The following is a 55,436-nucleotide window of genomic DNA, read 5'->3' on the forward strand; positions in this document are numbered from 1 at the left end:
GGATGCCCGCCGCGGGATCAACGCCCTGGCCTTCATCCGGGTGCACGATCTTCCGATGCCCGTGATCGCAGCGCTTGACGGCTACGCGCTCGGGGGCGGGGCCGAACTCGCCTACGCCGCCGACATCCGCATCGGCACCCCTGCTCTGCGCATCGGCAACCCCGAACCCGGACTCGGCATCATCGCGGCGGCCGGGGCGACCTGGCGGCTGCCGGAGATCGTCGGGGACGCCCGTGCGAGCGAACTCCTTCTCACCGGACGCGCGCTCACGGCAGATGAGGCGCTTGCCTGGGGCCTGATCTCGGCGATCCATCCGGCTGACGGCCTGCTCGGTGCCGCGCACGCGATCGCCGATCGGATCGCCGCGAACGACCCGCTCGCGGTGCAGTACACGAAGCGCGCGCTGCACACGCCCCGCGCGCAGCATCCGCAGATCGAATTCGAACTGCAGGCCGAACTTTTCGAGAGCCCCGAGAAGATGCGCCGCATGTCGGAGTTCCTGGAGAGAAAGGCGAAGCGATGACCGCGCCCAGTGTTGTCGGAGTGCTCGGCGGAGGCCGCATGGGCGCCGGGATCGCGCATGCCTTCCTGCTCGCGGGGTCTCGCGTCCGCGTGGTGGAGCGTGACGTGCAGAGCGCGAACGCCGCCGCACAGCGCATCCTGGAGAGCATCCGCCGCTCGGTGGAACGCGACCCCGCACTCGACGAAGCCGACCTTCGTGCGCGCCTCGACACCGGCACCGACATCGGCGCCTTCGCGGACAGCGACCTCGTCGTCGAAGCGGTACCGGAGGACCGCGGGCTGAAGGCCGACGCCCTTGCTCGCGCGGAGGAGGTCATGCATGTGGCATCTGTGCTCGCGAGCAACACCTCGTCGATCTCGATCGACGATCTCGCCGCCGACCGACTGCGTCCTTCCCAGTTCCTCGGACTGCACTTCTTCAATCCGGTGCCGGCCTCTGCGCTCGTCGAGATCGTGCAGGGCGAAGAGACCAACGCCGCCGCCATCGAGAACGCACAGCGCTGGGTCGAGGCCCTCGGCAAGACGCCGATCGTCGTGCGTGACTCCCCCGGCTTCGCCTCGTCGCGTCTCGGCGTGATGCTCGGGCTTGAGGCGATCCGAATGCTCGAAGAGGGCGTCGCCAGCGCGGCGGACATCGATGCGGCGATGACGCTCGGGTACCGGCATCCGATGGGGCCCCTGCGCACGACCGACATCGTCGGCCTCGACGTGCGTCTCGGCATCGCCGAAGAGCTCGCCGCCCAACTGGGCGACCGTTTCACCCCGCCCGCTCTGCTGCGCGAACTCGTCGCAGAGGGGCACCTCGGCCGCAAGAGCGGACGAGGCTTCTACGACTGGACGGCAGAACAATGACGCTCACCGCTCCCCACTCGCTCGACCCGCAAGGAACGCCGATGACCTCCCTCCTGCCCAGTTATGTGTCCGGTTCGTGGTGGACGGCGGATGCCGCGGCGTCCACCTCGGAGGTGCGCGACGCTTCGACCGGTGAGGTCGTCACGCGCGTCAGCACCGAGGGACTCGACCTTGCGGGAGCGCTTGAGTATGCACGCAGCGTCGGGCAGCAGAGCCTCGGCGCGCTCACGTTCCATCAGCGCGCCGTGCTGCTCAAGCAGTTCGCGCTCGCGCTCACCGAACGCAAGGCCGAGCTGTACGAGCTCTCCGCGCGCACCGGAGCCACGAAGACCGACTCCTGGGTCGACATCGACGGTGGCATCGGCGTGCTCTTCTCCTATTCGGGCAAGGGGCGCCGCGAGCTGCCGAACAGCCAGGTGTACGTCGACGGGCCCGTCGAACCCCTGTCGAAGGATGGTTCATTCCTCGGCCGGCATATCTACACGCGCCTGCCCGGTGTGGCGGTGCAGATCAACGCGTTCAACTTCCCGGTGTGGGGATCGCTGGAGAAGTTCGCCCCCGCGTTCCTGGCTGGTATGCCCACGCTCGTGAAGCCGGCAACGCCCACGGGATACCTCGCGGAGGCGTTCGTGCGCATCCTCGTGGAGTCGGGGCTGCTGCCCGAAGGCTCGCTGCAGTTGGTGAGCGGAAGCGTTCCCGACCTGTTCGACAACCTGCAGCTCGGCGACATCGTCGGCTTCACCGGAAGCGCATCGACCGCGACCTCGCTGCGCGCCCACACGGCCGTGCAGACCGGTGGGGTGCGCTTCACTGCCGAGACCGACTCGATCAACGCCTCGGTGCTCGGCACGGACGCCGTGCAGGGGACGCCCGAGTTCGATGCGTATGTGCGCCAGCTCGTGACCGAGATGACGACCAAAGCCGGTCAGAAGTGCACGGCGATTCGTCGGGCGATCGTTCCGGCAACGACGGCGGATGCCGTGATCGAGGCTGTGCGGGCCCGCATCGCCGAGAAGGTCGTGCTGGGCGACCCGCGCGCCGAAGGCACGTCGATGGGACCACTCGCCTCGACGGCGCAACGCGATGAGGTGCTGCGGCAGGTCGGTGCGCTCGTCGCCGCAGGCGGCGAGATCGTCGTGGGGTCGACGGATGCCCCGGAGGTGCTTCTCGCGGATGGTTCGCGCGGCGCCGCGTCCGATGGCGCCTTCGTCTCGCCCGTCCTGCTGCGCTTCGACGACGCATCCGTCGAAGCGGTGCACGAGTTGGAGGCCTTCGGACCGGTGTCGTCGCTGCTCACCTACGCGACCACCGCAGAGGCTGCCGACCTCGTCGCCCGCGGCGGCGGTTCTCTCGTGACGAGCGTCGCGACGCATGACCCCGCGCAGGCGGTGGAACTGGCCGGACGCATCGCCGCGTACAACGGCCGGATGCTGCTGCTCGACCGCGACGACGCGCGCTCGTCGACCGGTCACGGATCGCCGTTGCCGAACCTCGTGCACGGTGGCCCCGGTCGCGCCGGCGGCGGCGAGGAGTTGGGCGGCATCCGCGCCGTGCTGCACCACATGCAGCGCACCGCTGTGCAGGGTTCACCCGAGATGCTGACGGCGCTCACGGGCGTCTGGCACGCGGGGGCTGCGGCGCAGAGCGAGGGACGCCACCCGTTCCGCAAGTCGCTGGCCGAGCTGCGCATCGGCGACCAGATCGCCTCGGCCACGCGCGAGGTGACACTCGACGACATCGAGACCTTCGCGCACTTCACCGGTGACACCTTCTACGCGCACATGGATGAGGATGCTGCGGCGGCGAACCCGTTCTTCCCCGGACGCGTGGCGCACGGCTACCTGCTCGTCTCCTGGGCCGCCGGACTCTTCGTCGATCCCGAGCCGGGCCCGGTGCTCGCCAACTACGGTCTGGAGAACTTGCGCTTCATCACGCCCGTCTCCCCCGGTGACACGATCCGCGTCACCCTCACGGCGAAACAGATCACGCCGCGCGAGACCGACGAGTACGGCGAGGTGCGCTGGGATGCCGTCATCCACAACCAGAACGACGAGATCGTCGCGAACTACGACGTGCTGACGCTGGTTGCGAAGGAGTAACTAGGGTGCCGCGCGGGTGGCGGTGGCAGGTTTCGCGCCCGCCCCGCCACTCGGGCGCATCGCCACGATTTCCGCGTGAACCGCGGCTGCGGCTGCCTTCAGCTCTGCGATCGTCATCCCCGGCACTCTGACGTACTTGAGGACGGATTCCGGGGCGAAGTGATTGAACTCTCCACGCCCGTGGTGCTTCTGCGCCAGAGGTGAAGGAAAAGTAAAGAACTGCGGATGCTGGCGACTGAATTCTTCGCGCTGGTGGCGCGAAGCGTCCGAATCTCCCTTGTAGGGAGCGTCGTAGTAAATCGCGGTGCGGCGGAAGTCATCACCTTGTAGCTGCCATCCGATGTGCAAATCGACGCCGTCGATCCGCACATACTCGAAGGCTTCGACCAGCGGTTTCGCGCGGGTCATGCCGCTACCTGACGGTTGCTCCAGAGTCGGGATTGCGTCATTGATTGCGCGTGCCACGCGTTGCGCACGCGCTTTGTGCAGCGCCGCCCGCATCTGTGAACTACCAATCACCTCGTTGACCGTGCTGTTCTGCCAAACCGTCTCAGAGTCGGAGCGCACATCGACCGTATCGATGAGACGTTGCAGGTCCTCGATGAGATCGGCGTAATGGCGCATCGTCTCGACTTCGTACGTCTGCGTCTCTGTCTCCGGAAGAGCGGCACGGATCCGCGTAGCTAGATCGCCGTAGCGCAGGTGCTGCCAGTTTCCCGCGTCGAAGCCCGGTGCGCTGACGGACAGGAGAACAAGACCCGGCGCATGTGGCCAAGTGCGAGTCGTGGCTTCGTAGGCGTCAAGCTGCTTCTTCCCCGGGAGCGAGAACACCTTGTTCTCGATCACCACGGGGGCGCGATCTGGCCAGTGGAAGACGAGGTCCATGTTCTTCGGTTCGCGTTCTGGAAAGCGCCCGCGATCGACCCCCTCGGGGGCATAACTGCGAAAGACGGCGTCGGCAGCATCCGGAAGAACCTCGAAGAACCAACCGACGAGGTTGGAGTGAAAAAGCTCCCGCTGCCCGTGCATGAGCCGCCCCAGTGGGTTTGTGTTGATTCTCGCGGCGATCTCGCCCAACTCTTCTGTCACCTCTGAACCGTAGCGGGAATGCCGGGGGCTGCGAGGGCAGATGACTGGTGAACTGTACGGGGCTACTCGAGCAGGGGCGTGAGGGCTGGCGCAGCCGCGCGAGCCCTCAACCGCGTAGACACAGCATGGCGCGGCCCTCCTACCCGCGCAGTGCGAGCACGAACGGCAGGACGTCGGATGCTCCGGCCTGGCGTAGCACGCGCGCGGCGGCGGTGAGGGTCCAACGGCTGTCGGCCTGGTCGTCGACGAGCAGCACGGGGCCGGCGGGAATCTCGAGGTGGTCGGCGGAGAACCGATCCCAGACGGATGCCAGACGGAACACACTGTTTCCTCCGGGACCGCCCGCGCTGTGCGGCGCCCGGTCTTCAAGGGCGCCGAGGTATGGGAGTCGACCGATCTCGCTGAGGCCGCGCGCGAGGGAGTCGACGAGAAGCGGGCGCGACTGCGAGGGCATCGCGACAACGGCCACCGGGCGCTCCGCCCATTTCCACTCGGCGAGAACCCGCACGCAGGCGTGGAGCATCTGCGGCGTGATCGGGGCGTCCGCTGCTCCCGCGGCGAACAGGTCGCGCAGGGCCCCTCCCCAGCCGAGGTCGGTGAGGCGCGCGAGCGCCCTGCCCTCGGAGGCCTGCTCTCCCGGAGGAATCCGGCCCTTCAGCGGGACGTCAAGCCGATCCGCACCTGTCGGCCAGGCTTTGCGCGGTTCAATGGGCACTCCGACGCGGTCGAGCGAGGAGCTCGCCGCGGCAGCATCCGACTCACCGATCGAGGCGGGAAACCAGACACCCGCGCAGTTGTCGCACCGACCGCAGGGCGTGGCGGTGTCGTCATCGAGCGTACGCTGCAGGAATTCCATGCGGCAGCCGTCGGTCTGCTCGTACTCGATCATGTGCTGCTGCTCTGCGACGCGCTCGGCCGCGATCCGCTCGTAGCGTTCGGCGTCGTAGACCCAGGACTCACGGGTCGAGACCCATCCCCCCTGCACCCGGCGCACGGCGCCGTCGACATCGAGCACCTTCAGCAGCAGCTCGAGCGGCGTGCGGCGGATGTCGACCATCGCCTCCAGCGCGGGCGTGGAGATCGGCTGGTCGCCGAGCGCGTTCAGCACCCGCTCGGCGCGATCACGATCGGGCATGGATGCCGTGGCGAAGTAGTGCCAGATGTCGCGATCTTCGGTGCCGGGAAGGAGCAGCACGTCGGCACTCTCGCTTGCACGGCCGGCGCGACCGACCTGCTGGTAGTAGGCGACGGGCGAGGATGGCGCACCGAGATGCAGCACGAATCCGAGATCGGGCTTGTCGAATCCCATCCCCAGTGCGCTCGTCGCGATGAGCGCCTTGATCTCGTTGTTCTTCAGCATCCGCTCGGATTCGGCGCGCTCATCGGCGTCGGTCTGCCCCGTGTAGGCGCGCACATTGTGGCCGTGCTCCCGCAGCAACCGTGCAGTGTCGACGGCGGCTGCGACCGTCAGCGTGTAGATGATGCCCGACCCCTGCAGGTCGTTCAGGTGACTGAGCAGCCACGCGAGCCGCTGGGTAGAGTTCGGCAGGCGCAGGACTCCGAGGCGGAGGGATGCTCGCGCGAGCGGTCCGCGAATCGTGAGCACGCCATCGCCGGCATCCGATGCTCCTGCGCCCAACTGTTCGGCGACATCCGCGACCACCCGACTGTTCGCCGTCGCGGTGGTGGCGAGCACCGGCACGGTGGGCGGCATCTGGGTGATGAGGTCGCGCAGGCGCCGGTAGTCGGGTCGGAAGTCGTGACCCCAGTCGCTGATGCAGTGCGCCTCGTCGACGACGAGCAGACCGAGGCGCTGGATGAGCGCGGGCAGCTGCTGCTCGCGGAAGGCCGGGTTGTTCAGACGCTCCGGTGAGACGAGCAGCACGTCGACCTCGTCGCGATCCAGCTGCGCCAGGACATCGCCCCACTCGTGCGCATTGGTCGAGTTGATCGCCACCGCGCGCACTCCGGCGCGCTCCGCAGCGGCGATCTGGTCGCGCATGAGAGCGAGCAGAGGCGAGACAAGCACCGTGGGCCCCGCGCCCTGCCGCCGCAGCAGGAGCGTCGACACGAAGTACACCGCGGACTTGCCCCATCCGGTGCGCTGTACGACGAGCGCGCGCCGCCGACCTTCGACCAGAGCCTCGATCGCCTCGTACTGTCCGTCGTGGAACTCGATGTCGGGGCGGCCGACCAGGTCTCGCAGCGCGGCGAGCGCCGCAGCACGGGTATCGACGGATGCTGCGGAGGAGGTCATGCTTCTACTCTGCCGCAGGGCGCGGACATCGCCGCTCCTCCGGATCGCAAAAGTAGGGCTATCCGGGAAAGGCATGCCTTTGCCATTCTTGACGTGACGGAGGAGGAATCATGTTCGAATCGGACGTACTCGATGTCACCCAACAGGCCTCCACAGGAGACCTGCCCGCGAAGTCGCACGTCGATGACCTCATCGCGGATGCACATGCGCGGTACGCGGGTCTGTCCGATGGAGTGGTCGCCGACTACATCCCGATTCTCGCCGAGGCCGAGCCGAGCTGGTTCGGGCTGACGCTCGTCGGCATCAACGGCAGCACCCACAGCGCGGGCGATGCAGACATCACCTTCTCGATCCAGTCGATCTCGAAAGCGTTCGTGTTCGCACTGGTCTGCGAGGAGGTCGGCCATGCCGCCATCCATGACCGGATCGGCGTGAACAACACCGGGCTGCCCTTCAACTCCGTCATGGCCGTGGAGCTCAACGGCGGCAACCCCATGAACTCGATGGTGAACGCCGGGGCGATCGCGACGACAGCGCTGATGCCGGGGCGGACGATTGCTGCGAAGTGGGAGAACATCCGCAACGGGCTCTCCCGGTTCGCCGGTCGCGCGCTCGAGATGGACGACACCGTCTATGAGTCAGAGATGCTCACCAATCAACGGAACAAGGCGATCGCTCGGCTGCTGCAGAGCTACAAGCGGCTCGACCCCGATCCGCTCGACATCGTCGACATCTACACCCGGCAGTGCGCACTCTCGGTGACCGCCACCGATCTCGCGATCATGGGATCGACTCTGGCCAATGGCGGCGTGAACCCGATCACGGGCGAACAGGTCGTCTCTGCCTGGGCGAGCCGCGACACTCTCGCGCTCTTGGCCTCGTGCGGCCTGTACGAACGCTCCGGCGAGTGGCTGTTCGAGGTCGGGCTTCCCGCGAAGTCCGGCGTCTCGGGCGGCATCGTTGCGGTCGCGCCAGGAAAGGGCGCGCTCGGCGCCTTCTCTCCGCCTCTGGATTCGGCGGGCAACAGCATCCGCGGGCAGCGTGCGTGCGCCTATCTGTCCCGGTCTCTCGGCCTCAATCTCTTCGCCTCCAGCACTCTTGACAGCTTTGCCTCCTAGGAGATCCGACGATGTCTCACACCTCGCTCGCTGACGATGCCACTCAGGAGAAGCGTTCCTGGGGGCCGATGATCGGCCTGTTCCTCGCCCAAGTGCTGATGTCGTTCAACGTCGCGGCGCTCCCGATCTCGCTCGGCGGGATGGTCGAGGACTTCGGCGTCCCGCCCACCGTCGCATCCTCCACCATCGTCGTGTACGGCCTTGCGGTGGCAGCGCTCGTGATGACCGGCGCGAAGCTGGGGCAGCGCGTCGGATGGGTGCTGATCTTCCGCGTCGTGATCGTGGTCTTCGCGGGGTCGTCGGTCATGATGATCGTCTCACCGAACGTCGGCTGGGCGATCGGCGGGCAGGTGCTCGCGGGCGCGGCGGCCGCCATCATCGTGCCTGCTCTCGTGGCTCTCATCGCCGAGAACTATCGAGGCAGCCAGCAGGCGACGGCGGTGGGATCGCTGGGATCGGCCCGCGCGTTCTCGGGCATGAGCGCCTTCCTCATCGGCGGCACGATCGGCACGCTGGTCGGCTGGCGTCCCGTGTTCTTCGTCACGCTCGGACTCGCGGTCGCCGTGTTCCTGCTGAGCTTCAGTCTGCGCAGCGACAAGGGTAACCGTGAGATCAAGATCGACCTCGTCGCATCCGCGCTCATCGGATCGGCGATCGTGCTGCTGACCCTCGGCTTCAACAACCTCAACGGCTGGGGCATCTTCTTCGCCACCGAGACCGCCCCGTTCACGATCGCCGGCTTCTCCCCCGCTCCCGTCTTCGTCATCGTCGGCGTGATCCTCGGGCAGCTGTTCTTCGTCTGGACGAGGCGGCGGATGCGCGACGGAAAGGTGCCGTTGGTCGATCTCAGCGTGCTGCGTCGCCCCAGCGAGCGTGCGGCGATCTATGCGATGTTCGTGATCGTCGCGATGGAGGCGTCCGTGAACTTCACGGTGCCGACCTACATCCAGGTCGTGCAGGGACGCACGCCGTTCGATACGTCACTGGCGATGATGCCGTTCAACCTCACGGTCTTCGTGACGGCCATGCTCGTCATCCGCTTCTACAAGAAGTACTCGCCGCGCAGCATCGCGCTGTTCTCGTTCGTGCTGACGACTGCGGCGCTGCTGTGGCTGGCGTTCGTCGTCAACAACAACTGGGAGACGCTGCCGACGATTCTCGGCCTCATCGTGTTCGGCATCGGCCAGGGCGCGCTGGTCACGCTCGTCTTCAACGTGCTCGTGACCGCGGCTCCGAAGGAGCTGGCGGGCGATGTCGGATCCCTGCGCGGCACGACACAGAACCTGGCCTCTGCCGTCGGCACGGCCGTCATGGGCGCCGTGCTCGTGACGACGCTGAGCTTCGGTGTCACACAGGCCGTGGAGGAGCACCCCGAGCTGCCCGCCGAGCTCGTCGCGCAGGTCGACCTTGACCAGGTCAACTTCGTCAGCAACGACAATCTGCGGAGCGTCCTGGAGGGAACGACGGCGACGGACGAGCAGATCGAGGCGGCGATCACCCTCAACGAGGAGCAGCGCCTGCGCACGCTCAAGCTCGGCTTCCTGATTCTTGCGGGCGTCAGCGCTGCCGCGGCGCTTCCGGCATCGCGTCTGCCGAAGTACCGGCCTGACGAGATTCCTGCCTAGCGGGCGGCGTGACCGCACTGCGCCGCCGTTGGGATGCGGCGGATATCGATGACATCCGTGCCCAGCTGGTCACGCAGCAGCGGATCTCAAGGCCGCCGCACACGCTCACCTCGCGGTGGCCGCGGACGGATGACGGGCTCGTCGATCTGCGCGGCATCGATGCCGGATCCATGGGCCTCGACATCCGCTACGTCACCCTGCAGGGACTGGATCTGAGCCACGCACGGGGTGCGCTGCGCACGTTCGAGGCCGAGCTCACCGACTGCCACCTCGACGGGGTGACGTTGACCGGTCAGCCACATCTCGGTCGTCTTTTCGAGCGCTGCAGTTTTCGGAACGCGAAGCTCTCGCGAGCGTCGATCGGCCCGAAGGTCATCGACGTGGACTTCACAGGAGCGAAGGCCACGCGCGTGCGCTCGGTTCCGAACTCGGTCTTCGAGCGCTGCGCCTTCGACGGCGCTGACCTCTCAGGAGCCCAGTTCGACGGTGCGAAGTTCATCGACTGCACGTTCGAGGGTGCCGTGTTCTCGGCGTCGACGACGTTCACGCGGTGTGAGTTCGTGCGCACGTCCGTGATGCTCTCGCCTGCGCAGGTGAGGCGCTGCACGGTCGATGGTGTGATGGTGGCCGATCAGTGGGACGGCGAAGCCGAAGCGGATGCTGCGCTGGAACGGTACGCGAAGAAGTACGCGCGCGCGGTGAAGAGTGGGGACGCGGCGGAGATGGCGCTGCATGATGAGAGCTGAGGGCGACTGCTTCGAGAAGCGCCCTCACCGCCCCGTGACGAAAGCCCTCCCGCGCACCTCCGCGACAACATCCCCCACCTGATCCGTCACGGTGATGTCGTAGACCCCGTTCCGCCCCCGCAAGACTCTCCGCTGCGCGGTCGCCGTCAGCACGTCTCCCACCCCGGTCGACTTCAGAAACGACACATCCGCACCCTGCGCCACCGTCACGCGGTCATCTTCGTTGCACGCCACGGCGAATGCCGTATCAGCAAGCGTGAAGACCAGTCCCCCGTGCGTGATCGCGAAGCCGTTCGTCATGTCTTCGCGCACGGTCATCGACACCACGGCGAGCCCCGGCTCATCACGCTCGAGCACCATCCCGAGCGCTGCTGAGGCCTGATCCGCCTGCAGCATCGCGCGCAGCTCCGTAGCATCCGGACCGATCTTCACTCCACCCATGTCATCCCCCTTCGACGAACCGGCTATGGGCCGTATTGCACCACGGCCCCACCCGTGCAAGAATAACCTAACGATCGGTCAGTAAAGAAGCCCCGACATGAGGAGTCACCGATGACCTCCCCCGCAGACCTCACGCTCGTCAGCAACGACGAGCTCAGCGACGAAGAGCGCATCTTCAACGAGCTCATCGCGAATGAACAGCGCATCGAGCCCCGCGACTGGATGCCGGATGCCTACCGCAAGACGCTCATCCGGCAGATCTCGCAGCACGCGCACTCCGAGATCATCGGCATGCAGCCCGAGGGCAACTGGATCACCCGCGCACCCAGCCTCAAGCGCAAGGCGATCCTCATGGCGAAGGTGCAGGACGAAGCCGGTCACGGCCTCTACCTCTACTCGGCGGCACAGACGCTCGGCATCACCCGCGACGAGATGATGGACCAGCTCATCAGCGGCAAAGCCAAGTACTCGTCGATCTTCAACTACCCCACGCCCACCTGGGCAGACATGGGTGCGATCGGGTGGCTCGTCGACGGCGCCGCCATCGCCAACCAGGTGCCACTCTGCCGCGCCTCCTACGGCCCCTACGGCCGCGCCATGGTGCGCGTCTGCAAGGAGGAGTCCTTCCACCAGCGCCAGGGTTTCGAGATTCTGCTCACCCTCATGCAGGGTTCGGAAGAGCAGAAGCGGATGGCGCAGGACGCCGTCAATCGTTGGTACTGGCCGTCGCTCGCCATGTTCGGCCCGCCGGACGACCAGTCGCCCAACTCGGCGCAGTCCATGGCCTGGAAGATCAAGCGCTTCACGAACGACGAACTGCGCCAGCGCTTCGTCGGGATGCTCGTGCCGCAGGCCGAGATCCTGGGCGTGACGCTCCCCGATCCCGACCTCAAATGGAACGACGAGACCGGCGAGTACGACATGGGCGAGATCGACTGGGACGAGTTCTTCCAGGTGCTGCGTGGCAATGGACCCTGCAACGCCGAGCGCCTCGAACGCCGCCGCACCGCACACGAAGAGGGCGCGTGGGTGCGCGAAGCCGCAGCCGAATACGCCCGCAAGCAGGCACTCAAGACGAAGGCGGTCGCCTGATGACCACTCCCGGCGCATCCCCCACCGAGCCCTGGCCCCTCTGGGAGGTCTTCGTGCGCGCGAATCGCGGCCTCAGCCACGTGCACGTCGGCTCGCTGCACGCCCCCGACTCGGACATGGCCGTGCGCAACGCGCGCGATCTCTACACCCGCCGCAACGAGGGCGTCTCGATCTGGGTCGTCCCCGCAGATGCCGTGACCACGAGCGACGCCGACGCCAAGGGTGCGTTCTTCGAGAGCCCGGCCGGCAAGAACTACCGTCACGCGGTGTACTACACCGCCTCCGAAGGGGTGCCGCACCTGTGAGCGCGCACGACATCGATGTGCACGGGGACGTCCACGGCGACGTCACCGTCGAAGCCCTGCGTCTCAGCGATGAGCTCGCGGGCGGCACCGCGAAAGCGCCGAGCGCCGACATCGCCGAGTACGCGCTGTGGCTCGGCGACGACGCTCTGATCCTGGCGCAGCAGCTCGGTGCTTGGATCTCCCGCGCCCCCGAACTCGAAGAAGACGTCGCCCTCGGCAACATCGGCCTCGACCTGCTCGGCCACGCCCGCTCGCTGCTCCGTTACGCGGGTTCGTGGGACGGCCGCTCCGAAGACGACCTCGCCTACTTCCGCGATGAGCCCGAGTTCCGCAGTGCCTGGCTCTTCGAGCAGCCCAACGGCGACTTCGCACAGACGATCGCACGCCAGTTCGTGGCATCCGCCTACCTCTTCGAACTGTACTCGGCCCTCCGCCACAGCACCGATCCGACGCTCGCCGCGATCGCCGAGAAGTCACTCAAAGAGGTCGACTACCACCGCGATCACTCCGTGCAGTGGCTGCTGCGCCTCGCCGGCGGCACAGAGGAATCCCGCACCCGCATCATCCGCGCCGTAGGAGACGTCTGGCCCTTCGTCGACGAGCTGTTCCGCGATGAGGAGCTGATCGACCGCCTCGGCACCGCCGCCGTGCGCCCCTCGACACTGCGCGCAGGCTTCGACGCCGTCGTCGACACCGTCTTCGCTGAGGCCGAACTGACTGTGCCCGCGGGGTTCTCCTCCTCGGCCGGCGGCCGGCACGGCTCGCACTTCACCGAGCTCGGACACCTGCTCGCCGAGATGCAGGTGCTCGCCCGCCGCCACCCCGGAGCGACCTGGTGAGCACCATGACCGCACAGACACCCTCCGCCCAGCGCACCCGAGACGACGCCTGGCGCATCGCCGCGGCCGTCCCCGACCCAGAGGTTCCGGTTCTCACGATCGAAGACCTCGGTGTGCTGCGTGCCGTCACCCTCGACGGCGACCGCGTGCAGGTCGACATCACGCCGACGTACAGCGGATGCCCCGCGATGGACACGATCCGCGACGACGTCGTGCTCGCGCTCACCGCGGCCGGCTTCGATGACGTGGAGGTACGTCTCGTGCTCTCCCCCGCCTGGACGACCGACTGGATGAGCGACGCCGGCAAGCAGAAGCTCACGTCCTACGGCATCGCCCCACCGACCGGTCGCGCCGCCGTGGCATCCGGACCCATCCGCCTCGCGCTGAGCGTTCGGTGCCCGCAATGCGGCTCGCTCGACACCCGGGAGGTCTCGCGTTTCGGCTCGACCTCCTGCAAGGCGCTCTACGAGTGCCGCGCCTGCCTCGAACCCTTCGACCACTTCAAGGTCCACTGATGGAGCCACGTCCACTGGCAGAAAGGGTGCGCTGATGCCCCTGTTCGCGATGCCCACCGCTCCCCCGGCTCAGAAGCAGACGGCGGATGCTCCGGCGCGACGCCGCGCCCGATTTCATACGCTTGAGGTGCAGGACGTCCGCCCGCTCACGGACGACGCCGTCGAGGTCACGTTCGCCGTGCCGGCCGACCTCGTTGACGAGTACGACTACACGTCAGGGCAGTACGTCGCCCTGCGCACGCATCTCGACGGTGCAGAGATCCGCCGTTCCTACTCGCTCTGTCGCGCACCGCAGCGCCCCGCTGACGGCGGTGACACGACTCTCAGCGTCGGCATCAAGCGCGACGAGGGCGGCGCCTTCTCGACCTGGGCACAGACCGAGTTGAAGCCCGGCTTCTCGATCGATGTCATGAGCCCGCAGGGCACCTTCACCTCCGCGCTTCCCGCGTTCGACGACAAGCACGTCGTGGGCATCGCCGCAGGGTCCGGAATCACTCCGCTCATGGCGCTCGCGCACACCGTGCTCGCCGAGTCGCCGACGGCTCGCTTCACGCTGCTCTACACGAACCGCGCGACGAGTGACGTGATGTTCCTGGAGGACCTCGCCGAACTCAAGGACCGCTATCCCACGCGCCTCGCCCTTCACCATGTGCTCTCGCGCGAGCAGCGCACGGCGCCGGTGCTCTCGGGCCGACTCGACGAGGAGAAGCTGCGCCTCATCTTCGACAAGCTCGTGCCCGTGGCATCCGTCGACGAGTGGTTCCTCTGCGGACCCTTCGCCCTCGTCGACCTCGCGCGGGAGATCCTCGGCGACCTCGGTGTGCCGCGGGAGCACATCCGCTTCGAGCTGTTCACGACAGGAGACGCACCGGCTGAGGCCCGCGCGGCGCGCCCCGTAGTCGTCGCGAAGGATGCCCCCTCGTATCGCATCGAGGTCACCCTCGACGGGGTCTCCTCCACGGTCGAGAGCCCGATCGACGCGCACGAGTCGGTGCTGAATGCGGCGCTGCGCATCCGCCCCGATGCCCCCTTCGCCTGCGCGGGTGGCGTCTGCGGCACCTGCCGCGCGCGCGTGCTCGTCGGCAGCGTCACGATGACCGAGAACTACGCGCTCGAACCCGACGAACTCGAACGCGGCTACGTGCTCACCTGCCAGTCCCACCCCACAAGCGACCGCCTCGTCGTCGACTACGACGTCTAGCCGCCCCGATAGGAGCAGCCATGATCGACCTCACCATCGCCGACGACGTCGCCCACGTCACCCTCAACGCGCCCTCCAAGCTGAATTCCCTGGATGCTGCGGCACTCGCCGAGCTCGGCACTGCCTACGACGCCGCAGAGAACGCGGGCGTGCGGGCTCTCGTGCTGCGCGGCGAAGGGCGCGCCTTCTGCGCAGGGCGCGACATCTCCGCCGTCGATCCGCGCGATGACGACGTGATGGGGTACCTCGACGGACTCGTCACCCCGCTGCTGCAGCGCATGGCGGCATTCCCCGCGCCCACGTTCGCCGCCGCGCAGGGCGCCTGCCTCGGCGTCGGACTCGGACTGCTCATCGCGACCGACGTCGTCTATGTGGCAGAGAAGGCGAAGATCGGATCGCCCTTCGCAGCCCTCGGCGCGACGCTCGACTCGGGCGGGCACGCGCTCTTCTACGAGCGACTCGGCGCCCACAAGACACTCGACCTGATCTACTCGGGTCGCCTCATGAGCGGCGACGAGGCCGTGGCATCCGGGTTGTTCTCCCGTGTCTTCCCCGACGACGATGTGCAGCAGGCTACGCAGGATGCCGCGGCGAAGGCCGCCCGCGGCGCCACGGCGGCGTTCTTGGCGAGCAAGCAGCTGATCGCCCGCATCCGTGACGAGCGTCTCGCCCTGTGGGATTCGGTCGCGATCGAGAACGCCGCGCAAGCCGCGCTCTGCGACACCGACGACTACCGCGAGGGCTTCGCCGCGTTCCAGCAGAAGCGGACGCCGGAGTTCACCGGGCGCTGAGCGCCACGAACGTTCAGGGGCCCGTCATCGGCGACACCGTCATGTCGACGGCCCCGAACGGGAAGGGGTAGAACAGCGTTCGGGTCTCTGCCCAGGTCTCCAGCGGCAGAAGCCGGAACCACACGTGCGCGATCAGACCGGCGACGAGCGCCAGAACCACGATGATGACCATCGCGCGGTTCAGGTAGCGGAGCGCGCTGGCCGTGTCGACCGCACGGCGCTGCACGGCCGACAGCGTCCCGAACACGAGCCCGATGAGAGCGACGAGCACCAGGGGGCTGGGCTTCAGGCTCAGCGTGATGCAGTCGGGGGCGACATCGGTGATCTGGCCGAAGGCATCGAGAAACCGACCGTCGCCGGTGATTCCGCCAGGGCAGAACCCGCGGCTCGCTCCCGTCAGCATCATGTACGCCGCCGTCGCCAGCAACGTCACGATGATCAGTCTCCGGATCCGCCCGATGATCTCCGCACCCGGCAGCTTTCCCGCTGCGGGCGCTGCGCTCGGCGCCGCCTCCGCTGTCGACATGTGTCCCCCTCGACCTCGTTCTGGGGCCGAGCCTATCGGGGTCTAGGCGCTGCCGACCAGGCCCGCGTCTTCTTCACGCACCGTGCCCTTGGCCGACCACGGGAAGTCGATCCACAGGTCGGTGTCTTTCCAGGCGTAGTCGGGCTGGATGATCGTCGAGGGTTTCGTGTAGATCGTGACCGAGCGCACGTCGGCACCCTTGTCCTTAAGCAGCTGGACAGCGAGCGCGAGGGTGCGACCGGAGTCCGCGACGTCGTCGACGAGCAGCACCCGGCGCCCGTCGAGGTAGGCCATGTCGAGCTCGGGCGGCAGCACCTCAGGAGCATCCAGCACCGTGCCGATGCCGGTGTAGAACTCGACATTGATCGCGCCGCAGTTCTTCGCACCGAGCCCGTAAGCGATCGCGCCGGCCGGCAGCAGCCCGCCGCGTGCGATCGCGACGACGACCTCGGTCTCGAAGCCATCATCGAGGATGCGGCGGGCAAGGTCGCGCGTCGCCTCTCCGAATCCATCCCACGTGAGCGTCTCGCGCTCAGCCGGTGCTGCTGCCATGTCATCCGCCTGTTCTGTCGAAGTCAGACATCTACTCTGACACGAGCTCGGTGGGAAGAACCCTGATCAGCCCCGCGGATCCAACGGCACCTGAGAGCGCCACGACATCGCCCTCTCGGCACGTCGCCCGAGGGCCAGCAGCTCCGCATCGGCGAAGGCCGCCCCGAGCAGATGCAGCCCGACAGGCAGGCCGTCGATCTCGGTGCACGGCACGCTCAGCGCAGGCAGCCCTGTGAGGTTGGCGGCGCTGAGCATCCGCAGCGCGCTGCCGAGCGAGTCCTCATCGTGCGCGTCGGTCAGCTCCATCGCCATTGTCGCCAGCAGCGGTGCGGCCGCGGGAAGGGTCGGCGACGCCAACGCCGTGAGGCCGTGTGTCTGCAGCGTGCGCTCGATCTCGTGCCGCAAGGCTGCGCGAACCCGGTGCGCAAGGGCTATGTCGTCAGCGTCGATCAGCGCACCCGTGGCGACCATCGTGCGCGTGCCGGGGAGGTAGTCCGCCGCGGCTCGCTGCAGTCGTGAGCGATGCTGCTCGACGGATTCGGACAGCGAGATGAGAAGTCCTGCAACCAGGGCGAGGTCGAGCGAAGGGAGATCGATCTCGACGATCTCGACGTCGTCCAGCAGCGCGAGTCCCGCGAGGGTCGACCCCTGCAGCGCCTCACTCACGCCCCATCGCCGCCAGATCCCGCGATCGACTCCGACGCGGCGCGCTCCCTGGGCTAGCTCCACCGCCGCAGTGATCGGCCCGTCGAACGCCTGCGCTCGCACCTCCGGTTCGCAGATCGCATCGAGGATGAACGCGCAGCCGTCGACGGATGCCGTGAGCGGACCGATCGCATCCATGGTCGTGCTGATCGCGATCGTGCCCTGCGTGGAGACGAGACCTGTTGTCGGCTTGAGTCCGACGAGACCGTTGATGGACGCGGGATTGCGGATCGAGCCGCCCGTGTCTGTACCGAGCGTCGCCGGCGCGGATCCGACCGCGACCGCCACTCCCGAGCCGATGCTCGATCCGCCGGGATAGCGCAGCGGATCGCGCGGATTGCGGGTCGGCGGCTCCCCCTGCCCGAAGGCGAACTCATAGGTGTGGGTCTTGCCGAGCAGCACGCCACCGTGCGCGCGATACTGCGCGACAGACGCCGCGTCGCTCGCGGCGGGTGGTGCCAGTCGCAGCGAATCCGAGCCGGCCACGGTGGGCATCCCGGCAACGTCGATGACGTCTTTGACCCCCAGCGGCACACCGTCGACAGGACTGAGCGGCGCCCCCTCGCTGCGGCGGCGATCGCTCGCTCGCGCCTGGGCGAGAGCGGGCTCGCGGTCGAGATAGGCCCAGGCGTGCGCGACGTGCTCGGTCTCGTCCGCGCGGTCGAGCGCCGCCTGCACGAGAGCAACGCTCGTGACCTCGCCGGTGCGAAGCGCCTCGGCGGCATCCTCCACGCCGAGTCGCCAGAGTTCAGTCATCGCTCGAGCCCCCGACGTCGGCGCCCACACGCTCCAGAAGGACCATCGCTTCCACACGGAAGAGCTCCGTGTCGGCGCGCAGCCCACCCACGGCGGCGGCGATCGCCTCCCCGTCAACGGCGGCCAGATCCGCACCGAGCAGATCAGCGACGACGGCGCGCTCCAGCGGCGTGAGGGTCATGCGGAGCCAGCCAGTGCACCCGCGCCGTCTCTGACGACGGTCTCTCCTCCGACGATGACGCGCTGCACCTGGCGCAGGTCGTCCCGGCGGGTGAGCAGCAGGTCCGCGGGCGCACCGGCCCGCAGCATCGCACCACCCCGCACGAGCCCCGGAATGAGCGCCGCGGGCGCGGACGTCACCATCTCGACGGCCTCCGCGAGTGTGCGGTGCCCCGCGTCGACCAGGTCGCGCACAGCCGCGATGAGGGAGTCGTGGCGGCCGTCGTGCCCGTAGTCGGTCGCGATCACGTCGACGAGACCGGGCCTCGCCATCAGCGCGTCCCAGTGCTCGCGGGTCTGCACGGTCTCACGCCCTTCGAGCAGGTCAAAGACGCTCGCCTCCGCATGCCAGCCGGACTCGCGTCCCAGCTCTGCCAGGGCGACGGCCTCCTCCACGGTGTGCGAGGTGTGGTTGACGTGACCTGCGATGATCGTCGCCGGTCGCGGATCGCGCTGCATCTGCAGCGAACGGATGAGGTCGGCCGACGCCGAGGCACTGTGCACGAGGGCAGGGACACCCAGGATGCGTGCCGCCTCGATCCCCTCTCGGATGCCATCGCGGGCGTGACCGACGGACGGCATGACCGTCGCGACGATGAGCTCTCGCAGCTCCTCTGTCGTGATGCCCGTGATAGCCGCCTCCTCCGCGGCTGCGGCGAGCACCTCAGGCCGATAGCGGCGCTCGCTCATGAACCGGCCGAGCACGGCTTCCTTCAACGCGCGGGCCTGAGCCTGGGTGACGACGCCTCCGGTGCGCTCGCGAATCGCAGCCGGCAGATACACGAGGTCCTGGCCTCCGCCGCCGAGCGTCTGCCCTCCGCCGAGTTCACCGATCGCGACGGCGCCCGCATCGAGCATCGCCTCGATTGTGAGGACGCGATGGCGGGCGGTGAGACCGGCGCCGTCGGCGGCGCGGGCGGCGTCGATCGCGCCCGGGGTGTGGGCTGTGGCCGCTCGGACGTGCACGGCGTGGTTCGCATCGGCGTAGCGGATCTCCTCCATGCTGCCGAGGCCGCACGTACTGAGAACCGTCGTCGTGCCTGCGTGAAGATGACGGTCGAGGTTCGCCCTCCACCGCTCGTCGGCAAGTGCTGCGGACCCGCTGGGGAACAGCGGCGAAGGGCTGACGCCGTGCGTGTGGATGTTCACGAGTCCCGGCATGAGCACGCTCTGCGGCTCGTCGATGGCCTCCCCGGCGAAGGCGGTGACAGCAGCCTCGGCAGCGCGTGCATCGAGCACCTCGGTGATGCGACCGTGCTCGACGACGACGGCACCGTTCTCGACGACGGTGCCCCCGATGGCAGGAACAACGACTCCCGCGCGAATCAACATTGACATCGCACTTCCTCTCGACGACCGCCCTCTCAGACGGTAGATTCATTCTATCGAAGATGCTTCACTATAGCCATATGGCACCGACGCCCTGACCCTGCGGAGCACCCCATGACGGCACATCCCCTTCCCCGCGACATGCACGGCTACGGCGAGCACCCGCCGGTCTTCACCTGGCCCGGCGGCAGCAGAGTCGCCGTGTCTCTCGTCATCAACGTCGAAGAGGGCGCAGAGCGCAGCATCGCCCGGGGGGACAGCGCCGATGACCTCGGCGGGCACTGGCTACGGCACGCATCGCATCCGATCCAGCGCAACCTGGACCTCGAATCCGCTTTCGAGTACGGCGCCAGAGCGGGCATCTGGCGCGTTCTGCGCACGCTACGCCGCCACGGGGCGACGGCGACCGCGTTCTGCTGCGTCGCCGCGCTCGAAGCCAACCCACAGATCGCCCGCGCGCTCGTGCGCGACGGGCACGAGATCGCCGATCACGGCAGGCAGTGGGACGTGCACACGCACCTCTCCCCTGTCGAAGAGCGCGAGCGCATCCTGTCATCCGCCGACGCGATCACCGCGCTCACCGGCGAGCGCGCGACCACCTGGTACTCCCGCGACGGCCTCACCCTGCAGAGCCGGGCGATCATGCTCGACGCCGACATGCTGTACGACTCCAACAGCTTCAACGACGACCTGCCCCACGCGGCGACGGACGGCCTCTCCCTTCCCGTGCTGCCGTACGCGGGCGACACCAACGACTCCGCGCTGCTGTCGCAGTACCCCACCGCGCAGGCGTTCCGCTCCTACCTCAGCGGCGCGCTCGCCGAACTCCAGGAAGACGACCGTGCCGGAGCATCCGTGCTCAGCGTCGGCCTGCACCCGCGCATCATCGGCCGCCCCGCCTACATCCGGGCTCTCGACGACTTCCTCACGGAAGCCGGAGCGATAGCGTGGATCGCGCCCCGCGCACAGATCGTGGACGCATGGCAGGCGGCCGTCGCCGCCTGACAGCGCAGCAAGCCGCGGATGCTGCGCCTGCCACCAGTGCGCGCGCGTGACCGCGCTCGACCTCAGCGCGCTTCTGCGAGCAGGCGTCCCCAGCCGGGGATCGCCGCGCCCGCACCGCTCAACGCGAGCATCTCCCAGAGGGTCGCCGTCGCGCTGTCGATCACGGGGATCCCGAACTCCGCCTCGAACCCCGTGGCGCGGTAGGCCGATCGCAGGTTGGTGCCGATGCAGACGACGCCGTCGAGGGCGTCGGCGTCGAACGCCGGGCGGATCAGAGCATCGATCCAAGACTCGTCGACCCGGGCAATCTCAGGGTTGCTGAGCGAGACACCCGGCGCGGACAGCGTCACGAAGTCCACACCCACCGTGCGGTACTGCGCCATGATCTGCTCTGCGATCTCACGCGGCCCCGGAAACACCAGCCCGACCCGCTGCAGTCCGAGCGACTGCAGCGCGGAGAGCACCGCGAGCGTCGCGGTCGTCGCGGGTGCTCCCGTGATCTCGGCGAGCTGGTCACACAGACCCCGGTCACCGTCGAACCCGGTCCACGACCCCGACGTGCCGTGAAAGGCCACCGCATCGGGTTCGACATCTGCGATGAGCGCGGGCGCATCGCCGAGCACACCGGCATCGATGCGATCGTCCAGCGACGCCGGCAGGCGGAAGCGCGTGACGTGCGCGGCCACATCGTCGCGACCTGCGAGCATCCGCTGGATCGACGACTCGGCGTTCGAGTTCGACGACGGAACGAGCACACCGAGGCGCGTCGTCGCGCCAGGAGCAGACATCAAGAAACCTAGTGCGCGCGGCCGAGCGACGGCGGGGTCGAGATCGCCAGCATCACGGCTGCCGAGTCTGTGCGGTTGCTCCACCAGTGCGGAAGCGAGGCGTCGTAGGTGAGGCTGTCTCCGGCTTCGAGCTCGAAGTCGCGCCCGCTGACGGTGGCGACAAGGCGCCCAGAACTCACCAGCACGCACTCTTCTCCCTCATGCGAGTGCGGCACGAGAGCGCCGTCGAAGTGCGCCGGGATCGTCATGTTGACGACGCCGAGCTTGCGCTCGGAGTCGGGAACGATGAGCTCCATGATGATGCCCTGCGACGGGATCTCGATGCGACGCCGGTCGGCGCGACGCACGACCATGTGGTCGTTGTCGGGCTCGGGATTGGCGAACATGCTCGCCAACGGCAGGTCGAGCGAGTTCGCCAGGCGCAGCAGCGTCGCGAACGAGGGATTGCCGATGCCGCGCTCGATCTGACTGATCAGACCGGCGCTGACCCCTGCGCGCTCTGCGAGCTCTTCCACCGTGAAGCGGCCCGTACGCTGCTCACGGAGCTGCGCTCCCAGGTGCGTGATCCAGAAATCCCGATCAGGCCCCTCCTCGCCGACGATCTTCGACGCTGCAGTGGTGTCCACGGTCAACCCTTCACTTCACTGACGGTTCGTCATTATAGCTGGGCGCTTCCTTGCGCCTCAGTGCCCCGCGCGGCGACGAGCGCACGCAGCGTGGCGGTGACTTCGCGCTCCCAATATATGGCGCTTCTGCTCGCGCCGCGCGCATGCACCTCGCCAGCGCGTGCCGCGCTGGGAGCCGGGAGTCCGATCGGATGCCCCGCACCGGCCACCACGTCGATGACATCCTGCACACGTGCATCCAGTTCACCCGCCCGATCATGCCGACCCAGGTCATCGACGAGGTCGGTCGGGCCGATCCATCCGCCTGCGAAAAGCTCATGAGCTGCGAACTCCCGGACGGCATCGACGGCCTCGACGGTCTCGAACAGCACCGAGAGAACCGGCACGTGCGTGTACTCGGTGCCGTAACGCGAGGCCCGAGACACCTGGCGGGGCCTCTCGCCGAGCGGTGGGAACCGGGTCGCACGGTACGCGGCCTCCAGTTCGGAGACGGAGCGCACCCGCGGCAGCACGAGTTCATCAGCTCCGGTATTCGCGAAGGTGAGCAGGCAGTCGTCACGCAGCTCCGGAACACGCACACCCACCCGCACGCCGGATCCCGCCAGCCGCTGCACAGCATCCGTGCACTGTGCGGCGGTGATGCCGGTCTGCTCGGCGTCGATCACGATCGAGTCCACGCCGAGCACATCGAGCAGCCCGAGCAGCGTCGGCGTGGGGTCGGCGGTGATGAGGCCCACTTCGGGACGCGGGGTGTTCATGGCGCTCATTCGTCCGACACGAACTCCCAGTCTGCGGGCTTGCTCATGCCCACGACCAACTCGACGACCACATCCGTGTCGTTCGTGATGCCGTGGCTCGTGCCGCGCGGGATGTAGATGCCGTCCCCCGGGCGCGCACGATGCTCGACGCCGTTCAGGTGCACGATCGGCGTCCCTGCGATCACGACGTAGAACTCCGAGGCATCCGGGTGGTGGTGGCAGAGGTGATGCTGCCCCGGCAGAATGCGCCCGAGGCTCACGTTGAGGTCGTCCGAGCCGCTGAGGTCGCGCGAGATGAGTGTGCAGACCTGTCCCTCATCCTTCTGGCCGCGCAGCCCGACCTTCGACAGATCAGAGAACCCGATGTCCTCGGCGTTGTGCACGAGCTTCGTGAGGTCGACGGTCATCGCGATGCCCCCTCGACCGCCAGCGGTGACGTGGCGGGTGCCTGCTCCAGCCACCAGCGCGCGATCTCCTCACGGGTCGCGAACAGCACGCCCTCCTGGGACTGCGCGTACGCGAGGAAGCGGCGCACCGCCATCGCCACACTGGGGCGGCCGCCGATGCGGAGATGGATGCCCACGGACATCATCCGCGGCACCTCCTCGGCCTCAGCGAGCAGGCAGTCCAGCGAGTCCTTGAGCACCGAGAAGAAGTCATCCGGGCTGCCGAGGCTCCCGGTGCCCCAGAAGCGGGCATCGTTCGTGTCACCCGAGTACGGCACCACGAGGTGCGGGCCGTGTGCGGTCTCGACGTAGTAGGGCAGGTCATCGGAGTACGAGTTCGAGTCGTAGAGGAAGCCCTCCTCGACGAGGATGTCGCGGGTCTCCTCCGTGATCCCCTCGCGCACGTACCAGCCCTGCGGGCGCACGCCGGCGACGCGTTCGATGGCGTCGACCGCCGTGCGGATCTCTGTGCGCTGCTCGTCAGGCGTCATCCCGACCAGACCGCGCCACTTGTAGCCGTGGCCGCAGATCTCATGCCCGTCGCGCACGATCGCCCGCGCTGCCTCGGGGTTCCGCTCCAGCGCGGCACCACAGGCCATGACAGTCGAACGCACCCCGAAGGAGCGGAACATGCCGAGGTAGCGCCAGATGCCCACCCGACTGCCGTACTCGAAGAAGGACTCCTTCATCAGGCTGCGCTTCGTGGGGTCGGCCGACCAGCCACCGAAGATCGAGATGTCCTCGTCGCGCGCATCACCATCGGCGATCGCGCTCTCCGCCCCCTCCTCGTAGTTCAGCACCAGCGAGACGGCGACCTTCGCGCCACCCGGCCAGCCCACCACAGGGGGGTTCTCCCCGTATCCGATGAGATCACGCATCGTTTCTTCTTTCGCCTCTGGAAGCCCGCAGTTCGTTCTGCGGCTTCGCTGGAATCTGCATGTCTTGTCTGCTCTGCGTCACTGGCCGAGTCCTCGCCCCACGTACACGGCGCGGTGCGCTGCGAGTGAGGTCCGCAGCATCCCGGCAACGTCGTCGATGACGTTGCCGTGTGCGGGGCCGATGAAGAATGTCGGATGCTCGTCGAGCACCTTCTCGATCGCGGCGAAGGCGTCGCTCACGTCGACGAACTTCGTCCAGTACAGCGCGCGCCCCGTACCGTACGCCGCCTGCGCAACCGTCGGAGGTTCCGGCATCTCGCCCGAGTAGAGGCGGCACTGGCCGGGCAGGTGCACGGGCTCGTCGTCCTCGTCGTCGGGGCCGGGCACATCGTGGATGTACGAGAAGCCGTCGGAGACGAAGAGCACGCCGGCACCGGAGTCCCAGGCCCACGTCGTGTTCTCCAGGTCGCGGATGTAGGCCGGCAGCAGCAGCAGCTCCCGGCCGCCGAGATCGATCCTCTCCCGCGCTGCCACGGGCCACAGCCGGTCGGCGTACTCGGGAAAGTGCAGGTGGTAGTCGCGGGTCTCCCCCGCGATCTGCGCGTCGGGGTAGCGCTCCAGCAGTGCTGGCAGGTTGCCCGCGTGCGGGATCTCCGGATGCGTCGGAACGATGTAGTCGAGCGTGCGATCGCCGAGCGCCTGCGCGAGCTGCGCCATGACGATCTCCCGGTGCGCCGGATCGCCCGTGTCGATCAGTGCCGAGCGCTCGGCGCCTATGACGAGGTAGGCCGACACGTGATAGTGCACTTCTTCGCCGTGCCCGAAGGCCGACAGGCACCCGCCCAGCCAGTACACGCCGTCGGCGATCCGCCGCGGCGCTGCATCCTGCTGTGTCATCTCACACCGACCTTCTCGATCGCGGCCGCCAACATGAGCGCCTGCGCGGTGACGGTGTTCGCGCCCTCGAACGGCGACCCGTAGCCGGGGCCGATCAGGGCGACCGGGCGCTCTTCGACGACCTGCCGCACGTGCGCGGCGATCGCCGTCGTCTCGGCCCTGGTGAACCAGGCGAACTTCTGCAGTCCCGACTCGACGGGGCGCCCATCGACGCCGCCATGGGTGAACGCGTCGGAGGTCAGCAGCGATGCCGTCTCGGGCTCGTACATCCAGAGCGTCGGCAGCAGCCGCATCATCGGCGAGATCAGCTCCAGCCGCAGTCCCGGATACGGCTCCACCCATTGGGACGTGCCGGGCTCCACACTCACCCGACGCACCTCTGCATGGCTGCGTGGAACGGTGATGCCGCCCGTGTACCAGACGGCGTCGAGGCCGAAGGCGGCCTCGATCGCCGGCAGATTGAGGCAGCACTCCATCTCGGTGCGTGTCAGCAGCACGGAGAGCGGCTGACCCGGATCGAGCAGTTCGGCGAGCTGCGCGAGCACGGCGTCCTCGTGCAGGCGCAGCCCGGTGTCGACGAGGACCGCGCCGGAGGCGCCGCGCACCAGGTACGCGCTCACCTCCTGCGAACCGGATGCGCCCGGAGGCGCCCAGCTCACGGTGTGATCCAGTGCGATCTCACCGCCGATGCGGTGCACACTCGTCGTTGTCACGGTCTTCTCCGCCTTCCTGACGTCGCTCAGCGAGCGGCGTTCTCCCACACGGCGACGGCCTCGTCGAGCGAGCAGTAGTCGTGGCGGGCGCGCATGACGGTGAGCGCGGCATCGTGCACGACGGTGTCGTACGCGCCGACCGCGTCGTCGATGAGGATGGCGTAGAAGTCGTTGGCCACGGCGTCGCGCAGGGTCGATTCGACGCATCCGCCGGTCGAGACGCCGACGAGAGCCACGGATTCGATGCCCTGTGCGCGCAGCAGCAGTGCCAGCTCGGTGCTCGTGAAGGCGCTCGGGCGGCGCTTCGTGATGACGACCTCGTCACCCTCCGGCTGGCACTGCTCTGCGAACTCGGTCGCCGGGTCGCCCTTGAGGCTGAGGCGACCGAGGTCGATCGGGCGGCCGTTCGCCGTCTTGTAGAGCGTGCGCAGCCACGCTGCCGGCGAGCTCTTGGCGTCGGGAAGGTTCTCGACGCGGATGTGGAAGATCTCCACGCCCGCGGCACGCGCGGCACGGATCGCCCGACCGCACTGATCGGCGATGCCCGCCATCATGCTGAGGTCGTGTCCGGAGTCGCCGATCGCACCTCCGGGCGACACGGCACCCTTCTGCATGTCGATCACGACGAGGCCGGTGGTCTTCGGGTCCAGCAGTTCTTCAAGGGTGTCGCGCACCTGCTTGCCGCAGATCTCGATCATGGGGTCCTGCTCCTTTCGAGCCCGGTGCCGGCCGGGAAAGTCACCGACCGGCACCGGAGGTGGGAAAACGTGGTGCTACTTGCTCAGCTCGTTGAAGTAGATCTGCCCGTTCGTGAACGGAACAGCTCCGGTGAGGCCCTGCGCGCGGGCGAGCATGTTCTTCGTCTCGACGAGCGAGATGATGGGTGCACCCTCGTCGAGGTAGCCCGCCATCTGCTCCAGCAGCTTCTGCCGAGCGTCCGCCTCATCGTGCGGTGTTGCGGCGAGCTCCAGCCGAGCCTCGTCGAAGCGCGGATCCGACCAGCCGGTGCTGTTGCTCGGGGCACCCGTGCCATAGAACGCGTAGCTGTAGAACGCCGGGTCGGCGATCACGATCGGCTCGGAGTACAGGGCCGCCTGATAGCGGCCGTCGATCAGAGCGGTCGAGAAGTCGGTCGAGCTGGCGATGTTCTGCAGCTCCACCTTCACGCCGACCTCGCCGAGCATCGACTGGATCAGCACAGCGGAGCGCGCGGCCACGGGACCGGGACGGGTGACGCTGTAGCTGAGCACCATGTCGAATCCGTCGGGGAATCCGGCGTCGGCGATCATCTTCTTGGCGGCCTTCGGGTCGAAGGCGTAGGCCTCCGAGCCATCCACCATCGGGAAGATCGACTCCGCAGGCGTGCCGTAGCCGGCGTACGCGCCCTTGACGAGTGCCTCACGGTCGATCGCCATCGAGATCGCACGGCGCACCTCGGGTTCGGCGAGCGGGCCAGCCGTGGTGTTCATCATCATCGTGTCGCGGGTCTGGCTCGCGCAGTCGAGAACCTCGACACCGGGCGCCTTCGCGAGCGCCGTGTACTGGTCGTACTCGAAGGAACCGGCGACCTGCGCCTCCCCCGCCTCGATCAGCTGACTGCGCGTCGCGGTGTTCGGCGCCGCCTTGACGACGAGGCGCTTGACGGCACCGCGCTCGCCTTCCCAGTCAGGGTCGGCCGTCAGCGTGAGCGACGTTCCCGGCGTGAACTCCTCGAGCTCCCAGCCCGAGTAGTCGGCCAGGTTCTTCGACAGCCACTCGTTCGCCGACGGGTCGGCGTCGGTGGCGTGCTTCTTCGCCTCGGTGCTGTCGTGGATGAAGAAGAGATTGTTCTGCAGCGACTGGAGCGTGAAGGACGTGGCCGCCGTGGTGTTCAGCTGGATCGTGCTCTCGTCGATGATCGTGGTGAGGTTGTCGACGTCGAAGCCGCTGCTCTTGAGCGTGCCCTTCATGACAGGCTGGCGGATCATGCCGATCGCGAGGCTCCACGCCACGTCCTCGGACGAGAGGGTGTTGCCCCACTGGCTCGTGAGCTTCTTCAGCTTCACGATGACGCCGGTGCCGTCCTCGTTGATCTCGGCGCTCTCCGCGAGGCGACCCGTGACCTCCGTCGACGGGTCGGCGCAGATCTCCTCATCGGTGCCGCTGCGGTCGTAGGAGAGCAGCTGCGAGCCGAGCCCGGTGAGCACAACGTGCGAGGCACTGCCGCCCCATGGCGAAGGAGTGAGGCTGTCGGGAAGCGCACCCACGGCCACGACAACATTGTCGAAGGTCTTCGCGGGGGCACTGCTGTCGGGTGTCGCTGCGCCGCCGCCGGCGCAGCCGGCGAGGGTGACGGCCGCGACGGTGAGGACACCAAGGCCCCACAGGCGTGATCGGTTCATTTCGGGTTCCGTTCTGGTACTCAGGATGGGTGACTACAGGGGAACAGCGATGGTGAGCGGTGCCCGCCGCTAGTAGCGGTAGGCCTGCTTGTGGCCCGCTCGGATGATCGGCTCGACCTCACGCACATTCGTGATGACGTTGCCGTGGGTGGGTGCGACGAATCGCACGTCCAGTTCGTCGACGAGTCCGAGCACGCGGTCGTAGACCCGGTCGGCGTCGTTGTTGAAGCGCGCCCAGTACAGGGCGCTCCCCGTGAAGAACGCGGCGTTCTCCACGGCGATCGGCTCACGCAGCTCGTCGGTGGTGAGCGCGCATTCGCCAGGCAGGTGCAGAGGGTCCTCGTCATCGAGCTCGGGACGGTGCATGTAGCAGAATCCGTCTGCGGTGAAGAGCACCTTGCCGTCGGTGGCGAAGGCCCACTGCGTGTTCGGCAGGTCGCGGATCATCGCCTCGACGATGAGCAGCTCCTGCCCTCCGCCGAGATCGATCCGGTCGCCCGGCAGACGCGGGTTCAGGTTGTCGACGATCTGCGGGTAGAAGAGGTGGTAGTCGTGCATGTCGCCGACGACCTTGACGTTCGGGTACTTCTCGACGAGCCGCGGGAGGTTGCCGGTGTGGGGCAGCTCGGGGTGCGTCGGGAAGACGTAGGTCAGCGGCTCATCACCGAGGATGTCGTCGAGCTTGGCGGAGATGGTGGGCCAGCTCGACGGGTTGCCGGTGTCGATGATCACGGATGCCTCGGTGCCGCGCACCACGTAGGCCGAGTTGTGACCGTGGATCACCCGGTCGGAGAGGTGGAAGGGCAGGCAGGCGCCCATCCAGAACACGCCCGGTGAGATCTCACGAGGAAACTCATCGGCCATCGTCTCGACAATGTTGGACATGGATGCTCCTATGCGGCGTCGTCGGCCAGTGCGGCCAACATGAGGTCGAGGTGGCGGCGGACAGCGTCGCGCCCGCGGATGACGGATCCACGAGAGGGCGCGATGGCCTCGGGCTCGTAGCCCTCGAAGGTGCTGGCCAGCCAGTCCCGCAGCGGGTACTTCGTCGCCCGCGGCAGCCACTCGTACTTGGCGAAGAGGTGCGCGGCGACCTGCTCGACGGTCGTGTCGTCTTCGACGGTGTCGTCGATGAAGCGGTAGCTCTCGGGGGTCGCCAGCACGCCGTGCGTGAAGGTGTCCGAGGTGAACAGGGTGCCCGTACGGGCATCCCATCCCCAGAACGTGGGCAGCAGTCGCAGCAGCGGCGACTGCACGTCGAGGATGCGGCCCGGCGCGACCTCGATGCTCATCGCACGCTCCAGTGCGTCGCCTTCGACCGTGCGAGTGCCGTCGATCTGCTGCCGGCGCCCGCGAAGGGCGATCCGGCTGACGTCGTCGAAGGCGTCGAACGGGTTGATGACGCCGCCGGTGAACAGGCGCAGGATGTCGAAGCGACGTGCGATGGGCTCGAGGTTACACGCAGTCCATCTCGGGACGGGTGAAGAACATCGAGACGCCACCACCCTCGCCGATGAGGGTGGCCAGGTCGTCGAGGACGGTCGTGCCGTGCACAGCCATGCCGGAGTCGATCAGGAGGTGCGCGTCGCCCTCGCTGAGGAGGTAGCAGTTGGACGCCTGGTATCCGGTCGATCCGCGCGGCACCCAGCTCACATTGTCGCTGAGCTCGTAGGCCCCGCCGAGGACGGTCAGGCCACCGTCATGAACTTTATTGAACATGTCTTCAATCTATTGAAGGGACAGGAATCTGTCAATGATGAATATGGGTCAGGAGGCCACGGCCACCACGGGCGCGGGCGCTGCCTCACGCATCCGCCGCGACGGGGCCGCAATCGCCCGCGTGCGCGGGTCGAGCAGAGTGATGAGTGCGTCGAGGATCACATATCCGAGCAGACTGGTCGCGCCCATCACGAGCACGAAGCCCTGGATGACCGGGACATCCCCCTTGAGCACGCCGTCGAGCGACCATCCGCCGACCCCGGGCCACGAGAACACGCTCTCGACGATCGCCGCGCCACTGAGCGCTGCCGCGAACAGGAGCACCATGTACGTCATCAACGCGCCGCGCACATCCGTGAGCGCGTACCGGAACACCTGCGAGGGACGCAGGCCGCACGCCTTCGCGAACTCGATCTGCGGCGAGTTGAGGATCTGCAGGAGGCCCGTGCGCACCGTCTTGCCGAAGGGCGCGGCGAAGAACAGACCGAGCGTCAGGATCAGGAGGCCGGCGCGGTTGAAGATCGAGCCGAGGGTGCCCCACTGTCCCGCGAGGACCGCATCGACAGGCAGCCACCCGGTCACCTTCGGTGGGGTGATGTCCGTCGCGGAGAGCATTCCCAGCGGAGCCGGAGCGATCTGCAGCTGCTGATAGAAGATGAACAGCAGCAGCAGCGCGAGCACGAACTCGGGCATCGCCATCAGGATCGAGACGACGACCGTGAACGAGCGGTCAGCGAAGCGTCCTGCGCGGTAAGCAGCCATGGCACCCAGGCCCAGACCGATCACGAGCGCGAGCAGGAGCCCGGGAACCAGGTAGACGAGCGTGTTGGGCAGTCGGGTCCACAGCTCCTCGCTCACCGAGCTGCCGGTGAAGAACGAGGTGCCGAGGTCGCCGCGCAGTGTGCGGAAGAGGTAGTCGAAGTAGCGCTCGACGAAGGGCTTGTCGAGTCCGAGCTCCGCATTGATGCGAGCCACATCGGCGGGGGTCGCGTACTCGCCGAGCAGTGCGACCGCGGGATCACCGGGCAGCAGCGACACGAGCGCGAAGCTCAGCGTCACCAGCCCCCACAGCAGCAGGACGGCGATCAGGAGGCGGGACAGGATGTAGCGGATCATGATGCTCCTGAGACGGAGTCGAGCGCGTCCGGGTCGGCCGCGCGGCCCTGATACGGAATGGGCGGCATCGCCGCGCCCATGAGATTGCGGGTGTACTCCTCGCGCGGCGCGTCGAGCACCTCGAGCGCGGGACCGCCTTCGACGAAGCGTCCCTGGTGCATGACGACGACGTCGGAGCAGAAGTGACGCACTGTCTCGATGTCGTGCGAGATGAACACGTAGGTCAGACCGCGCGCTTCGCGCAGACGGTTGAGCACCCGCAGGACGGAGGCGCGAATCGTCAGATCGAGCGACGCCGTCGGCTCGTCGAGCACGATGATCGACGGATCCGTCACCAGCGCGCGTGCGATGCCGACGCGCTGCTGCTGCCCACCGCTGAGGTTGGCCGGACGGCGGTCGAGGAACTCCGGAGGCAGTCCGACCTCGGCGAGCGTCGCGATCACGCGCTCCCGGCGCGCGGCGCGATTGCCGTAGTCGCCGGCCACGATGAGCGGCTCCTCGACGATCTGGCCGATCGTGAGACGCGGGTTCAGCGAGGCGAACGGCTCCTGGAACACGATCTGCCAGTGACGACGGTGACGGCGCATCTCTCTCTTGCTGAGGCGGCTGATGTCCTGACCATCGAGCACAACCGATCCGCTGTCGACGTCATAGAGGCGCAGCAGCAGACGTCCGAGGGTCGACTTGCCCGATCCTGATTCCCCGATCACGCCGAGGCAGTCACCGCGTTCGACCGAGAGCGAGACGCCGTCGACCGCAATCTTCGTGGTCCCGTGCGGACCGGGGAACGTCTTGACGACGTCCGTGAGTTCGATGAGCGCCATCTCAGCTCCTCCTGCCGGCGAAGGCGCCGAGCGCGCCCACGGTCGTGATGGTCGAGGTCCCGCCCGGCGGCGCCTCCTCGGGGCGGACCACCGAATCCAGCAGTGATGCCGTGTACTCGTGCTCGGGTGTCACGAAGACCCGTGACACCGGCCCCTGCTCGACCAGACGCCCCTGATACATCACGAGCACGCGATCGCAGTACTTGGCGACGACGCCGAGGTCGTGCGTGACGATGAGCATCGACCGCCCGCTGCCGACCGTGAGACGCGTCAGCGTGTCGAGCACCTGCCGCTGCACCGTGAGGTCGAGGGCGGTCGTGGGCTCGTCCGCGATCACGAGGCGAGGGTTGAGGAAGAGCGCCATCGCGATCACGACGCGCTGCGCCATGCCTCCGCTGAGTTCGTGAGCGTAGCCGTCAAGCACGCGCTCGGCGTCCTTCACGCCGGTGGCCTCGAGCAGGTCGAGCGCCTGGCGACGCAGCTCGCTGCGCGGGAAGTCGTGCGCCTTGGCGATGTTCTCGAACTGCTTCTCGATGCGCAGCACCGGGTTCAGCGCGCTGAACGGGTTCTGCGCGACGAAGCCGATGTCCTTGCCGCGGATCTTGCGCAGTTCGCGCTCGCGCAGGTCGAGAAGCGGCTGTCCGTAGAAGTCGACCCGCCCTTCTGTCACGCGTCCCGGTGCCATCAGGAGCTTGATGATGGATCGGACCACGGTCGACTTTCCGGATCCGGATTCGCCGACGATGCCGACGACCTCGCTCTCACCCACTTCGAAGGACACCCCATGGAGCGCCCGGATCGACTGGTGCCGGCTGACGAAGTCGGTGACGAGTCCCGTCACCTCGAGCCCAGCGGTCATCGCGCCGTCTCCACTCTCTCGATGCGGTTCTCGATCGCTCCCGCGATCACGTTGAAGGAGGCGATCACGAGCAACATCGCGATGGTCGGGAAGGCTGCGGCCCACCACTCCCCGCGAATGAGCATGCTCGCGCCATCGCTGATCATCGCGCCCCAGGTGGGCGTGGGCGGGCTGACGCCGACGCCCAGGAAGTTCAGCGCGGCGATCGTGCCGAGCGCATTGGCCGCCGTCAGTGTGGCCTGCACCAGCACGACGCCGTAGGCGTTGCGGAAGATGTGATTGAACGCGACCCGGACCGGCGAGCATCCGATCGCCACAGCGGCCTCGACGTAGCGCGAGGAGCGCAGCGCGAGGGCTGACGCCCGGGTGAGACGCACGAAGCGCGGAGCCCCGACGATCGCAATGGCGAGGATCACATTCCACGCGCCGCCGCCCATGAGCTGGATGGCGACGATCGCGATCACGATGATCGGCAGGGCGGCGAAGGCGTCGACGACGCGCATGACCGCGTCGCCGACCTTACCGGCTGTGGCGAACAGCCCGATCGGAACACCGACGACGAGCGCGAGAAGTGTCGCTGCCACCGAGATCGGCACGTCGAGCTTGGCGGCTTCGATCGTGCGGGAGAAGACGTCCATGCCGTTGCCGTCCGTGCCGAACCAGTGCGTGGGGCTGGGTGGCAGGCTGATCGCGTTCGGGTCCGGACGAAGGGGGTCCACCGGATAGGGGCCGATCATCGCGAGCAGCGGAAGTCCGACGACGACCGCAACGGCGATCGTGACGGCCACGATGTTCCAGTTGCCGCGCAGGCGCAGTCGTCCGCGACGGCTCCAGCGCACCGCCCGCATGCTGGGAGAGGTGTGTGGGATACCCTGGACACTCATCTGATACCGCCGAGAGTTCGGGGGCTCAGAGCGAGCACGACGGACAGCGACTGTTCTGACATGAATGCTCCTGGTTGACTTCGTCGTCATGGCGACCCCGTGAAGGATCATCACTTTATTGAAGGCTCTCTTCATCGAGTAGTCAAGAGTGATTTCATATCATGCGCGGAATTTCAGCAATCTGTCGCAAACTCTCCCACATCCGAGTCTTCACTTCTTCACTGAAGATTGACTTTGCGCCGCCTCATCTTCATTATGGTGATGTCAACCTTGCTTCAATGAAGACAGACTGGATGGTGCACAACGATGTCTACCGCTTCTTCCCCGGTTCGCTACCTGCTGCATGATGGCGAGCTCATCGACTACGCGGACGCGCGACTGCACGTGCTGAGCACGAGCATGAAGTACGGCGTCGGCGTCTTCGAGGGCTTCCGCGCCTACTGGAGCGAAGAAGAGGGCGAGCTGTACGCCTTCCGCGTGCAGGACCACATGCGCCGTCTGCTCGACTCCATGAGAGTCGTCGAGATCGAAGGCCCGACCGACATCGACGAGCTCACCGAGCAGCTGCTCGGACTCGTCCGTGCGAACGACCTGCGCTCGAACCTCCACATGCGCGCCCAGGTGTTCGTCGATTCCGCCGACGGCAAGCCCGACGACACGGGCCCCTCGACCGTCTACATGGCCGCCATCCCCATGGGCAACTACTTCGGCGCCACGGGACTCGACGTGCAGATCAGCAGCTGGGCCCGCCTCTCCGACCGCGCCATGCCCCCGCGCGTGAAGTCGATCGCCAACTACCAGAACGGCCGCCTCGCTCTGCTCGAAGCACGCCGCAATGGCTACGGTGCAGCGCTCCTGCTCACCGAGAACGGGCACGTCGCCGAAGGCGCCGGCTACAACGTCTTCATGGTGCGCCAGGGCCGACTCTGCACGCCACCGTCGACTGAGAGCATCCTCGAAGGCATCACCCGCGACAGCGTCATCCAGCTCGCGCAGAAGGAGCTCGGGCTCGAGATCGACATCCGCCCCATCGACCGCACGGAGCTGTACTCGGCCGACGAGATCTTCGTCTGCGGCAGCGCCGCCGAGGTCAACCATGTGAAGTCGGTCGACCGCACGCCCATCGGCGACGGCTCGCAGCCCGGTGAGATCACCGCGCAGCTGCAGGGTCTCTACCAGCAGGCGGTGCGCGGTCAGCTCGATTCCTTCCGCGACTGGGTCATCCCGGTCTACGGCACCGCTCGCTGATGAGCGCGTCCACGCACGCGCACGCGGGTTACCTGCACGCGCGCGCGGAGTTCGACCCTACGGCCGAGCCCGTGCTGCGTGTCGCGCCGGGTGAGCGCTTCCGCGTCGAGGCGCGCAGTCTGCTCACCGACGGGCTCTTCGAGCAGACCGACGACTACACGACTCTGGGCATCCCGGTCACGGGTCCGATCGAGATCGACGGCGTTCAGCCCGGGGACCTCGTGCGCATCGACGTGCACGAGATCCACCTGGCCGACCGCGGCGCCATGGTCACGATGCCGGGCCGCGGCGGATTCGGAGAGCCCCTCCGGATGGATGGGCACATCGTGCCGATCCGCGACGGCTTCGCCGAGTTCGAGGAGGGCGTGCGCATCCCGATCCGCCCCATGATCGGCAAGCTCGGCTTCGCTCCGCACGATCACAGCCCCAGCTCGTCGACCGTCGGACGCTACGGCGGCAACATGGACTGCCGCGACATCATCGCAGGTTCCTCCGTCTTCCTCACCGCTCAGCTCTCCGGTGGCCGGCTCTACGCCGGCGACCTGCACGCGGTGCAGGGCGACGGCGAGTGCTCGCTGACGGGCGTCGAGATGGAAGGCGCTATCGAGCTGTCCTGCCAGATCGTGCGGCCGGCACCGGTACGCGGCCCCGTGGTCTTCGCAGAGGACCGCATGATCGTGCTCGGCGACGGCGAAGACCTCGATGAGGCCGCCACCGTGGCCCTCGACGAGACCATGACCATCATCCAGGCAGACCGCGGATGGACCCGCGAGCGCACGGCGATGTTCCTCTCGGCCGCGGCGGATGTCGCGGTCTCGCAGCTCGTCAACGCCCGCAAGAGCGTCAAGGTCTCGCTCCCCGCGCATTACCTGCGCACCTCCCCCTTCGAACGAAAAGAGGACTGACATGTTCGATCTGCTGCTCACTGGCGGACTCGTCGTCACGCCCGCCGGCGCCGAACGCCTCGACCTCGCCATCAAGGACGGCAAGATCGCAGCGCTCGCCCTCGCCGGCACCACTCCACTCGACTCCGCCGCCCGCGTCATCGACGTCACAGGCAAGCTCGTCGTCCCGGGCGGGGTCGACCCTCATGTGCACACCAACTCGGTGCTGCCCACCGCCGCCGAGAGCGGCATCAAGTGCTTCGGCGCCGACCGGGTCAGCGAAGGAGCGATCTACGGTGGCACCACCACACTCGTCGACTTCGCCCACTGGCAGCCGGGCGACGATCTGGAGGATTCCTTCCAGCGCAAGGCCGCGGAGTGGAACGGCCAGACCTACACCGACTTCGCGCTGCACGGCACATTCAAAGAGCCCGAGGTGCCCTTCGAGGTGCTCGAGCAGATTCCGGATGCGGTCGCGAACGGCCACGGCAGCTACAAGGTGTGGATGACCAACACGACTCCCACGCGTCCGCACCAGAAGACCGACCTCGGCACCATGTGGGGAATCATGGAGCAGACCGCCGCGGCCGGCGCCATGCTCGCCGTGCACGCCGAAGACGATGACATCGTCATGTACTCCTACAAGCGGCTGAAGCGTGCGGGCACGATCGGCATCGATCACATGCACCACGCGCACAACGTGCTCTCCGAACGACTCTCGTTCCAGCGTGCGATCACGCTGGCCCGGCACGTCGGAGCGGCCATCTATCTCATGCACGTCAGCGCCAACGACGGCATCCGCGCGATCCGCGACGCCCGCGGCGAGGGCGCGCCGATCTACGGCGAGATCCTTCCGCACTACGCCTACTTCTCCGCCGAGAACTACCGCGAGCCGCACGGCGCGATCTACCACACCTACCCGTCTCTGAAGGATGCCGACGACCGCGACGACATGTGGCCCGCGCTCATCGACGGCACGCTCAGCACGTTGGCAACCGACGGAGTGTGCACCGACTTCGACGTGAAGACCCGCGGCAACACGATCTACGACGCCACCGGCGGCCACGCCGGCGTCGAGATGCGCATGGCGGTCGCGTACACCGAGGGTGTCGCCGACCGCGGCTTGGAGCTCACGCGCTTCGTCGACCTGACCTCGGCGAACGCGGCCAAGATCCTCGGCCTGTACCCGCGCAAGGGGGCCATCGCCGTCGGCAGCGACGCCGATCTCGCCGTGCTCGACACCAACGTCGACCGTCGTGTCACGGCCGCCGACTTGCACGAGGCGGACTACTCGCCCTGGGAGGGGTACCGCGCCCGGGCGTGGAACACGCTGACGATCCTGCGCGGTGAGGTCATGGTCGAGGACGGCACCCTGCTGCTCGGACCGCGCGGAGAACTGCAGAAGCAGCGCGTCTCCTCCGACGTGCTGAACCGCCCGGCCTGCTGATCGGTGCAGCCATGAGCGCACCCGCAGCACCGCGCTCGGTGCGCATGCTCGTCGTGTGCCTCATGGCCTCGATGTTGGTGGTCTCGTTCAACCAGACGGTGCTCAACACCGCGCTGCCCACGATCGTGGCGGAGCTCGGCGGTCTTGATCGCATCGGCTGGATCTCGGCAGCGTTCGTATTGACCACGGCGCTGACGATGCCCCTGGCCGGAGCCCTCGCTGACGTCGTCGATCGGCGGGGGCTCCTTCTGGGCGCGAGCGCGATCTTCGCCGCCGGCACGCTGCTCGGCGGCCTCGCCTGGAATCTCGATGCGCTCATCATCGCCCGACTCATCCAGGGCGCGGGCGGCGGGGCGGTCATGGTGCTGACGCAGACGATCATGGCGGCCTCCGTACCCGCTCGCGAGCGTGCCAAGTACGCGGGCGCCTTCGGGTCGGTCTGGGCGATCGCGACGACGAGCGGTGTGCTCATCGGTGGATGGCTCACCGACGGTCCCGGCTGGCGCTGGCTGTTCTGGGGCACTCTTCCGCTCGTCGTCGTCGCGATGCTGCTCAGCCTCCGCTTCATCCCCCGCGATGCGCCCTCCACGCAGCGGCTCGCACCCGACCTCGCCGGCATGATGCTCCTGTGCATCGCGACGACGGCACTCGTGACCGCGACGTCAGGCTCGCTCTCGCCCGAGTGGTCCTGGATGACCGCGGCGATCGGCATCGGCGCGATCCTCGCCCTGGTCTTCGCCGAACGCCGCGCGGAGCAGCCGGTTCTTCCCGGGGTGCTCTTCCGCAGCCGGACGTTCGTGCTCGCCACGGTTGCCGGCATGCTGTGCAGCGGCGTCTCCTCCTTCGTGGTCCTGGCGTATCTGCCCACGTTCGCGCAGATGGTTCTCGGGCTCTCCGCCTTCCAGGCCGGAACACTCCTGCTGCCGATGATCGTCGCGACCGTCGCGGCATCCACTCTCACCGGCTTCGCCGTGACCCGCACCGGCCGCTACATCCTCATCCCCGCCGTCGGCGCAGGTGTCGTCGGTGTCGGCCTGATCCTCCTCGGCACGCTCACCGCCGACTCCACTCCCCTGCAGCTCGCGCTCTCTGCGGCTCTGCTCGGCGCGGGCATCGGCACGAACGTGCTGCTGCTCACCCTGCTCGCGCAGAACGCGATCCCCGCGCGCAACATCGGCGTCGCGACCGCCGCCAACAACTTCGTCCGCCAGGCGGGCGCGACCATGGGCATCTCGCTCATCGGTGTGGCGATCGCTGCACGGCTCAGCACTGCGATGACCGACGCACTGCAGGCGCGGGCGCTGAGCGCCCCCGACGGCCTGTCGTTCGCCGCGATCGCTCCGGAAGACCTGGCGGCACTCTCCGCCCCGTATCGAGACGCCATCGCCGAGGCGTATGCGGTGGCGATCCCTCCCCTGTTCCTGTTCCTCGCCCCGCTGGCATTCCTGGCGATGATCATGATCATCGCGTTGGAGCGGCGCCCGCTCGCCGACGGCCATGACTGAGACTCGCAGCCAGCCGCCGTGCGGCGCGCCACTCGCTATGCTGGATGTGTCCGGCTGCCACGGCACCGGTGCCCGAAAAAGGGGCACGAAGCCCTCCGCGCAGAGAAGCGCGAGGCGAGACACATACGGAATCCCGCTGTTCTCCGTTCTGTCTTGAAAGGCTTCGCCATGCCCTCCGTGTCCGCACACGTCGCTCTCACCCTCGCCCGTCACATCGATGCCGTCTTCGGCGTCATGGGCAACGGAAACGCCTACTTCCTCGATGCGATCGAGAAGCAGACGGATGCCACGTTCACGGCCGTCCGCCATGAGCAGGGTGCCGTCGTCGCCGCGGATGCACACTTCCGTGCCTCGGGGCGCATCGCTGCCGCGACCTCCACCTACGGCGCAGGCTTCACCAACACGCTCACCGCTCTGGCAGAGGCTGTGCAGGCGCACGTTCCCCTGGTGCTCGTCGTCGGCGACGAGCCGACCTCGGGCCCGCGTCCGTGGGACGTCGATCAGATCGCGATCGCCTCTGCCGTCGGCGCGCGCACCTATACGGCCGGGCGGACGGATGCTGCCGCAACGACGATCATCGCGATCGAGCACGCCCTCACGTATCGCGTGCCCGTCGTACTCGCGATCCCCTATGACGTCGCCTCTCTCGATGCGGGTCCTGTCCCGGAGGCTCCGGCTCCCCGTGTTCCCGCCCCGCTCGCGCCGAAGGGTGAGTACGCCGAAGGCATGATCGACGTGATCGCCGAGGCGCTGCGCGGGGCGAAGCGCCCCTTCCTGCTGGCCGGGCGAGGAGCCTGGCTCGCGGGAGCCGGCGCAGCGCTCGGTGACCTGGCCGCCGCGACAGGGGCGCTGACCGCCTCGACGGCGCTCGGCCGAGGAATCTTCCCCGAGACCGGCTTCGATCTGGGAGTCACCGGTGGCTTCGGCGCCGAGGGCGCGATGGAGCTCGTCCGTGAGGCCGACGTCGCCGTCGTGTTCGGTGCAAGCCTCAACCAGTTCACGATGCGCTTCGGCGCACTGTTCGCGCCGGGCACCCGGGTGTTCCAGATCGACACGGCACCCGCAGCCACGCACGCGCACGTGGGCGGATTCGTGCGGGGCGACGCCCGCCTCGTGGCCGAGGCCCTCGTCGCGCGGCTCGGCTCCGCCGGCGGCTCCGGATGGCGCGAGAGCGTCGACATCGACGCCGCCCGCAGCTACGAGACCGGCAACGACCTCGCTCCCGACGGTCGCCTCGACCCGCGTTCGGCCGCCCGCCGGATCGCCGAGCTGCTGCCGGAGGATCGCGTCGTCGTCTCGGACGGCGGCCACTTCATCGGCTGGGCGAACATGTACTGGCCGGTCGCCTCGCCGGACCGGATGATGATGGTCGGCACGGCCTTCCAGTCGATCGGGCAGGGGTGGCCGAGCATCGTGGGCGCAGCCCTTGCCCGCCGCGAGTCGACGGTCGTGCTCACGAGCGGCGACGGCGGCGGACTCATGGCCATCGCCGACCTCGAATCCGCCGTGCGCGCTGCCGCCGGTCGCGGCATCGCCGTCGTCTGGAACGACGCCGCCTACGGCGCGGAGATCAACCTGTACGGGCTGAAGGGTCTCGCCGAGGGACCGATGCGCATTCCGGAGGTGGACTTCGCTGCATTCGGTGCGGCTGTCGGCGCCGAGGGCGTCGTCGTGCGCACGCTCGCCGACCTCGACCGTCTCGCCGCCTGGACGCGGGAAGATCCCGCGACTCGCCGCTTCCTCGTGCTCGACCTCCGCATCTCCGGAGACGTCATCGCTCCGTACCAGGAGGAGATCATCCGCATCAACAGCTGATGTGGGACGGACGGCGGGACGATCGCCCCGATGGACGCGGTGTCAACGTTCACACCGCCTCCGTGCGGGCGATCTCCCGCCATCCGTGCCTGGTCCTGATGCCCGAAGTCGGCGCGCCGCATCCGTTAGGCTCCTCGCCATGGTGGATGCTCCCGAGATCCTGCGCTACAGCGCGTTCGCTGCGACGCCCGAGGGCGGCAACCCGGCGGGTGTCGTGCTCGATGCGCGCGGGCTCAGCGAGCAGGACATGCTCCGGATCGCCGCAGAGGTCGGCTACTCGGAGACGGCGTTCGTGATGGGCCAGGCGGCGGATGCGGCGGTGCCGCGGTATCGCGTGCGGTACTGGTCTCCCGCGGCGGAGGTGCCGTTCTGCGGTCACGCGACGGTCGCGACCGCCGTGGCGCTGGCCGAGCGCGTGGGCGCAGGACCGCTGATCTTCGACACGAACGCCGGGCCCGTCGCGCTCGACACCGCAGAGCAGGATGGGTCCGTCGAGGTGTCGTTCACGAGCGTCGAGCCCGAGGTCCGCGAGATCGACGGCGTCGTGCTCGATCAGCTGCTGCAGACACTCTCGCTCACGCGGAGTGACCTGGACCCGCGGTTTCCGCCGCGCGAGGCCTTCGCGGGCAACTGGCATCCTGTTCTCGTCCTCGCCGATCGCGAGCTGTTCCACCAGTTCCGGTTCCCGCCGGCGGAGGTGGCGGCCCTCATGCGCGCGCAGGGCTGGCTCGGCACCGTGACCGTGCTGCACGCCACCGGGGCCGCGGAGTTCATGGCCCGCAACCTCTTCCCGGTCGGGCGCATCACGGAAGACCCGGCGACGGGCTCCGCCGCCGCCTCCGTCGGCGCATACCTGCGGGAGCTCGCCTATCCGGAGCAGTCGGTGCGGATCCATCAGGGCGCGCACGTCGGACGGCCCAGCCTGCTGGCCGTGGAGATTCCCGCCACGGGCGGGATCACCGTGTCCGGCGGCGCGACCCGCCTCTGACGTCTGCCCCCGGGTTCAGCTCATCGCCGAGTAGTCGGGCAGCTCCTGGAGCGTCCAGGTGTTGCCATCCGGGTCGTCGAAGGTGACGAATCGTCCCCAGGCCTGATCGTCGACGCCCTCTGCCTCCACGCCGAGCCCCCGCAGGTGCGCAAGCGCCTCATCGGCGTCCGGCACCACGACCTGGATCGTGTTCTGCGATCCCGGCTCCATGTCGAGGCCGAGCCCCGTGCCGAAGGCGATCGAGCACGCCGAGCCGGGCGGCGTCATCTGCACGAAGCGCAGCCCGTCCATCGGGGTCTGATCATGGTCGGCGTTGAAGCCGATCTTGACGTAGAAGTCCTTCGCTCGGTCGACATCTGTGACCGGCACGAAGATGAGTTCGATCTTCCAGTCCATCGCGCACCCTTTCGGTTGGGGAACCCCCACGAGGCAAAAGAGTACGTCGCGACCTGACTCAGATCCACCCCTTGTCCTGCGCGATGCGGACGGCCTGCGCACGGTTCGCCGCGCCGGTCTTGCCGATCGCTGCGGAGAGGAGATTGCGCACCGTGCCCGCCGAGAGGAACACCTCCGCGGCGACAGCACTGGCCGCGCGCCCATCGGCGGCCAATCGGAGCACCTGTCGTTCACGATCGCTGAGCGGATTCATCCCCTCGAAGAGACTCTCCTCCGCCAGCGCCGGGTCGACGACCCGCAGTCCGGCATGCACGCGCCGCACCGCCTCCGCGAGCTGCTCCGCAGGGGTGTCCTTCACGACGAAGCCGCTGGCTCCGGCGTCCAGCGCCGCCCGCAGATACCCCGGTCGCGCAAACGTCGTGACGATGAGCACGCGGGTTGAGGGATGCGCCGCACGCACGCGCCTGGTCGCGTCGATGCCGTCCATGTCGGGCATCTGGATGTCCATGAGGCACACGTCCGGCTGCAGCGCCGCCACCATCTCGACCGCCTGAACACCGTCGGCCGCGACACCTGCGACCTCGAGGTCATCCTCCAGCGCGAGCAGCGCCGCCAGCGCGCCGCGCACCAACGCCTGATCGTCGGCGATCACGAGGCGGATCGGGGCGGGCGTCGCCTCCGGCATCCGGCTCACCATGTCAGCTCCACCCGGGTGCCCGCGTCACGGCCCGGGGTGATCACAAAGCCCGCACCGGCCGCCGCTGCACGCTCCCGCATTCCGGCGACGCCGCTGCCGCGCCCCGTGTATCCATCCATCCCCCGCCCATCTGCTCCGCGCCCGTCGTCTTCGATCACCAGCATCCCCGGCTCGATCGTGATCGTCGCTGCCGTCGCCTTCGCATGTCGCAGCACGTTGGTCACCGCCTCGCGCAGGATCCAGCTCGCCGTGAGCGCCTGCGCCGGCGACAGTGCGCTCGTCTCCCCCACGACGCGCAGGGTGACCCCCGCCGCGCGCAGCGCATCGTGCGCCGCGGCGACCTGCTCGACCAGGGTTGTCGCCCGCACTCCCGAGACGGTGGCGCGCACGCCCGCGATCGCCTCCGCCGTGAGCGCTTCGATGTCGGCGAGCTCGGCCTTCGCCCGCTCCGGGTCTGCGTCGATCAGCCGTCGCGCGAGCTGTGCCTTGAGCTGCACCACGGTCAGGGAGTGCCCGATCAGGTCGTGCACGTCCCGCGCCACCGCCTCGCGCCCTTCGCTGGTCGCCAGCTCCAGCCCGAGTGCCTCAGCCTCCGCCGAGCGGATGATCAGCCAGGTCGACACGGTGTTCACGACGCCCAGCAGAACCACGATCGCGAGCACGCCCGAGTACGCGAATCCGCCGGGGATCAGCAGCACGCACACCGCCGCAACCGCAACCGCCGTGATGGTCGTGATCCAGTGCGCGAGGCGCGTCAGCCCGTACGAGGCAAACGACATGATGAACGGCAGAAAGCTCAGGCTGCTCGCCCCTGCGGCCGGCGCGCAGGCGATCGCGCAGAAGATCAGTACGGCGAAGATCACCCACTGCCCGCGCGCGGGTGTGGCACCGATCCCCCCACCCGCACGCAGGCCGCGAATGAAGCCGACGACGTAGAGCACCGCGAAGGCGACGAGCGCGACCCACCCGACGACGATCCATCCGAGCGCCGCTTCCGAGCGCACGAGAGCGATCAGCGGGTAAATCAGGAACACCATCCATACGACGGCCATGAGCCATCCGTAGCGCTCCCAGACGTTCTTCGCTTCGGCGGGCGGGGTCATACGTCCAACCTACTTACTGGCGTCGCCGCGAGCGCTTCACGCCGGCGAACACGAGCAGGGCGAAGAGCACCACCCACACCACGACGCTCAGCAGCACTGCCCACAGCGGGTCAGTCTGGCCTGTCGTCAGGACGCCATCCGTGAGGGGCCACCGACTCAGCGCAACGAACCCGTAGAGCGGGCTGAACCGGGCGATGTCGAGCATGATCCCGTCGAGCGGCATGAACACGTTGCCGAAGAACGCGAAGAAGGTCATCGAGATCGAGGCGAGCGCGGCGGCGGAATCGGCGTTGAAGAAGAGTCCGACGCCGAGCCCGAACAGGCCGTACATCAGCCCGAGCCCGAGAATGATGCCCGCGGATGCCGCCCACCGCCAGAGGTCGTCTGCCTGGGCTCCGGTGAGTGCGCCGGTGACGAAGACGGCCACCAGCGCGAGTGCCGCGAAGGACACCGCCGTGATGAGCTTCGTCGCGGCGTACCCCGCGGTGCTCAGCGGGGTCATCGCGAGCTGACGGCCCCAGCCCTGTTTGGATTCCGCGGCAGCCAGCGACGTCAGCGAGCTCATCGCGACCGCCGTGCCGTAGGCCGCCATCGAGACCATGACGTAGAAGGAGACGTTGCCGTGACCGGCGGATTGGCTGCCGTACGCGGCACTCGCCCCGAAGAGCACGTACATGACCACCGGCATCGCCAGCGTGAAGGCGAGTGTGTAGGGGTTGCGCAGCTGGCGGACGCCCTCGATGCGCAGCATCGTCGCAGAGATCGACATGATTCAGTCCTCCGTCAGCGCCGTGAAGGCGGTCTCGAGTGTGGGTGCGGCGATCTCCAGATCGCGGGCTCCGGATGCCAGCAGCAGGGCCGCGATCGCATCCGAGTCCGTGGTGCGCAGGGTGAGCCGGTCCGCATCCACCCGCATGTCGGCGATGTCCTCGCGCCCGCGCAGCGTTGCGACAAGGTCGTCGGATGTCGCGCTCGGCAGCGTCGCCCCGACGGTTCGCGCGCCCAAGCCGGCGCGCAGCTCCGCGGTCGGCGCGTCCGCGACGACCTGTCCTCGGTGCATCACGACGGTGCGTCGGGCGAACTGCTCGGCTTCTTCCAGGTAGTGCGTCGCGAAGATGATGGTGCGGCCCGCATCCGCATCCGCGCGCATGACGTCCCAGAAGCGGCGCCGCGCCGTCACATCCATGCCCGCGGTCGGCTCGTCGAGGATGAGGATGTCGGGGTCCGCGGCGAGAGCCAGTGCGAACTTCACACGCTGCTGCTCCCCGCCGGAGCACTTCGCGACGCGACGACGAGCAAGGTGCGTGAGGTCGGCGCGGGCCATGACATCGGGTACACGCGCCAGGGCGTCACGTCCGTAGAGCGAGGCGATCAGTTCGACCGTCTCGCGCACGGTGAGGTCGGACAGCAGTCCTCCGGTCTGCAGCACGGCCGCGATCGAACCGGCCTTCGCCGCACGCTGCGGTGTTCCGCCGAGCACCTGGACGATGCCGTCGCTGGGGTCCGTGAGCCCGAGCAGCATGTCGAGCGTCGTCGTCTTTCCTGCGCCGTTCGGGCCGAGCAACGCGACGATCTCACCCTGGTGGATCGTGAGGTCGACCTTGTCGACGGCCTGCACCCGATGGGATCCGGTGCCGTAGTGGCGACGCACGCCGCGCAGTTCCACGACCGCCGGGGCGCTCGTGGTCCGCGTCGGCTGCGGCCGGAGAGGGGATGTTGTGGTCATGCTTCCAGCGTGGCCACAAGCGCGGGCGGATGCTGTGGGCCGGTGTCACGCGTTCGACATGACACGTGTCATCTCAGGCGGGAAGCAGCGCTCCCGCGAAGAAGGCGGCGAGTCCCTCGGGGTCCGTCAGCGGCAGAACCGCGGCGACGTACTGGTCCGGACGCACGACGACGACGACGCCGTCGCGCGAGAGCTCGCGCTCGGCGAAGATGTCCGAGGCCACCCATGCCGACGGTGCGGCCGCGTAGACCTTCTCCCAGTCGGTGAGCTCCAACGGCCCGGTCTTCGGCAGGAAGAGCTCCGGCACCGCGGTGATCTCGAACTCGTCATAGCGCTGCTGGTAGATCGCCTTCACGTCGAAGATCGCGTCGATGTCAGCATCCGCGGGAGTGAAGCGCCCGACCGTCTCGGTGAATGCCTTCGCCCAGGATGCCAGCGCCTCCCCGCTCCTGTCTGCGAAGGCGTAGACGCGCCAGCGTCCGTCCGCACGGGCGTGGTGTCCGAGGTGCACGGCGTTGCCGTCGCAGACCCGGGTGACCTCGACCGACTTGAAGCGCTTGCCGAGCGGGAAGCCCGCTGCGAGCTGCTGCGCCGAGTCGGCCGCCACGATCATCGAGTCGCCGTACTGCGTCATGAAGCCGGAGGGGAATTCGGCGGTGCCGAGGTAGAAGGTCGCGAGCTCGGTCGGGTCGGAGATCTCCTCCGGCTTGCGCGCCATGAGCGTGGACCACTCGCGGTCGAAGTCGATGAGCTGCTGCGCGACCGGGTGGCGCTCTTCGGAGTACGTCGACAGCAGCGTCTCGGGGCTGCGGCCCGTGAGGACGTAGCCGAGCTTCCATCCGAGATTGAAACCGTCCTGCATCGAGACATTCATGCCCTGTCCGGCCTTCGCGCTGTGCGTGTGGCAGGCGTCGCCCGTGAGGAAGACGCGAGGCGCGCGGTCATCGCCCGGCTCCGAGTCGTCGAAGCCATCGGTCACGCGGTGCCCGACCTCGTAGACGCTGTGCCAGGCGACTTCCTTCACGTCGAGCGTGTAGGGATGCAGGATGTCGTTCGCCTTCTGGATGACCGCCTCGAGCGGGGTGTGTCGCACCGTGCGGTTGTCGTCCTCCGGCACCTCGCCGAGATCGACATACACGCGGCTGAGGTAGCCGCCCTCACGCGGAATGTGCAGGATGTTGCCCGCCTCGGCGTTGATCGCGCACTTCGTGCGCCAGTCGGGGAAGTCGGTGTTGACGAGCACATCCATGACGCCCCAGGCGTGAGCGGCCATGGCGCCCACGTGCGTGCGGCCGATGGACCTGCGCACGCCGCTGCGCGCGCCGTCGCAGCCGACGACGTACTTGGCGCGGACGGTGCGCTCTTCGCCGGCACGGTCACCCGCCACGTAGCGCACCTGCACCTCGACGGGGTACTCGCCATCGTCGTGCACCGTCAGGTCGACGAACTCGATGCCGTAGTCGGGTGCGATGCGGCCCGGTCCGTGCACGGCTGCCTCGGCGAAGTAGTCGAGGACGCGGGCCTGGTTCACGATCAGGTGCGGGAACTCGCTGATCTTGAGGCCGTAGTCCTCCGTGCGCGCTGTGCGGATGATCTCGGCCGGCTTCTCGGGGTTCGGACCCCAGAAGTTCATCCAGCCGATGTTGTACGCCTCGGCGACGATGCGCTCGGCGAATCCGAAAGCCTGGAAGGTCTCGACACTGCGCGGCTGGATCCCGTCGGCCTGTCCAAGCACGAGGCGTCCTTCGCGACGCTCGATGATGCGGGTGCTGACGTGCGGGAACTGCGACATCTGTGCGGCGAGCAGCATGCCGGCAGGGCCGGATCCGACGATCAGCACGTCCATCTCATCGGGAAGCTCCGGCGAACGTTCGATGCCGAGGCCGGCCGCGTCCTGCACGCGGGGGTCTGCGGATACGTAGCCGTGGTGGTGGAACTGCATCGTCGCTTCCTTCCTCAGACCTCTCCGTCTGAGTCGTCGTGTCACGGGTGTTGCGTGAAGACCTTGCGTGTTCTATATTCGAACACGCAGTTCTACTATTGAACGATAGTACCGGATGGCGGGACGACGCGGCAAGATCGCCCTGCGCATCCGCGTCGCCGAAGGAGCACCGTGGCCACGCCAGCCCCCGCATCACAGACCCTCAGCCGCGGGATCCGCATCCTCGAGATCCTCGCCGAAGCGCATGCCGCACTCACGATCGATGAGATCGCGGTACGACTCGACGTGCACCGCTCGGTCGCCTACCGCCTTCTGCGCACCCTTGAGGACCACCGCCTGGTCGCCCGTGACGCCGCCGGACTGGTCTCGCTCGGGCCACGCATGGCAGCGCTTGCCGCCGGCGTCGCTCACGATCTCCAGTCCGAAGCCCTCCCCGAGCTGACCGCCGTGGCGAACGAGCTCGGCATGACCTGCTTCCTCGCCGTTCTCGACGGCGACGAGTGCATCACGCTCGCCAGCGTCGAGCCCCGTCACGCCGTCGCGAGTGTCGCACAGCGCCCCGGAGCGCGGCACTCGGTGACCGTCGGAGCACCGGGCAAGGCGATCCTCGCCCAGCTCCCCTCGCCGCAGTGGCCCGCCGAGACCGCGCCGCGCACGATCGACGACGTGGCACAGGTGCGCACACAGGGCTTCGCCACGAGCCACGACGAGGTGATTCCCACCGTGCGCTCGGTCGCGGTCCCGCTTGCTCTGCGCGGACAGCGCCCCGCCGCGATCGCCGTGGTGCATGTGGCATCCGCACACGACGATCGCGAGATCGCCGAGCGTCTTCGACGGTCAGCCCAGGCGATCGCCGCCTCCCTCGGCAGCTGATACCGGTCCGATAACAAGCCCTCATCGCGTCCGCTCTCCGCGCTAACGTGGACTGATTGCAAGATTGCACTCCGTCCATAGTTAGGTTGCGCATGACCTCGTCCACTCCCCGCCGCCGCGTCACGATCGCTGCGGCCGCCGTCGCCGCGGTTCTCACGACGCTGTCCCTCGCGGGGTGCACGTTCGGACCCAATGAGCAGCCCGAGGCCGCCCAGCAGAGGATCGACTTCCCGAACGTGTATGCGCAGGAGATCGCCTGGGGCGAGTGCGATGAGAGCTTCGGGATGCCCGAGCCGTTCGCCCAGATGCTCGCTGACCGGGGCGCCCCGGTCGAGAGCTTCCAGTGCGCCATGATCGACGTGCCGCTCGACTGGAACGACCCGAGCCGCGACGAGACGGTGAAGCTCGCGATCTCCCACCTGCCCTCCCCCTCCGGCGACGCGAAGGAGGCGCTGTTCAGCAACCCCGGCGGCCCCGGCCAGAGCGGACTGAGCCACGCGTTCACCCTGACCGCCTCCGAGGGTTTCACCGACGTCTACGCCGCCTATGACCTCATCGGAATCGACCCGCGCGGCGTCGGATTGAGCACGCCGGTGGCGTGCGAGTCCGTCAGCAGCATCCGGAGCGTCAATCTCGCCACCTGCGCCGACGCCAACCCCATCGCGCACTCGATGGGCACCTCTCAGGCCGCCCGCGACATGGAGCTCGTGCGCGCGCTGATCGATGCGGAGCGCTTCAACTATCTGGGCTACTCCTACGGCACCGTCCTGGGCGCGACCTACTCGACGCTCTTCCCCGAGCAGGTCGGACGGATGCTTCTCGACGGCGCCATCGACAGCGGGTGGAGCTCCCTCACGGGCAACTTCGACCAGGCCATGGCGATCGTGGGGGCCCTGTCTCAGCTCCTCAGCGACTGCGGAACACTCTACGAGCAGACGTCGTGCCCGATCGCCGATCCTGACGCGCTGAACACCGTCAAGAATCAGCTCGATGACGCACCGCTGGTGGCCTCCGACGGCACGCCCGTACCGGGAGAGATGTTCCTGCACTACCTGATCTCCGGGCTCTACCAGGCGGATGGCGGGCGAGAGATCGTCCTTGATGTCAGCAGCCGGGCACTCGCCGGCGAGCAGATGGCGATCGACTTCCTCGCCGAGCAGATGGCGGGCGGCGGCGCGAAGGTCAACCTGTCCGGAACTTTCGTCAAGTGCCACTCCTTCCCCGCTGACCCCGACATCCCCGGTTTCCTCGCGCACATCGAGGACGCAGAGATCCCGGCACTGCTCAACGGCCCGGGTGTCAACGACGCGGTGCTGCGCGAGCACGTCGACCTCTCCTGCTTCGCTCTCGCGGAGAGCGGCGATGACATCACCGACAGCTTCACCGGACCAGCCGGCGACCCCGTCCTGGTCATCGGCATCACCGGCGACCACGCGACCCCGTATGCCCGCAGCGAGAGCCTGGTGCGACAGCTCGGAAACGCCCATCTGCTGACGCTGCAGGGCAATGGGCACGGCGCCTCCTTCCAGGGACGCTCGACGTGCGCCGACGACGCCGCGACGGCCTATCTGCTCACCGGCGCATTGCCTCCCGACGACCTCATCTGCACCGACGACTGAGGTCCCCGCACTCCGGATGAGTTCCGACATGCCTCGTCCGAAATCCGCCAGTCTCGCGTCCACCAGGGCGCGAGACTGAGTGCGGAGCATACGTGGCGCTCCACATGTGGAAGGAGCCCCGGTGACCCGTTCGGACACTGCACAGCCCCCGCGCAGGCGCATCCTCGTGCAGTTCGTGCTGCTGGCTCTCACGTGGGGCTCGAGCTTCCTGTTCATCGCGATCGCCCTGACGGCGCTCTCACCGGCCCAGGTCGTCCTGGGAAGACTCATGATCGGGGCGGTCACTCTGGGACTGATCTGCCTGGTCACCCGACGACGACTGCCCGCGTTCGGAGTCGTATGGGCCCACTTCTTCGTCGTCAGCCTGCTGCTCTGCGTGATCCCGTTCCTTCTGTTCGCCAGCGCGCAACAGGAGATCTCATCCGGGCTCGCCAGCATCTACAACGCGACCACCCCGCTGATGACCGTGTTGATCGCCTGGGTCGCGCTCCGCTCCGAGCGGCTCACCAGGACCACACTGATCGGCGTCGCGCTCGGCTTCCTGGGCGTGCTCGTCGTACTGGGCCCGTGGAACGGACTCGGCACAGGGACGCTGCTGGCGCAGGTCTCCTGTCTCGGCGCCACAGCCAGCTACGGCGCCGCCTTCGTGTACCTGCGCAGATTCATCTCCCCCCGCGGCATCGACCCGATCGCGGCAGCCACGATGCAGGTGGGCCTCGGCGCGGTCGTCATGGTGGCACTGGCACCGTTCATCGCCCTGTCCCCGGTGTCGCTCACAGTTCCGGCCGTCGCCGCGCTCATCGCACTGGGTGCGCTCGGAACAGGTGTCGCCTACGCGTGGAACACCAGCATCGTCGACGCGTGGGGTGCGACGAACGCATCCACCGTCACCTACCTCGCCCCCGTCGTCGGCGTGACCCTGGGCGTCCTCATCCTCGCCGAGCACGTGGAGTGGCACCAGCCGCTCGGTGCGCTGATCGTCATCGCTGGCATTGCGATCTCCCACGGACGGCTCCGTCTGCCGACACGACGAGGCGCCACCCCCGATCGAATTCGCATGGGCGAATGATGACCGGGAATGGCGCCTCGATACGACGGGCTCAGGCCTTGGCGAGCCCGTAGATCGGGCTGACCGACTGCTCGGCCTCATGGTCGGGACCGAGCGGGATGCCCGAGCGGTCGCGCAGCAGCAGCGTCGCAATCAGGCCGAGCACGGTCATGCCCGCCAGATACCAGGTGACCGCCTCGGTCGAGCCGGTGGCCTGCACGATGGCCGTGGCGATCGTCGGAGCGAACGCACCGCCCGCGATGGCGCCGATCGCATACGAGATCGAGACGCCGGAGAAGCGGATGCTGGCCGGGAAGAGCTCGGTGTACAGCGCCGCCTGCGGGCCGTATGTGAATCCGAGACCGATCGTGAGGATCGCGAGGCCCGCGAACAGCAGCCCGACATCGCCCGTGTTGACCAGCGGGAAGAGCGTGAACACACCGACCAGCTGCATGATCCACCCCGCGATGTAGGTGTTGCGTCGCCCGATGCGGTCGCAGACCCAGCCCGCGACGAGTGTCGAGATCAGCCAGGTGACCGCCGATCCGGTCACTGCCCAGAGCACCGGGCCGCGCTCCATCGCCAGCGCCCCTTCGGGGTTCGTGGCGTAGCCCTGGATATAGCCGCCCGTGGTCATGTAGCCGACCGCGTTGTTTCCGGCGAAGACGAAGGCCGCGATGATGACGAGCAGCAGGTGCTTCTTGAAGAGCTGCACGATCGGCATCTTGGCCTCTTCCTTGCGCTCTGCGAGCTCAGCGAAGACGGGGCTCTCCTCGACCTTGCGGCGCACGTAGTAGCCGACGAGGATCAGCACGACACTCAGCAGGAACGGCACACGCCAGCCCCAGATGAGGAACTGGTCGCCCGGAGCGATCGCGGTCATGATCGCCATGACGCCCGAGGCGAGGAGCAGACCCAGCGGAACGCCGATCTGCGGCGAGGCGCCGAAGATGCCGCGCTTCTTCTTGGGGGCGTGTTCAACGGCCATGAGCACAGCGCCGCCCCACTCACCGCCGGCCGAGATGCCCTGCAGGATGCGCAGCAGCACGAGCAGGATCGGGGCCGTGATGCCGATGGCCTCGTAGGTGGGCAGCACGCCGATGAGGGCGGTGGCCGCACCCATCAGGATGAGCGTCCACATGAGCACGACCTTGCGGCCGAGCTTGTCGCCGAAGTGCCCGGCGAGGAAGGCGCCGAGCGGGCGGAACAGGAAGCTCACACCCACCGTCGCGAAGGCGATCAGTGCACTGTTCGCGCCGAGCGGTGCGAAGAAGAGCTGACCGAAGACCAGGCCGACGGCCGTGGCATAGATGAAGAAGTCGTACCACTCGACAGTGGTTCCGACAACAGTGGCAAAGACGACGCGGCGGCGATCTTTCGTCGCTGCGATGGTGCCTGTGGGCGTGAACCCGGGATCTGACTGCCCGCTCATGGGGTGTCTCCTTACGTGTGACTTCGTCGTCGTCACGGCGTGCTGTTTGCTTGCCGAGGGGTGACACGATGATATATGATTTCGAATACGACGCACAACAGGCGTCTGCACGGCAGAAATCTGCACTCAGCGCGAGGAGGCGCCCCGTGACGGAATCGACCAGTCGACCCGGCAAGATCATCGCGATCCATCTGAACTACCCATCGCGCGCCGATCAGCGCGGCCGCCGCCCCGCAGCCCCCTCCTACTTCTTCAAGCCGTCCAGCTCTCTCGCCCCCTCGGGGGGCACGGTCGAGCGCCCCGCTGGCACCGAGCTCCTCGCTTTCGAGGGCGAGGTCGCCCTGATCATCGGCACGAGGGCTCGCTGGGTCAGCGTCGACGACGCCTGGAGCCACGTGGCATCCGTCACGGCGTCCAACGACCTCGGCCTCTACGACCTGCGCGCCAACGACAAGGGATCCAACGTGCGCAACAAGGGCGGCGACGGCTACACCCCGCTCGGCCCCGAGCTCATCGACGCACGCACGGTCGATCCGACGGGTCTCCGCGTGCGCGCCTGGGTCAACGGCGAACTGCGACAGGACGACACCACGGCTGACCTGCTCTTCCCGTTCCCGCAGCTCATCGCCGACCTCTCGCAGCACCTCACCCTGGAGCCCGGCGACATCATCCTCACCGGCACGCCCGCCGGGTCGTCGGTCATCGTCCCGGGCGATGTGGTCGAGATCGAGGTGGATGCTCCGGATGCACCGGGTGCCCCGTCCTCCGGGCGTCTGCTCACGACCGTGACGCAGGGCGAGCGCGCCTTCGACCCCGCCGTCGGATCGATGCCCTCGGTCGACGATCTGCAGCGCGAAGAGGCCTGGGGCTCCCGGGAAGAAGCCGGTCTGCCGCCCGCGCCCGCGAAGTGGACCCTCTCCCCCGAGATCCGGGCTCAGCTCATGGAGGCTCCGACCGCAGGCCTGTCGGCCCAGCTGCGCAAGCGCGGGCACCACTCCTGCTTCATCGACGGTGTCTCGGCGAACATCGCCGGGACCAAGATCGTCGGCACCGCGAAGACGCTGCGCTTCGTGCCCTTCCGCGAAGATCTCTTCAAGAGCCACGGCGGCGGGTACAACGCGCAGAAGCGGGCGTTCGACGCCGTGGAAGAAGGCGAGATCATCGTGATCGAGGCCCGAGGGGATGCGAGCACCGGCACGCTCGGCGACATCCTCGCCCTGCGCGCCAAGGCGCGTGGCGCGGCAGGCGTCGTGAGTGACGGCGGCGTGCGCGACTTCGCGGCCGTCGCCGAGATCGGCCTTCCTGTCTTCTCTCAGGGGGCGCATCCCTCCGTTCTGGGACGCAAGCACGTGCCGTGGGACGTCGACGTCACGATCGCCTGCGGCGGCGCTGCCGTGCAGCCCGGTGACGTCATCGTCGGCGACAGCGACGGAGTCGTCGTGATCCCCCCGCACCTCGTCGAAGAGGTCGTCGCCGAGACGCTCGCCCAGGAGGAGGAAGACGCCTGGATCGCCCTGCAGGTCGAGGCGGGCAACCCCGTCGACGGACTGTTCCCGATGAACGCCGAGTGGCGCGCGAAGTACGACGCCCGCGACCAGGAGGCGTGACGCGCATGACGGGAAGCAAGTCCGAACAGGCGTACGTCTGGCTGCGCGCGCGCATCAGCGCTCGTGAATTCGGCCCCGGCTATCGCCTCGTCCTCGGCGCCATCGCCGACGAACTCGGCATGAGCGTCGTGCCCGTGCGCGAGGCCATCCGACGGCTGGAGGCAGAGGGACTCGTCACCTTCGAGCGCAATGTCGGAGCACGCGTCACCCTCGTCGACCAGAGCGAGTACGCGCACACGATGCAGACGCTCGGCATCGTCGAAGGCGCGGCGACGTCGCTGTCGGCACCCCTTCTCGACGAGGACACCCTCGCGCGGGCCGAGGCGATCAACGAGCGCATGAAGGCGCTGCTCGACCACTTCGACGCGCACATCTTCACCGACCTCAACCGCGAGTTCCACTCCGTGCTCTACGAGCCGTGCCCGAACCCGCACATCCTCGACCTCGTGCACCGCGGCTGGGCGCGCCTGTCCGGCATCCGCGACACGACCTTCGCCTACGTACCCGGTCGTGCTCAGCACTCCGTCGAAGAGCACACCCGCATCCTCGAACTCATCCGCGCGGGCGCAGAGCCGATCGAGATCGAGCTCGCCGCCCGCAACCACCGTTGGCGCACGATGGATGCCTTCCTCCACGCGCTGCACCCCACACCCACCGATTCCCGCAAGACAGAAGGACGATGATGACCGACTCGCGTATTCCCGCAGACCTGCCGGAGAAGATCCAGCACTACATCGACGGCGAGTTCGTCGATTCGGTCGACGGCGACACCTTCGAGGTGCTCGACCCGGTGACCAACAAGACCTACGTGCACGCCGCGGCGGGCAAGAAGGCCGACATCGAGCGCGCCGTCGAAGCGGCCAAGCGTGCGTTCGCCGAAGGCCCCTGGCCCCGGATGCTCCCGCGTGAGCGCTCGCGCGTGCTCCACCGCATCGCCGACATCGTCGAGTCGCGCGACGCCCGCCTCGCCGAGCTGGAGTCCTTCGACTCGGGCCTGCCGATCACGCAGGCACTGGGGCAGGCTCGCCGCGCCGCCGAGAACTTCCGCTTCTTCGCCGACCTCATCGTCGCGCAGGCCGACGACGCCTTCAAGGTTCCCGGCAAGCAGATGAACTACGTCAACCGCAAGCCGATCGGCGTCGCAGGTCTCATCACGCCTTGGAACACGCCCTTCATGCTCGAGTCGTGGAAGCTCGGCCCGGCCCTCGCGACCGGCAACACGGTCGTGCTGAAGCCCGCCGAGTTCACGCCGCTGTCTGCGTCCCTGTGGGCCGGCATCTTCGAGGAGGCAGGCCTGCCCAAGGGCGTCTTCAACCTCGTGAACGGCCTGGGTGAAGACGCGGGTGACGCCCTCGTGAAGCACCCCGACGTCCCGCTCATCTCCTTCACGGGTGAGAGCGGAACCGGCAAGCTCATCTTCAGCAACGCGGCCCCCTTCCTCAAGGGCCTCTCGATGGAGCTCGGCGGCAAGAGCCCGGCCGTCGTGTTCGCAGACGCCGACCTCGACGTCGCGATCGACGCGTGCATCTTCGGCGTCTTCTCCCTCAACGGCGAGCGCTGCACCGCAGGTTCCCGCATCATGGTCGAGCGCTCGATCTACGACGAGTTCGTCGAGCGCTACGCGGCGCAGGCG

Annotated in this window: 56 protein-coding genes (2 of these 56 running past the window's edge); 25 read left to right on the forward strand and 31 right to left on the reverse strand. The window is 67.9% G+C overall.

Translation table 11 applies throughout. The features are described from left to right. The 3 genes in view from JOD62_RS03030 to paaZ are tightly spaced (at most 41 nt apart) and all read left to right on the forward strand, a layout consistent with a single transcriptional unit that may run on beyond the window. On the forward strand, nt 1-523 hold the 3' portion of the coding sequence (locus JOD62_RS03030; protein WP_204937846.1) for an enoyl-CoA hydratase/isomerase family protein. Its footprint begins 218 nt before the window's first position; only the last 523 of its 741 coding nucleotides appear in the window; its start codon lies off the left edge, out of view; its stop codon occupies nt 521-523. Beyond that, the gene (locus JOD62_RS03035) at nt 520-1,374 is read left to right on the forward strand and encodes a 3-hydroxyacyl-CoA dehydrogenase family protein (RefSeq protein ID WP_204937847.1); all 855 of its coding nucleotides are present in this window, start codon (nt 520-522) and stop codon (nt 1,372-1,374) included. The genes JOD62_RS03030 and JOD62_RS03035 overlap by 4 nt, the downstream gene beginning before the upstream one ends. Before the next feature lie 41 nt (nt 1,375-1,415). Continuing rightward, nucleotides 1,416-3,473, forward strand: coding sequence for a phenylacetic acid degradation bifunctional protein PaaZ (gene paaZ, locus JOD62_RS03040; RefSeq protein WP_204937848.1), 2,058 nt, complete (start codon nt 1,416-1,418; stop codon nt 3,471-3,473). Here paaZ and JOD62_RS03045 read toward each other — a convergent pair whose 3' ends face one another. Further along, nucleotides 3,474-4,562, reverse strand: a complete 1,089-nt coding sequence (locus tag JOD62_RS03045) for a PDDEXK-like family protein (RefSeq protein WP_204937849.1) — start codon at nt 4,560-4,562, stop codon at nt 3,474-3,476. Between the two features lie 139 nt (nt 4,563-4,701). After that, on the reverse strand, nt 4,702-6,819 hold the full coding sequence (locus JOD62_RS03050) for a RecQ family ATP-dependent DNA helicase (RefSeq protein WP_204937850.1): 2,118 nt from the start codon (nt 6,817-6,819) through the stop codon (nt 4,702-4,704). 110 nt (nt 6,820-6,929) lie between these two features. Between JOD62_RS03050 and glsA the strand changes: the two genes are divergently transcribed. Genes glsA through JOD62_RS03065 form a run of 3 tightly spaced genes read left to right on the forward strand, consistent with a single transcriptional unit; the run spans nt 6,930 to nt 10,308 of the window. Then, nucleotides 6,930-7,937, forward strand: a complete 1,008-nt coding sequence (gene glsA, locus JOD62_RS03055; RefSeq protein WP_204937851.1) for a glutaminase A — start codon at nt 6,930-6,932, stop codon at nt 7,935-7,937. An 11-nt stretch (nt 7,938-7,948) separates the two neighbouring features. Next, nucleotides 7,949-9,562 (forward strand): MFS transporter, encoded by a 1,614-nt coding sequence (locus JOD62_RS03060; protein WP_239526527.1) that lies wholly within the window; start codon nt 7,949-7,951, stop codon nt 9,560-9,562. A gap of 8 nt (nt 9,563-9,570) precedes the next feature. Next, nucleotides 9,571-10,308 carry a pentapeptide repeat-containing protein gene (locus tag JOD62_RS03065; protein ID WP_204937852.1) on the forward strand — a complete coding sequence of 246 codons (738 nt, stop codon included), beginning with the start codon at nt 9,571-9,573 and terminating at the stop codon, nt 10,306-10,308. Nucleotides 10,309-10,332: 24 nt separating this feature from the next. On the opposite strand, the gene paaI is transcribed toward JOD62_RS03065, so the two are convergent. After that, nucleotides 10,333-10,749, reverse strand: a complete 417-nt coding sequence (gene paaI, locus JOD62_RS03070) for a hydroxyphenylacetyl-CoA thioesterase PaaI (protein WP_204937853.1) — start codon at nt 10,747-10,749, stop codon at nt 10,333-10,335. Between the two features lie 111 nt (nt 10,750-10,860). Here paaI and paaA point away from each other — a divergent pair, with 111 nt between their 5' ends. Genes paaA through JOD62_RS03100 form a run of 6 tightly spaced genes read left to right on the forward strand, consistent with a single transcriptional unit; the run spans nt 10,861 to nt 15,492 of the window. Beyond that, a complete protein-coding gene (gene paaA / locus JOD62_RS03075; RefSeq protein WP_204937854.1) occupies nt 10,861-11,841 on the forward strand; it encodes a 1,2-phenylacetyl-CoA epoxidase subunit PaaA in 981 nt (326 codons plus the stop codon). Then, nucleotides 11,841-12,146, forward strand: a complete 306-nt coding sequence (gene paaB / locus JOD62_RS03080; protein WP_204937855.1) for a 1,2-phenylacetyl-CoA epoxidase subunit PaaB — start codon at nt 11,841-11,843, stop codon at nt 12,144-12,146. Before paaA ends, paaB begins: the two co-directional genes overlap by 1 nt. Continuing rightward, the gene (gene paaC / locus JOD62_RS03085) at nt 12,143-12,985 is read left to right on the forward strand and encodes a 1,2-phenylacetyl-CoA epoxidase subunit PaaC (protein ID WP_204937856.1); all 843 of its coding nucleotides are present in this window, start codon (nt 12,143-12,145) and stop codon (nt 12,983-12,985) included. The genes paaB and paaC overlap by 4 nt, the downstream gene beginning before the upstream one ends. 5 nt (nt 12,986-12,990) lie before the next feature. After that, nucleotides 12,991-13,500, forward strand: coding sequence for a 1,2-phenylacetyl-CoA epoxidase subunit PaaD (gene paaD / locus JOD62_RS03090; RefSeq protein ID WP_204940038.1), 510 nt, complete (start codon nt 12,991-12,993; stop codon nt 13,498-13,500). 49 nt (nt 13,501-13,549) lie between these two features. Continuing rightward, nucleotides 13,550-14,701, forward strand: coding sequence for a 1,2-phenylacetyl-CoA epoxidase subunit PaaE (gene paaE, locus JOD62_RS03095; protein WP_204940039.1), 1,152 nt, complete (start codon nt 13,550-13,552; stop codon nt 14,699-14,701). 20 nt (nt 14,702-14,721) lie between these two features. Continuing rightward, nucleotides 14,722-15,492 carry an enoyl-CoA hydratase/isomerase family protein gene (locus tag JOD62_RS03100; RefSeq protein WP_204937857.1) on the forward strand — a complete coding sequence of 257 codons (771 nt, stop codon included), beginning with the start codon at nt 14,722-14,724 and terminating at the stop codon, nt 15,490-15,492. A gap of 13 nt (nt 15,493-15,505) precedes the next feature. Here the strand turns inward: JOD62_RS03100 and JOD62_RS03105 are convergent, their stop codons facing one another. The 5 genes from JOD62_RS03105 to JOD62_RS03125 form a co-directional block, all read right to left on the reverse strand. Continuing rightward, nucleotides 15,506-16,018, reverse strand: a complete 513-nt coding sequence (locus tag JOD62_RS03105; RefSeq protein WP_204937858.1) for a hypothetical protein — start codon at nt 16,016-16,018, stop codon at nt 15,506-15,508. Nucleotides 16,019-16,060: 42 nt separating this feature from the next. Further along, nucleotides 16,061-16,570: a phosphoribosyltransferase gene (locus JOD62_RS03110; protein WP_204937859.1), complete on the reverse strand. Its 510-nt coding sequence runs from the start codon at nt 16,568-16,570 to the stop codon at nt 16,061-16,063. A 66-nt stretch (nt 16,571-16,636) separates the two neighbouring features. After that, nucleotides 16,637-18,031: an amidase gene (locus JOD62_RS03115; RefSeq protein WP_204937860.1), complete on the reverse strand. Its 1,395-nt coding sequence runs from the start codon at nt 18,029-18,031 to the stop codon at nt 16,637-16,639. Further along, nucleotides 18,024-18,212 carry a hypothetical protein gene (locus JOD62_RS03120; protein WP_204937861.1) on the reverse strand — a complete coding sequence of 63 codons (189 nt, stop codon included), beginning with the start codon at nt 18,210-18,212 and terminating at the stop codon, nt 18,024-18,026. Before JOD62_RS03120 ends, JOD62_RS03115 begins: the two co-directional genes overlap by 8 nt. Next, a complete protein-coding gene (locus JOD62_RS03125) occupies nt 18,209-19,588 on the reverse strand; it encodes an amidohydrolase family protein (protein ID WP_204937862.1) in 1,380 nt (459 codons plus the stop codon). Before JOD62_RS03125 ends, JOD62_RS03120 begins: the two co-directional genes overlap by 4 nt. A 105-nt stretch (nt 19,589-19,693) precedes the next feature. On the opposite strand from JOD62_RS03125, the gene JOD62_RS03130 reads away from it, so the two are divergent. After that, entirely contained in the window at nt 19,694-20,584 is an 891-nt protein-coding gene (locus JOD62_RS03130; protein ID WP_204937863.1) for a polysaccharide deacetylase family protein, read from the forward strand. Nucleotides 20,585-20,646: 62 nt separating this feature from the next. On the opposite strand, the gene JOD62_RS03135 is transcribed toward JOD62_RS03130, so the two are convergent. The 16 genes from JOD62_RS03135 to JOD62_RS14805 all read right to left on the reverse strand — a co-directional run bounded on the left by JOD62_RS03135 (nt 20,647) and on the right by JOD62_RS14805 (nt 33,428). Next, the gene (locus JOD62_RS03135) at nt 20,647-21,372 is read right to left on the reverse strand and encodes a maleate cis-trans isomerase family protein (protein WP_204937864.1); all 726 of its coding nucleotides are present in this window, start codon (nt 21,370-21,372) and stop codon (nt 20,647-20,649) included. An 8-nt stretch (nt 21,373-21,380) separates the two neighbouring features. Next, the gene (locus JOD62_RS03140) at nt 21,381-21,998 is read right to left on the reverse strand and encodes a cupin domain-containing protein (RefSeq protein ID WP_204937865.1); all 618 of its coding nucleotides are present in this window, start codon (nt 21,996-21,998) and stop codon (nt 21,381-21,383) included. A 32-nt stretch (nt 21,999-22,030) separates the two neighbouring features. Then, nucleotides 22,031-22,756, reverse strand: coding sequence for an aldolase/citrate lyase family protein (locus JOD62_RS03145; RefSeq protein ID WP_204937866.1), 726 nt, complete (start codon nt 22,754-22,756; stop codon nt 22,031-22,033). Between the two features lie 5 nt (nt 22,757-22,761). Further along, nucleotides 22,762-23,163: a cupin domain-containing protein gene (locus JOD62_RS03150; protein ID WP_204937867.1), complete on the reverse strand. Its 402-nt coding sequence runs from the start codon at nt 23,161-23,163 to the stop codon at nt 22,762-22,764. After that, nucleotides 23,160-24,080, reverse strand: a complete 921-nt coding sequence (locus JOD62_RS03155) for a polysaccharide deacetylase family protein (protein ID WP_204937868.1) — start codon at nt 24,078-24,080, stop codon at nt 23,160-23,162. The genes JOD62_RS03150 and JOD62_RS03155 overlap by 4 nt, the downstream gene beginning before the upstream one ends. 78 nt (nt 24,081-24,158) lie before the next feature. After that, a complete protein-coding gene (locus JOD62_RS03160; RefSeq protein WP_204937869.1) occupies nt 24,159-24,977 on the reverse strand; it encodes an MBL fold metallo-hydrolase in 819 nt (272 codons plus the stop codon). Continuing rightward, nucleotides 24,974-25,690: an MBL fold metallo-hydrolase gene (locus JOD62_RS03165; RefSeq protein WP_204937870.1), complete on the reverse strand. Its 717-nt coding sequence runs from the start codon at nt 25,688-25,690 to the stop codon at nt 24,974-24,976. Before JOD62_RS03165 ends, JOD62_RS03160 begins: the two co-directional genes overlap by 4 nt. Before the next feature lie 26 nt (nt 25,691-25,716). Beyond that, nucleotides 25,717-26,388 (reverse strand): cysteine hydrolase family protein, encoded by a 672-nt coding sequence (locus tag JOD62_RS03170; RefSeq protein WP_204937871.1) that lies wholly within the window; start codon nt 26,386-26,388, stop codon nt 25,717-25,719. A 75-nt stretch (nt 26,389-26,463) separates the two neighbouring features. Beyond that, on the reverse strand, nt 26,464-28,071 hold the full coding sequence (locus tag JOD62_RS03175) for an ABC transporter substrate-binding protein (protein ID WP_204937872.1): 1,608 nt from the start codon (nt 28,069-28,071) through the stop codon (nt 26,464-26,466). A 69-nt stretch (nt 28,072-28,140) separates the two neighbouring features. Continuing rightward, nucleotides 28,141-28,956: an MBL fold metallo-hydrolase gene (locus tag JOD62_RS03180; protein ID WP_204937873.1), complete on the reverse strand. Its 816-nt coding sequence runs from the start codon at nt 28,954-28,956 to the stop codon at nt 28,141-28,143. Nucleotides 28,957-28,964: 8 nt separating this feature from the next. Next, the gene (locus JOD62_RS03185; protein WP_204937874.1) at nt 28,965-29,573 is read right to left on the reverse strand and encodes an MBL fold metallo-hydrolase; all 609 of its coding nucleotides are present in this window, start codon (nt 29,571-29,573) and stop codon (nt 28,965-28,967) included. After that, a complete protein-coding gene (locus tag JOD62_RS03190) occupies nt 29,527-29,790 on the reverse strand; it encodes a hypothetical protein (protein WP_204937875.1) in 264 nt (87 codons plus the stop codon). Before JOD62_RS03190 ends, JOD62_RS03185 begins: the two co-directional genes overlap by 47 nt. A gap of 48 nt (nt 29,791-29,838) precedes the next feature. Then, nucleotides 29,839-30,906, reverse strand: a complete 1,068-nt coding sequence (locus JOD62_RS03195; RefSeq protein ID WP_204937876.1) for an ABC transporter permease — start codon at nt 30,904-30,906, stop codon at nt 29,839-29,841. Then, nucleotides 30,903-31,730: an ABC transporter ATP-binding protein gene (locus tag JOD62_RS03200; RefSeq protein WP_204937877.1), complete on the reverse strand. Its 828-nt coding sequence runs from the start codon at nt 31,728-31,730 to the stop codon at nt 30,903-30,905. The genes JOD62_RS03195 and JOD62_RS03200 overlap by 4 nt, the downstream gene beginning before the upstream one ends. Before the next feature lies 1 nt (nt 31,731). Then, nucleotides 31,732-32,589, reverse strand: a complete 858-nt coding sequence (locus tag JOD62_RS03205) for an ABC transporter ATP-binding protein (RefSeq protein WP_204937878.1) — start codon at nt 32,587-32,589, stop codon at nt 31,732-31,734. After that, nucleotides 32,586-33,428: an ABC transporter permease gene (locus JOD62_RS14805; RefSeq protein WP_204937879.1), complete on the reverse strand. Its 843-nt coding sequence runs from the start codon at nt 33,426-33,428 to the stop codon at nt 32,586-32,588. Before JOD62_RS14805 ends, JOD62_RS03205 begins: the two co-directional genes overlap by 4 nt. A gap of 351 nt (nt 33,429-33,779) precedes the next feature. Between JOD62_RS14805 and JOD62_RS03215 the strand changes: the two genes are divergently transcribed. The 6 genes from JOD62_RS03215 to JOD62_RS03240 all read left to right on the forward strand — a co-directional run bounded on the left by JOD62_RS03215 (nt 33,780) and on the right by JOD62_RS03240 (nt 41,360). Continuing rightward, entirely contained in the window at nt 33,780-34,721 is a 942-nt protein-coding gene (locus tag JOD62_RS03215; protein WP_204937880.1) for a branched-chain amino acid transaminase, read from the forward strand. Further along, nucleotides 34,721-35,626 carry an acetamidase/formamidase family protein gene (locus JOD62_RS03220; protein ID WP_204937881.1) on the forward strand — a complete coding sequence of 302 codons (906 nt, stop codon included), beginning with the start codon at nt 34,721-34,723 and terminating at the stop codon, nt 35,624-35,626. Before JOD62_RS03215 ends, JOD62_RS03220 begins: the two co-directional genes overlap by 1 nt. 1 nt (nt 35,627) lies before the next feature. Next, complete coding sequence (locus tag JOD62_RS03225) at nt 35,628-37,052, forward strand: dihydroorotase (RefSeq protein WP_204937882.1); 1,425 nt, start codon at nt 35,628-35,630, stop codon at nt 37,050-37,052. 11 nt (nt 37,053-37,063) lie between these two features. Next, complete coding sequence (locus JOD62_RS03230) at nt 37,064-38,557, forward strand: MFS transporter (protein ID WP_204937883.1); 1,494 nt, start codon at nt 37,064-37,066, stop codon at nt 38,555-38,557. Between the two features lie 168 nt (nt 38,558-38,725). Next, a complete protein-coding gene (locus JOD62_RS03235) occupies nt 38,726-40,372 on the forward strand; it encodes a thiamine pyrophosphate-binding protein (RefSeq protein ID WP_204937884.1) in 1,647 nt (548 codons plus the stop codon). 139 nt (nt 40,373-40,511) lie between these two features. Then, nucleotides 40,512-41,360: a PhzF family phenazine biosynthesis protein gene (locus JOD62_RS03240; RefSeq protein ID WP_204937885.1), complete on the forward strand. Its 849-nt coding sequence runs from the start codon at nt 40,512-40,514 to the stop codon at nt 41,358-41,360. Nucleotides 41,361-41,375: 15 nt separating this feature from the next. Here the strand turns inward: JOD62_RS03240 and JOD62_RS03245 are convergent, their stop codons facing one another. The 6 genes from JOD62_RS03245 to JOD62_RS03270 all read right to left on the reverse strand — a co-directional run bounded on the left by JOD62_RS03245 (nt 41,376) and on the right by JOD62_RS03270 (nt 47,224). After that, the gene (locus JOD62_RS03245) at nt 41,376-41,756 is read right to left on the reverse strand and encodes a VOC family protein (protein WP_204937886.1); all 381 of its coding nucleotides are present in this window, start codon (nt 41,754-41,756) and stop codon (nt 41,376-41,378) included. A gap of 58 nt (nt 41,757-41,814) precedes the next feature. Further along, on the reverse strand, nt 41,815-42,453 hold the full coding sequence (locus tag JOD62_RS03250) for a response regulator transcription factor (RefSeq protein WP_239526530.1): 639 nt from the start codon (nt 42,451-42,453) through the stop codon (nt 41,815-41,817). Continuing rightward, nucleotides 42,447-43,556: a sensor histidine kinase gene (locus JOD62_RS03255; RefSeq protein ID WP_204937887.1), complete on the reverse strand. Its 1,110-nt coding sequence runs from the start codon at nt 43,554-43,556 to the stop codon at nt 42,447-42,449. Before JOD62_RS03255 ends, JOD62_RS03250 begins: the two co-directional genes overlap by 7 nt. Before the next feature lie 13 nt (nt 43,557-43,569). Next, entirely contained in the window at nt 43,570-44,325 is a 756-nt protein-coding gene (locus tag JOD62_RS03260) for an ABC transporter permease (protein WP_204937888.1), read from the reverse strand. Nucleotides 44,326-44,328: 3 nt separating this feature from the next. Then, on the reverse strand, nt 44,329-45,282 hold the full coding sequence (locus JOD62_RS03265) for an ABC transporter ATP-binding protein (protein WP_204937889.1): 954 nt from the start codon (nt 45,280-45,282) through the stop codon (nt 44,329-44,331). A gap of 73 nt (nt 45,283-45,355) precedes the next feature. Next, nucleotides 45,356-47,224, reverse strand: a complete 1,869-nt coding sequence (locus tag JOD62_RS03270) for an FAD-dependent monooxygenase (RefSeq protein ID WP_204937890.1) — start codon at nt 47,222-47,224, stop codon at nt 45,356-45,358. A gap of 171 nt (nt 47,225-47,395) precedes the next feature. Between JOD62_RS03270 and JOD62_RS03275 the strand changes: the two genes are divergently transcribed. The 3 genes from JOD62_RS03275 (at nt 47,396) to JOD62_RS03285 (ending at nt 50,785) form a co-directional block, all read left to right on the forward strand. After that, entirely contained in the window at nt 47,396-48,097 is a 702-nt protein-coding gene (locus JOD62_RS03275) for an IclR family transcriptional regulator (protein ID WP_204937891.1), read from the forward strand. A 92-nt stretch (nt 48,098-48,189) separates the two neighbouring features. Beyond that, nucleotides 48,190-49,716: an alpha/beta hydrolase gene (locus JOD62_RS03280; protein WP_204937892.1), complete on the forward strand. Its 1,527-nt coding sequence runs from the start codon at nt 48,190-48,192 to the stop codon at nt 49,714-49,716. A 121-nt stretch (nt 49,717-49,837) separates the two neighbouring features. Then, the gene (locus JOD62_RS03285) at nt 49,838-50,785 is read left to right on the forward strand and encodes a DMT family transporter (protein ID WP_204937893.1); all 948 of its coding nucleotides are present in this window, start codon (nt 49,838-49,840) and stop codon (nt 50,783-50,785) included. 31 nt (nt 50,786-50,816) lie between these two features. Here the strand turns inward: JOD62_RS03285 and JOD62_RS03290 are convergent, their stop codons facing one another. Further along, entirely contained in the window at nt 50,817-52,196 is a 1,380-nt protein-coding gene (locus tag JOD62_RS03290) for an MFS transporter (RefSeq protein ID WP_204937894.1), read from the reverse strand. A gap of 146 nt (nt 52,197-52,342) precedes the next feature. Here JOD62_RS03290 and JOD62_RS03295 point away from each other — a divergent pair, with 146 nt between their 5' ends. The 3 genes in view from JOD62_RS03295 to hpaE are tightly spaced (at most 5 nt apart) and all read left to right on the forward strand, a layout consistent with a single transcriptional unit that may run on beyond the window. Then, a complete protein-coding gene (locus JOD62_RS03295) occupies nt 52,343-53,803 on the forward strand; it encodes a fumarylacetoacetate hydrolase family protein (protein WP_271171603.1) in 1,461 nt (486 codons plus the stop codon). Between the two features lie 5 nt (nt 53,804-53,808). Further along, nucleotides 53,809-54,486, forward strand: a complete 678-nt coding sequence (locus JOD62_RS03300; RefSeq protein ID WP_204937896.1) for a GntR family transcriptional regulator — start codon at nt 53,809-53,811, stop codon at nt 54,484-54,486. Then, nucleotides 54,486-55,436: the 5' portion of a 5-carboxymethyl-2-hydroxymuconate semialdehyde dehydrogenase gene (hpaE, locus tag JOD62_RS03305; protein ID WP_204937897.1), read on the forward strand. Its footprint extends 546 nt past the window's final position; only the first 951 of its 1,497 coding nucleotides appear in the window; the start codon lies at nt 54,486-54,488; the stop codon falls past the right edge of the window. Before JOD62_RS03300 ends, hpaE begins: the two co-directional genes overlap by 1 nt.

This window comes from Microbacterium keratanolyticum (assembly GCF_016907255.1).
Classification (GTDB): domain Bacteria; phylum Actinomycetota; class Actinomycetes; order Actinomycetales; family Microbacteriaceae; genus Microbacterium; species Microbacterium keratanolyticum.

What these genes read in the sequence shown, in the direction of transcription:
- JOD62_RS03035 (WP_204937847.1), top strand. Translation starts at nt 520, where the DNA reads ATGACCGCGCCCAGTGTTGTCGGAGTGCTCGGCGGAGGCCGCATGGGC.
- paaZ (WP_204937848.1), top strand. Translation starts at nt 1,416, where the DNA reads ATGACCTCCCTCCTGCCCAGTTATGTGTCCGGTTCGTGGTGGACGGCG.
- JOD62_RS03050 (WP_204937850.1), bottom strand. Translation starts at nt 6,819, where the DNA reads ATGACCTCCTCCGCAGCATCCGTCGATACCCGTGCTGCGGCGCTCGCC.
- glsA (WP_204937851.1), top strand. Translation starts at nt 6,930, where the DNA reads ATGTTCGAATCGGACGTACTCGATGTCACCCAACAGGCCTCCACAGGA.
- JOD62_RS03060 (WP_239526527.1), top strand. Translation starts at nt 7,949, where the DNA reads ATGTCTCACACCTCGCTCGCTGACGATGCCACTCAGGAGAAGCGTTCC.
- paaI (WP_204937853.1), bottom strand. Translation starts at nt 10,749, where the DNA reads ATGGGTGGAGTGAAGATCGGTCCGGATGCTACGGAGCTGCGCGCGATG.
- paaA (WP_204937854.1), top strand. Translation starts at nt 10,861, where the DNA reads ATGACCTCCCCCGCAGACCTCACGCTCGTCAGCAACGACGAGCTCAGC.
- paaB (WP_204937855.1), top strand. Translation starts at nt 11,841, where the DNA reads ATGACCACTCCCGGCGCATCCCCCACCGAGCCCTGGCCCCTCTGGGAG.
- paaD (WP_204940038.1), top strand. Translation starts at nt 12,991, where the DNA reads ATGACCGCACAGACACCCTCCGCCCAGCGCACCCGAGACGACGCCTGG.
- paaE (WP_204940039.1), top strand. Translation starts at nt 13,550, where the DNA reads ATGCCCACCGCTCCCCCGGCTCAGAAGCAGACGGCGGATGCTCCGGCG.
- JOD62_RS03100 (WP_204937857.1), top strand. Translation starts at nt 14,722, where the DNA reads ATGATCGACCTCACCATCGCCGACGACGTCGCCCACGTCACCCTCAAC.
- JOD62_RS03105 (WP_204937858.1), bottom strand. Translation starts at nt 16,018, where the DNA reads ATGTCGACAGCGGAGGCGGCGCCGAGCGCAGCGCCCGCAGCGGGAAAG.
- JOD62_RS03110 (WP_204937859.1), bottom strand. Translation starts at nt 16,570, where the DNA reads ATGGCAGCAGCACCGGCTGAGCGCGAGACGCTCACGTGGGATGGATTC.
- JOD62_RS03115 (WP_204937860.1), bottom strand. Translation starts at nt 18,031, where the DNA reads ATGACTGAACTCTGGCGACTCGGCGTGGAGGATGCCGCCGAGGCGCTT.
- JOD62_RS03120 (WP_204937861.1), bottom strand. Translation starts at nt 18,212, where the DNA reads ATGACCCTCACGCCGCTGGAGCGCGCCGTCGTCGCTGATCTGCTCGGT.
- JOD62_RS03125 (WP_204937862.1), bottom strand. Translation starts at nt 19,588, where the DNA reads ATGTCAATGTTGATTCGCGCGGGAGTCGTTGTTCCTGCCATCGGGGGC.
- JOD62_RS03130 (WP_204937863.1), top strand. Translation starts at nt 19,694, where the DNA reads ATGACGGCACATCCCCTTCCCCGCGACATGCACGGCTACGGCGAGCAC.
- JOD62_RS03135 (WP_204937864.1), bottom strand. Translation starts at nt 21,372, where the DNA reads ATGTCTGCTCCTGGCGCGACGACGCGCCTCGGTGTGCTCGTTCCGTCG.
- JOD62_RS03145 (WP_204937866.1), bottom strand. Translation starts at nt 22,756, where the DNA reads ATGAACACCCCGCGTCCCGAAGTGGGCCTCATCACCGCCGACCCCACG.
- JOD62_RS03150 (WP_204937867.1), bottom strand. Translation starts at nt 23,163, where the DNA reads ATGACCGTCGACCTCACGAAGCTCGTGCACAACGCCGAGGACATCGGG.
- JOD62_RS03155 (WP_204937868.1), bottom strand. Translation starts at nt 24,080, where the DNA reads ATGCGTGATCTCATCGGATACGGGGAGAACCCCCCTGTGGTGGGCTGG.
- JOD62_RS03160 (WP_204937869.1), bottom strand. Translation starts at nt 24,977, where the DNA reads ATGACACAGCAGGATGCAGCGCCGCGGCGGATCGCCGACGGCGTGTAC.
- JOD62_RS03170 (WP_204937871.1), bottom strand. Translation starts at nt 26,388, where the DNA reads ATGATCGAGATCTGCGGCAAGCAGGTGCGCGACACCCTTGAAGAACTG.
- JOD62_RS03175 (WP_204937872.1), bottom strand. Translation starts at nt 28,071, where the DNA reads ATGAACCGATCACGCCTGTGGGGCCTTGGTGTCCTCACCGTCGCGGCC.
- JOD62_RS03180 (WP_204937873.1), bottom strand. Translation starts at nt 28,956, where the DNA reads ATGTCCAACATTGTCGAGACGATGGCCGATGAGTTTCCTCGTGAGATC.
- JOD62_RS03190 (WP_204937875.1), bottom strand. Translation starts at nt 29,790, where the DNA reads ATGTTCAATAAAGTTCATGACGGTGGCCTGACCGTCCTCGGCGGGGCC.
- JOD62_RS03195 (WP_204937876.1), bottom strand. Translation starts at nt 30,906, where the DNA reads ATGATCCGCTACATCCTGTCCCGCCTCCTGATCGCCGTCCTGCTGCTG.
- JOD62_RS03200 (WP_204937877.1), bottom strand. Translation starts at nt 31,730, where the DNA reads ATGGCGCTCATCGAACTCACGGACGTCGTCAAGACGTTCCCCGGTCCG.
- JOD62_RS03205 (WP_204937878.1), bottom strand. Translation starts at nt 32,589, where the DNA reads ATGACCGCTGGGCTCGAGGTGACGGGACTCGTCACCGACTTCGTCAGC.
- JOD62_RS03215 (WP_204937880.1), top strand. Translation starts at nt 33,780, where the DNA reads ATGTCTACCGCTTCTTCCCCGGTTCGCTACCTGCTGCATGATGGCGAG.
- JOD62_RS03220 (WP_204937881.1), top strand. Translation starts at nt 34,721, where the DNA reads ATGAGCGCGTCCACGCACGCGCACGCGGGTTACCTGCACGCGCGCGCG.
- JOD62_RS03225 (WP_204937882.1), top strand. Translation starts at nt 35,628, where the DNA reads ATGTTCGATCTGCTGCTCACTGGCGGACTCGTCGTCACGCCCGCCGGC.
- JOD62_RS03230 (WP_204937883.1), top strand. Translation starts at nt 37,064, where the DNA reads ATGAGCGCACCCGCAGCACCGCGCTCGGTGCGCATGCTCGTCGTGTGC.
- JOD62_RS03235 (WP_204937884.1), top strand. Translation starts at nt 38,726, where the DNA reads ATGCCCTCCGTGTCCGCACACGTCGCTCTCACCCTCGCCCGTCACATC.
- JOD62_RS03240 (WP_204937885.1), top strand. Translation starts at nt 40,512, where the DNA reads ATGGTGGATGCTCCCGAGATCCTGCGCTACAGCGCGTTCGCTGCGACG.
- JOD62_RS03245 (WP_204937886.1), bottom strand. Translation starts at nt 41,756, where the DNA reads ATGGACTGGAAGATCGAACTCATCTTCGTGCCGGTCACAGATGTCGAC.
- JOD62_RS03250 (WP_239526530.1), bottom strand. Translation starts at nt 42,453, where the DNA reads ATGGTGAGCCGGATGCCGGAGGCGACGCCCGCCCCGATCCGCCTCGTG.
- JOD62_RS03255 (WP_204937887.1), bottom strand. Translation starts at nt 43,556, where the DNA reads ATGACCCCGCCCGCCGAAGCGAAGAACGTCTGGGAGCGCTACGGATGG.
- JOD62_RS03260 (WP_204937888.1), bottom strand. Translation starts at nt 44,325, where the DNA reads ATGTCGATCTCTGCGACGATGCTGCGCATCGAGGGCGTCCGCCAGCTG.
- JOD62_RS03265 (WP_204937889.1), bottom strand. Translation starts at nt 45,282, where the DNA reads ATGACCACAACATCCCCTCTCCGGCCGCAGCCGACGCGGACCACGAGC.
- JOD62_RS03270 (WP_204937890.1), bottom strand. Translation starts at nt 47,224, where the DNA reads ATGCAGTTCCACCACCACGGCTACGTATCCGCAGACCCCCGCGTGCAG.
- JOD62_RS03280 (WP_204937892.1), top strand. Translation starts at nt 48,190, where the DNA reads ATGACCTCGTCCACTCCCCGCCGCCGCGTCACGATCGCTGCGGCCGCC.
- JOD62_RS03290 (WP_204937894.1), bottom strand. Translation starts at nt 52,196, where the DNA reads ATGAGCGGGCAGTCAGATCCCGGGTTCACGCCCACAGGCACCATCGCA.
- JOD62_RS03300 (WP_204937896.1), top strand. Translation starts at nt 53,809, where the DNA reads ATGACGGGAAGCAAGTCCGAACAGGCGTACGTCTGGCTGCGCGCGCGC.